Origin of the sequence: Acinetobacter sp. YH12106 (assembly GCF_013418995.1) — a bacterium.
Classification (GTDB): domain Bacteria; phylum Pseudomonadota; class Gammaproteobacteria; order Pseudomonadales; family Moraxellaceae; genus Acinetobacter; species Acinetobacter pseudolwoffii.
In genome coordinates this window covers 1-53,004 of sequence record NZ_VPAV01000012.1, presented here as the reverse complement: position 1 = coordinate 53,004, position 53,004 = coordinate 1, and the positions used below count along the sequence as shown (strand labels likewise).

General features: G+C 45.0%; 62 protein-coding genes, 3 tRNA genes and 2 pseudogenes. 17 read left to right on the top strand and 50 right to left on the bottom strand.

What is annotated here, in order from left to right:
* Positions 1 to 51: 51 nt before the first annotated feature.
* From FTU45_RS10300 to FTU45_RS10290, 3 genes are all read right to left on the bottom strand, one after another.
* Positions 52 to 128: transfer RNA gene (locus FTU45_RS10300), tRNA-Arg, on the bottom strand.
* Between the two features lie 48 nt (positions 129 to 176).
* Positions 177 to 253 (bottom strand) — tRNA-Arg (locus FTU45_RS10295).
* Positions 254 to 269: 16 nt separating this feature from the next.
* A tRNA-Ser gene (locus tag FTU45_RS10290) sits at positions 270 to 359 on the bottom strand.
* A 263-nt stretch (positions 360 to 622) separates the two neighbouring features.
* On the opposite strand from FTU45_RS10290, the gene rnr reads away from it, so the two are divergent.
* From rnr to FTU45_RS10260, 6 genes and pseudogenes are all read left to right on the top strand, one after another.
* The gene (gene rnr / locus FTU45_RS10285) at positions 623 to 3,070 is read left to right on the top strand and encodes a ribonuclease R (protein WP_074383572.1); all 2,448 of its coding nucleotides are present in this window, start codon (positions 623 to 625) and stop codon (positions 3,068 to 3,070) included.
* Positions 3,071 to 3,149: 79 nt separating this feature from the next.
* Positions 3,150 to 3,620, top strand: a complete 471-nt coding sequence (locus FTU45_RS10280; RefSeq protein ID WP_252357268.1) for a hypothetical protein — start codon at positions 3,150 to 3,152, stop codon at positions 3,618 to 3,620.
* Positions 3,621 to 3,759: 139 nt separating this feature from the next.
* Positions 3,760 to 5,814, top strand: a complete 2,055-nt coding sequence (locus tag FTU45_RS10275; protein ID WP_171294114.1) for a M3 family metallopeptidase — start codon at positions 3,760 to 3,762, stop codon at positions 5,812 to 5,814.
* A 40-nt stretch (positions 5,815 to 5,854) separates the two neighbouring features.
* On the top strand, positions 5,855 to 6,064 hold the full coding sequence (locus tag FTU45_RS10270; protein ID WP_171063315.1) for a YheV family putative zinc ribbon protein: 210 nt from the start codon (positions 5,855 to 5,857) through the stop codon (positions 6,062 to 6,064).
* Between the two features lie 18 nt (positions 6,065 to 6,082).
* Positions 6,083 to 6,517: a hypothetical protein gene (locus FTU45_RS10265; RefSeq protein WP_180076361.1), complete on the top strand. Its 435-nt coding sequence runs from the start codon at positions 6,083 to 6,085 to the stop codon at positions 6,515 to 6,517.
* Positions 6,518 to 6,570: 53 nt separating this feature from the next.
* Positions 6,571 to 7,217: pseudogene (locus tag FTU45_RS10260) on the top strand (DMT family transporter).
* Between the two features lie 59 nt (positions 7,218 to 7,276).
* Here FTU45_RS10260 and FTU45_RS10255 read toward each other — a convergent pair.
* From FTU45_RS10255 to FTU45_RS10235, 5 genes are all read right to left on the bottom strand, one after another.
* Positions 7,277 to 9,559, bottom strand: a complete 2,283-nt coding sequence (locus FTU45_RS10255) for a TRAP transporter large permease subunit (RefSeq protein ID WP_180076360.1) — start codon at positions 9,557 to 9,559, stop codon at positions 7,277 to 7,279.
* Between the two features lie 197 nt (positions 9,560 to 9,756).
* Positions 9,757 to 10,329 carry a rhombosortase gene (gene rrtA, locus FTU45_RS10250; protein ID WP_005168711.1) on the bottom strand — a complete coding sequence of 191 codons (573 nt, stop codon included), beginning with the start codon at positions 10,327 to 10,329 and terminating at the stop codon, positions 9,757 to 9,759.
* Between the two features lie 67 nt (positions 10,330 to 10,396).
* The gene (locus tag FTU45_RS10245) at positions 10,397 to 11,437 is read right to left on the bottom strand and encodes a hypothetical protein (protein ID WP_180076359.1); all 1,041 of its coding nucleotides are present in this window, start codon (positions 11,435 to 11,437) and stop codon (positions 10,397 to 10,399) included.
* Between the two features lie 536 nt (positions 11,438 to 11,973).
* Positions 11,974 to 12,360, bottom strand: coding sequence for a hypothetical protein (locus tag FTU45_RS10240; protein WP_180076358.1), 387 nt, complete (start codon positions 12,358 to 12,360; stop codon positions 11,974 to 11,976).
* Complete coding sequence (locus FTU45_RS10235; RefSeq protein WP_005094125.1) at positions 12,353 to 12,610, bottom strand: succinate dehydrogenase assembly factor 2; 258 nt, start codon at positions 12,608 to 12,610, stop codon at positions 12,353 to 12,355. Before FTU45_RS10235 ends, FTU45_RS10240 begins: the two co-directional genes overlap by 8 nt.
* A gap of 183 nt (positions 12,611 to 12,793) precedes the next feature.
* Between FTU45_RS10235 and FTU45_RS10230 the strand changes: the two genes are divergently transcribed.
* Entirely contained in the window at positions 12,794 to 13,966 is a 1,173-nt protein-coding gene (locus tag FTU45_RS10230; RefSeq protein WP_180076357.1) for an acyl-CoA dehydrogenase family protein, read from the top strand.
* Between the two features lie 60 nt (positions 13,967 to 14,026).
* Here FTU45_RS10230 and FTU45_RS10225 read toward each other — a convergent pair whose 3' ends face one another.
* The 30 genes from FTU45_RS10225 to FTU45_RS10080 form a co-directional block, all read right to left on the bottom strand.
* Positions 14,027 to 15,517: an NAD(P)/FAD-dependent oxidoreductase gene (locus FTU45_RS10225; protein WP_074383580.1), complete on the bottom strand. Its 1,491-nt coding sequence runs from the start codon at positions 15,515 to 15,517 to the stop codon at positions 14,027 to 14,029.
* A gap of 215 nt (positions 15,518 to 15,732) precedes the next feature.
* The gene (rplQ, locus tag FTU45_RS10220) at positions 15,733 to 16,098 is read right to left on the bottom strand and encodes a 50S ribosomal protein L17 (RefSeq protein WP_004281488.1); all 366 of its coding nucleotides are present in this window, start codon (positions 16,096 to 16,098) and stop codon (positions 15,733 to 15,735) included.
* 18 nt (positions 16,099 to 16,116) lie between these two features.
* Complete coding sequence (locus tag FTU45_RS10215) at positions 16,117 to 17,124, bottom strand: DNA-directed RNA polymerase subunit alpha (RefSeq protein WP_005094131.1); 1,008 nt, start codon at positions 17,122 to 17,124, stop codon at positions 16,117 to 16,119.
* A 16-nt stretch (positions 17,125 to 17,140) separates the two neighbouring features.
* Entirely contained in the window at positions 17,141 to 17,767 is a 627-nt protein-coding gene (gene rpsD, locus FTU45_RS10210) for a 30S ribosomal protein S4 (protein WP_005094132.1), read from the bottom strand.
* 12 nt (positions 17,768 to 17,779) lie between these two features.
* Positions 17,780 to 18,166, bottom strand: coding sequence for a 30S ribosomal protein S11 (gene rpsK, locus FTU45_RS10205; protein WP_004281491.1), 387 nt, complete (start codon positions 18,164 to 18,166; stop codon positions 17,780 to 17,782).
* 19 nt (positions 18,167 to 18,185) lie between these two features.
* Positions 18,186 to 18,542: a 30S ribosomal protein S13 gene (gene rpsM, locus FTU45_RS10200; RefSeq protein WP_004281492.1), complete on the bottom strand. Its 357-nt coding sequence runs from the start codon at positions 18,540 to 18,542 to the stop codon at positions 18,186 to 18,188.
* A gap of 105 nt (positions 18,543 to 18,647) precedes the next feature.
* Positions 18,648 to 18,764, bottom strand: a complete 117-nt coding sequence (rpmJ, locus tag FTU45_RS10195) for a 50S ribosomal protein L36 (RefSeq protein WP_000867907.1) — start codon at positions 18,762 to 18,764, stop codon at positions 18,648 to 18,650.
* A gap of 20 nt (positions 18,765 to 18,784) precedes the next feature.
* Positions 18,785 to 20,104, bottom strand: coding sequence for a preprotein translocase subunit SecY (secY, locus tag FTU45_RS10190; RefSeq protein WP_171063316.1), 1,320 nt, complete (start codon positions 20,102 to 20,104; stop codon positions 18,785 to 18,787).
* 45 nt (positions 20,105 to 20,149) lie between these two features.
* Entirely contained in the window at positions 20,150 to 20,590 is a 441-nt protein-coding gene (rplO, locus tag FTU45_RS10185) for a 50S ribosomal protein L15 (protein WP_005094137.1), read from the bottom strand.
* A gap of 3 nt (positions 20,591 to 20,593) precedes the next feature.
* Complete coding sequence (gene rpmD / locus FTU45_RS10180) at positions 20,594 to 20,770, bottom strand: 50S ribosomal protein L30 (protein WP_005094139.1); 177 nt, start codon at positions 20,768 to 20,770, stop codon at positions 20,594 to 20,596.
* A gap of 6 nt (positions 20,771 to 20,776) precedes the next feature.
* Positions 20,777 to 21,274 (bottom strand): 30S ribosomal protein S5, encoded by a 498-nt coding sequence (gene rpsE, locus FTU45_RS10175; protein WP_004281496.1) that lies wholly within the window; start codon positions 21,272 to 21,274, stop codon positions 20,777 to 20,779.
* A 2-nt stretch (positions 21,275 to 21,276) separates the two neighbouring features.
* Positions 21,277 to 21,627, bottom strand: a complete 351-nt coding sequence (rplR, locus tag FTU45_RS10170; protein WP_004281497.1) for a 50S ribosomal protein L18 — start codon at positions 21,625 to 21,627, stop codon at positions 21,277 to 21,279.
* 14 nt (positions 21,628 to 21,641) lie between these two features.
* Positions 21,642 to 22,175, bottom strand: a complete 534-nt coding sequence (gene rplF, locus FTU45_RS10165) for a 50S ribosomal protein L6 (protein WP_005094142.1) — start codon at positions 22,173 to 22,175, stop codon at positions 21,642 to 21,644.
* Between the two features lie 13 nt (positions 22,176 to 22,188).
* Positions 22,189 to 22,584, bottom strand: coding sequence for a 30S ribosomal protein S8 (gene rpsH, locus FTU45_RS10160; RefSeq protein ID WP_005094144.1), 396 nt, complete (start codon positions 22,582 to 22,584; stop codon positions 22,189 to 22,191).
* A gap of 12 nt (positions 22,585 to 22,596) precedes the next feature.
* Positions 22,597 to 22,902 carry a 30S ribosomal protein S14 gene (gene rpsN, locus FTU45_RS10155; RefSeq protein WP_004732275.1) on the bottom strand — a complete coding sequence of 102 codons (306 nt, stop codon included), beginning with the start codon at positions 22,900 to 22,902 and terminating at the stop codon, positions 22,597 to 22,599.
* Between the two features lie 9 nt (positions 22,903 to 22,911).
* Complete coding sequence (rplE, locus tag FTU45_RS10150) at positions 22,912 to 23,448, bottom strand: 50S ribosomal protein L5 (RefSeq protein ID WP_005094146.1); 537 nt, start codon at positions 23,446 to 23,448, stop codon at positions 22,912 to 22,914.
* Positions 23,449 to 23,464: 16 nt separating this feature from the next.
* The gene (gene rplX, locus FTU45_RS10145) at positions 23,465 to 23,782 is read right to left on the bottom strand and encodes a 50S ribosomal protein L24 (RefSeq protein WP_004281502.1); all 318 of its coding nucleotides are present in this window, start codon (positions 23,780 to 23,782) and stop codon (positions 23,465 to 23,467) included.
* 9 nt (positions 23,783 to 23,791) lie between these two features.
* Positions 23,792 to 24,160, bottom strand: a complete 369-nt coding sequence (gene rplN, locus FTU45_RS10140) for a 50S ribosomal protein L14 (protein WP_005094147.1) — start codon at positions 24,158 to 24,160, stop codon at positions 23,792 to 23,794.
* 91 nt (positions 24,161 to 24,251) lie between these two features.
* Entirely contained in the window at positions 24,252 to 24,509 is a 258-nt protein-coding gene (rpsQ, locus tag FTU45_RS10135; protein ID WP_004281504.1) for a 30S ribosomal protein S17, read from the bottom strand.
* The gene (gene rpmC / locus FTU45_RS10130) at positions 24,506 to 24,703 is read right to left on the bottom strand and encodes a 50S ribosomal protein L29 (protein WP_004281505.1); all 198 of its coding nucleotides are present in this window, start codon (positions 24,701 to 24,703) and stop codon (positions 24,506 to 24,508) included. Before rpmC ends, rpsQ begins: the two co-directional genes overlap by 4 nt.
* On the bottom strand, positions 24,703 to 25,116 hold the full coding sequence (gene rplP / locus FTU45_RS10125) for a 50S ribosomal protein L16 (RefSeq protein WP_004281506.1): 414 nt from the start codon (positions 25,114 to 25,116) through the stop codon (positions 24,703 to 24,705). The genes rpmC and rplP overlap by 1 nt, the downstream gene beginning before the upstream one ends.
* A 3-nt stretch (positions 25,117 to 25,119) precedes the next feature.
* Positions 25,120 to 25,872: a 30S ribosomal protein S3 gene (gene rpsC / locus FTU45_RS10120; protein ID WP_004281507.1), complete on the bottom strand. Its 753-nt coding sequence runs from the start codon at positions 25,870 to 25,872 to the stop codon at positions 25,120 to 25,122.
* A 1-nt stretch (position 25,873) separates the two neighbouring features.
* Entirely contained in the window at positions 25,874 to 26,203 is a 330-nt protein-coding gene (gene rplV / locus FTU45_RS10115; protein WP_001982638.1) for a 50S ribosomal protein L22, read from the bottom strand.
* 11 nt (positions 26,204 to 26,214) lie between these two features.
* Complete coding sequence (gene rpsS / locus FTU45_RS10110; protein WP_004281508.1) at positions 26,215 to 26,490, bottom strand: 30S ribosomal protein S19; 276 nt, start codon at positions 26,488 to 26,490, stop codon at positions 26,215 to 26,217.
* Between the two features lie 19 nt (positions 26,491 to 26,509).
* Positions 26,510 to 27,334 carry a 50S ribosomal protein L2 gene (gene rplB, locus FTU45_RS10105; RefSeq protein ID WP_005094148.1) on the bottom strand — a complete coding sequence of 275 codons (825 nt, stop codon included), beginning with the start codon at positions 27,332 to 27,334 and terminating at the stop codon, positions 26,510 to 26,512.
* An 11-nt stretch (positions 27,335 to 27,345) separates the two neighbouring features.
* A complete protein-coding gene (gene rplW / locus FTU45_RS10100; RefSeq protein ID WP_005094149.1) occupies positions 27,346 to 27,666 on the bottom strand; it encodes a 50S ribosomal protein L23 in 321 nt (106 codons plus the stop codon).
* Complete coding sequence (gene rplD, locus FTU45_RS10095) at positions 27,663 to 28,265, bottom strand: 50S ribosomal protein L4 (RefSeq protein ID WP_005094150.1); 603 nt, start codon at positions 28,263 to 28,265, stop codon at positions 27,663 to 27,665. Before rplD ends, rplW begins: the two co-directional genes overlap by 4 nt.
* Before the next feature lie 11 nt (positions 28,266 to 28,276).
* Complete coding sequence (rplC, locus tag FTU45_RS10090; RefSeq protein WP_005094152.1) at positions 28,277 to 28,915, bottom strand: 50S ribosomal protein L3; 639 nt, start codon at positions 28,913 to 28,915, stop codon at positions 28,277 to 28,279.
* 60 nt (positions 28,916 to 28,975) lie between these two features.
* On the bottom strand, positions 28,976 to 29,287 hold the full coding sequence (gene rpsJ, locus FTU45_RS10085; protein ID WP_000070912.1) for a 30S ribosomal protein S10: 312 nt from the start codon (positions 29,285 to 29,287) through the stop codon (positions 28,976 to 28,978).
* Positions 29,288 to 29,533: 246 nt separating this feature from the next.
* Positions 29,534 to 30,295, bottom strand: a complete 762-nt coding sequence (locus FTU45_RS10080; RefSeq protein WP_180076356.1) for a type 1 glutamine amidotransferase — start codon at positions 30,293 to 30,295, stop codon at positions 29,534 to 29,536.
* Positions 30,296 to 30,456: 161 nt separating this feature from the next.
* Here FTU45_RS10080 and FTU45_RS10075 point away from each other — a divergent pair, with 161 nt between their 5' ends.
* From FTU45_RS10075 to FTU45_RS10050, 6 genes are all read left to right on the top strand, one after another.
* On the top strand, positions 30,457 to 31,659 hold the full coding sequence (locus tag FTU45_RS10075) for a PLP-dependent transferase (protein ID WP_180076355.1): 1,203 nt from the start codon (positions 30,457 to 30,459) through the stop codon (positions 31,657 to 31,659).
* 59 nt (positions 31,660 to 31,718) lie between these two features.
* Positions 31,719 to 31,934: a hypothetical protein gene (locus tag FTU45_RS15580; protein ID WP_180076351.1), complete on the top strand. Its 216-nt coding sequence runs from the start codon at positions 31,719 to 31,721 to the stop codon at positions 31,932 to 31,934.
* 308 nt (positions 31,935 to 32,242) lie between these two features.
* Positions 32,243 to 33,454 carry an NO-inducible flavohemoprotein gene (gene hmpA, locus FTU45_RS10065; RefSeq protein WP_159138631.1) on the top strand — a complete coding sequence of 404 codons (1,212 nt, stop codon included), beginning with the start codon at positions 32,243 to 32,245 and terminating at the stop codon, positions 33,452 to 33,454.
* 89 nt (positions 33,455 to 33,543) lie between these two features.
* On the top strand, positions 33,544 to 33,996 hold the full coding sequence (locus FTU45_RS10060; protein ID WP_180076354.1) for an Rrf2 family transcriptional regulator: 453 nt from the start codon (positions 33,544 to 33,546) through the stop codon (positions 33,994 to 33,996).
* Between the two features lie 88 nt (positions 33,997 to 34,084).
* Entirely contained in the window at positions 34,085 to 35,029 is a 945-nt protein-coding gene (gene yihA / locus FTU45_RS10055) for a ribosome biogenesis GTP-binding protein YihA/YsxC (protein ID WP_100355134.1), read from the top strand.
* 231 nt (positions 35,030 to 35,260) lie between these two features.
* Positions 35,261 to 35,680, top strand: coding sequence for a VOC family protein (locus tag FTU45_RS10050; protein ID WP_005168733.1), 420 nt, complete (start codon positions 35,261 to 35,263; stop codon positions 35,678 to 35,680).
* Here the strand turns inward: FTU45_RS10050 and FTU45_RS10045 are convergent.
* Together FTU45_RS10045 and FTU45_RS10040 are read right to left on the bottom strand one after the other, a co-directional pair.
* Positions 35,677 to 36,915, bottom strand: coding sequence for a dicarboxylate/amino acid:cation symporter (locus tag FTU45_RS10045; RefSeq protein WP_034608350.1), 1,239 nt, complete (start codon positions 36,913 to 36,915; stop codon positions 35,677 to 35,679). The genes FTU45_RS10050 and FTU45_RS10045 overlap by 4 nt on opposite strands.
* 177 nt (positions 36,916 to 37,092) lie before the next feature.
* On the bottom strand, positions 37,093 to 37,965 hold the full coding sequence (locus tag FTU45_RS10040) for an acyl-CoA thioesterase II (protein WP_180076353.1): 873 nt from the start codon (positions 37,963 to 37,965) through the stop codon (positions 37,093 to 37,095).
* Between the two features lie 285 nt (positions 37,966 to 38,250).
* Between FTU45_RS10040 and plsB the strand changes: the two genes are divergently transcribed.
* Positions 38,251 to 40,818 (top strand): glycerol-3-phosphate 1-O-acyltransferase PlsB, encoded by a 2,568-nt coding sequence (plsB, locus tag FTU45_RS10035; protein WP_180076352.1) that lies wholly within the window; start codon positions 38,251 to 38,253, stop codon positions 40,816 to 40,818.
* 139 nt (positions 40,819 to 40,957) lie between these two features.
* On the opposite strand, the gene FTU45_RS10030 is transcribed toward plsB, so the two are convergent.
* A complete protein-coding gene (locus tag FTU45_RS10030; protein ID WP_005094173.1) occupies positions 40,958 to 41,773 on the bottom strand; it encodes an NAD-dependent epimerase/dehydratase family protein in 816 nt (271 codons plus the stop codon).
* A 33-nt stretch (positions 41,774 to 41,806) separates the two neighbouring features.
* Between FTU45_RS10030 and recG the strand changes: the two genes are divergently transcribed.
* Positions 41,807 to 43,852, top strand: coding sequence for an ATP-dependent DNA helicase RecG (recG, locus tag FTU45_RS10025; RefSeq protein WP_005094175.1), 2,046 nt, complete (start codon positions 41,807 to 41,809; stop codon positions 43,850 to 43,852).
* Positions 43,839 to 44,474, top strand: a complete 636-nt coding sequence (locus FTU45_RS10020; RefSeq protein WP_100329359.1) for a ComF family protein — start codon at positions 43,839 to 43,841, stop codon at positions 44,472 to 44,474. Before recG ends, FTU45_RS10020 begins: the two co-directional genes overlap by 14 nt.
* Positions 44,475 to 44,477: 3 nt before the next feature.
* Here the strand turns inward: FTU45_RS10020 and FTU45_RS10015 are convergent, their stop codons facing one another.
* Together FTU45_RS10015 and FTU45_RS10010 are read right to left on the bottom strand one after the other, a co-directional pair.
* The gene (locus FTU45_RS10015; protein WP_159138636.1) at positions 44,478 to 44,879 is read right to left on the bottom strand and encodes an NUDIX domain-containing protein; all 402 of its coding nucleotides are present in this window, start codon (positions 44,877 to 44,879) and stop codon (positions 44,478 to 44,480) included.
* A 31-nt stretch (positions 44,880 to 44,910) separates the two neighbouring features.
* Entirely contained in the window at positions 44,911 to 45,501 is a 591-nt protein-coding gene (locus tag FTU45_RS10010; protein WP_005094184.1) for a TIGR00730 family Rossman fold protein, read from the bottom strand.
* A gap of 152 nt (positions 45,502 to 45,653) precedes the next feature.
* Between FTU45_RS10010 and FTU45_RS10005 the strand changes: the two genes are divergently transcribed.
* Positions 45,654 to 46,667, top strand: coding sequence for a CorA family divalent cation transporter (locus FTU45_RS10005; RefSeq protein ID WP_005168743.1), 1,014 nt, complete (start codon positions 45,654 to 45,656; stop codon positions 46,665 to 46,667).
* Between the two features lie 324 nt (positions 46,668 to 46,991).
* On the opposite strand, the gene FTU45_RS10000 is transcribed toward FTU45_RS10005, so the two are convergent.
* The 7 genes and pseudogenes from FTU45_RS10000 to FTU45_RS09970 all read right to left on the bottom strand — a co-directional run.
* Positions 46,992 to 47,282, bottom strand: coding sequence for an STAS domain-containing protein (locus FTU45_RS10000; protein WP_100329361.1), 291 nt, complete (start codon positions 47,280 to 47,282; stop codon positions 46,992 to 46,994).
* Positions 47,283 to 47,297: 15 nt separating this feature from the next.
* On the bottom strand, positions 47,298 to 47,930 hold the full coding sequence (locus FTU45_RS09995; protein ID WP_005094187.1) for a phospholipid-binding protein MlaC: 633 nt from the start codon (positions 47,928 to 47,930) through the stop codon (positions 47,298 to 47,300).
* 18 nt (positions 47,931 to 47,948) lie between these two features.
* Positions 47,949 to 48,626 (bottom strand): outer membrane lipid asymmetry maintenance protein MlaD, encoded by a 678-nt coding sequence (locus FTU45_RS09990; RefSeq protein WP_005094188.1) that lies wholly within the window; start codon positions 48,624 to 48,626, stop codon positions 47,949 to 47,951.
* Positions 48,626 to 49,405 (bottom strand): lipid asymmetry maintenance ABC transporter permease subunit MlaE, encoded by a 780-nt coding sequence (gene mlaE / locus FTU45_RS09985; RefSeq protein ID WP_074383590.1) that lies wholly within the window; start codon positions 49,403 to 49,405, stop codon positions 48,626 to 48,628. Before mlaE ends, FTU45_RS09990 begins: the two co-directional genes overlap by 1 nt.
* Entirely contained in the window at positions 49,402 to 50,220 is an 819-nt protein-coding gene (locus tag FTU45_RS09980; protein WP_180050836.1) for an ABC transporter ATP-binding protein, read from the bottom strand. The genes mlaE and FTU45_RS09980 overlap by 4 nt, the downstream gene beginning before the upstream one ends.
* A 404-nt stretch (positions 50,221 to 50,624) precedes the next feature.
* A complete protein-coding gene (locus tag FTU45_RS09975) occupies positions 50,625 to 52,502 on the bottom strand; it encodes a DEAD/DEAH box helicase (RefSeq protein WP_005168750.1) in 1,878 nt (625 codons plus the stop codon).
* 382 nt (positions 52,503 to 52,884) lie between these two features.
* Positions 52,885 to 53,004 (bottom strand): annotated as a pseudogene (locus tag FTU45_RS09970) (IS30 family transposase); the annotation flags it as partial.

Sequence of the window (53,004 nt, the reverse complement as noted above, 5' to 3'; positions counted from 1 at the left end):
CGCGTAACTTGTGTGCCTAGGTTGGCAATACGTTTTTCTGCTTAACTTACTTGGTGCGCTCAGAGAGATTCGAACTCCCGACCCCTTAGTTCGTAGCCAAGTGCTCTATCCAGCTGAGCTATGAGCGCGTAACTTGTGTGCCTAGGTTGGCAATACGTTTTTCTGCTTAACTTACTTGGTGCGCTCAGAGAGATTCGAACTCCCGACCCCTTAGTTCGTAGCCAAGTGCTCTATCCAGCTGAGCTATGAGCGCGCGACATAAGTAAGCGTGGCGGTGAGAGAGGGATTCGAACCCTCGATACAGTTACCCGTATGCGTCCTTAGCAGGGACGTGGTTTCAGCCACTCACCCATCTCACCGTAACGTGCGGCCATAATACAAATTTCGGCATGGCACTGCAAGCGCAGCATCGAAAAAAAGTGCATATTTTTGCTCGTTTAAATACTTTTTAAGCAATTCAGCGATTTTTCGTACATTTTCCTGCTCAAAAAACCGAATAAATTTCCAGTTATCTAAAATGAACAGAAAATTGAAAACTTAAATGGATTATTGCAATCATTTACGTGCAGTCTGCGCACACATGTTTTATGCTAAACCTATCTCCTAAGATAAATTTAAAGACATGATGAAAAACTGGGTCGATCCTGAAGCAAAAGCTGAAGCCGAACGTTATGACAACCCTATCCCAAGCCGTACGCTAATTTTAGAAACCATAGAAAAAAATAATGCCCAGTCTCATGCCGACCTGGTAGAACATTTCGAAATTGCAGATCAAAAAAGTATTGATGCTCTCAGCCATCGTTTAATTGCGATGGTGCGTGACGGGCAATTGATGAAAGATGGTTATAAATTCCAGATTGCCGTCGAGCAGCCTGAATCCGAAGCGACGGTTTATATCAATTCCCGCGGGATGGGAACTGCCAACATTTCTGGCCAGGACGATCTCTTACTGGCTGAGCGTGAACTACGGCTGGTCTTTAATGGCGACCGTGTCAAAGTACGTCAAACTTCAGTAGACCGTAAAGGTAAAGCCTGGGGTTATGTGACTGAAGTTGTGCAGCACCGCGTTAAGCAGATCATTGGTAAAGTTTCCCTATATGAAGGTGAATACTTTGTTCAACCTGCCAGCCCAAATGCGCATCAGCCGATTACTCTTGAAAAAGAACTGATTGAACATGCGCAAGTCAATCTGGGTGATTCGATTCGCGTGGCGATTGATACTTATCCGACCCGTGAAGAATTTGCGACCGGTCATATTGTCCAGTCCATGGCAGATAAAGCCGATACCGAAATCATCATTCCACAAACCATTTTAGAATATGGTTTGCCCTATGAATTCCCGGAAGAAGTGATTCAGGATGCAGAAAGCTTTAAAGAACCAACAGAGAAAGACCGTGAAGGTCGTGTGGATCTGCGTGATTTAGCTTTGGTCACTATTGATGGTGAAGATGCACGTGACTTTGATGATGCAGTATATGCTGAAAAACGTCCGGGCGGTGGCTATCGCGTGGTCGTAGCGATTGCCGATGTCAGTCATTATGTACGTACAGGCAAACCGCTGGACGATGAAGCTCAGGAACGCGGAACTTCTGTCTACTTCCCGCACTTTGTTTTACCAATGCTGCCTGAAGCCTTGTCGAATGGCTTGTGTTCTTTAAATCCGGCTGTTGATCGTCTCTGTATGGTCTGTGATTTAAAACTGTCACGTGCCGGTCGTGTTACCGGTTTTGAGTTCTATCCATCCGTGATGCACTCTAAAGCACGTTTGACTTATGATCAGGTTGCCCAATATCTGGAAGGCGACAGTCAGGCCATTACCGAAGATCGCGAAGTTCGCAAGTCGATCAACACCCTGTTCCAACTCTATCAGGTTCTGAAAGGCTTACGTGCAGAACGTCATGCCATGGAATTTGAAACCGTTGAAACGTATATGACTTTTGATGAGCTGGGCGGAATTAAAGAGATTTTACCGCGTAGCCGTAATGATGCGCATAAGCTGATTGAAGAATGTATGTTGCTGGCCAACGTGGCAGCCGCAGAATATGCATTGAAAAATGAAATTCCGATGTTGTACCGCGTACATGAGCCACCTGAGTTCTCGCGTATTCAAAAAGTCCGTGATTTCGTCAAGCTGCTTGGTTTGAAATTCCCGGAGCAACCGACCCAAGCAGATTATCAGGCGGTGATTGAAGCGACCAAAGACCGCATAGATGCACCAAGCATTCATGCGGTGTTATTACGCTCCATGATGCAGGCTTATTACGGCCCTAACAATGCGGGGCACTACGGTCTGGCTTATGAGGCGTACACACATTTCACTTCGCCAATTCGACGTTATCCAGATCTGTTATTGCATCGTGCCATTAAAGCGCATTTAAATAAAAAGCCATCTCCGCTTTCAGGTGGAGCTTTAGATGAAGCAGGAACACATTTCTCTGCCACTGAACGCCGTGCCGATGAAGCCTCTCGCTCGGTGACGACCTGGTTGAAATGTCATTATATGCAGCAGCATCTGGGCGAAGAATTTGTTGGCATCATTAGTGCGACAGCAGAGTTTGGCCTGTTTGTGACGCTAAAAGACCTGTATGTGGATGGTATGGTGCATGTCAGCCAGTTGGGCGATGACTTCTTTGTCTTTGATCAAGTCAGCCAGAATCTGGTCGGCCAGAATCGTGGTCAGGTCTTTGGTCTGGGCGATGAAGTCAAGATCAAGGTGGCTGGCGTCAATCTGGAAGAGCGCAAGATCGACTTTGAACTGGTACAGCAACTCAGTCATGCCGGCCGTGCGATCCGTGCCCGTGCGCCGCGCGTGAGCGAGAAAAAACCGGCAGTACGTCCAGCAGCAACAGAAGAGGTTTTTAGCAAGAATGAGCGCGAGTCTAAATCCAGCCTGAATGCCGATGGAGAACAGCCCATACGACGCAAAAAAGCCAAAGGAAAACCCAGCTCTTACAACAGCAAGTCTGTTAAAAAATCTGCAGCAAAGCCTGAAGCAAAGGCTAAAGATAAAGTAAAGAAAAAGACCAAGATCAAAAAGAAAAAGTCGAATGCAAAAGCCAAGACTGAATAATTTTTGACAGTATAAAAAGAGCGCTACGGCGCTCTTTTTTATTTATAATCAAAATATTAAAATAGGAAAAATTATAAGAATGAATACCATAACTATTTTTACTTTGATCATTTCTTTAATGGCTTTGCTTGTGACTTATGCCGTATTTAAATCTGATCAGCAACCACAAATTATAGTTTTTGCTCTTCCGCATTACGGTAAGCAATCTTTCATTCAACTACAGATAAAGAATATAGGAAAATCCATTGCCTATAATGTACAAATATCGAGTGATCAACCCATTCCTAAACGGGCCTTCGGAATTAAAAAATTAAATGCTTCAAAAGATTATTTTGATAGCGGTATTTTCAAACATGGAGTCAAAGTATTTCCACCCAATCAGAGCTATATATACGATTGGGGACAATACGGCGGCCTCAGAGAGGCTTTAGATAATAATCCTATCACCATGAAAGTCACGTATTGGTATCAGCACCCTTTAAACTTATGGAAAACTCAAATCACTGATATTTCCATCATCGATATAAATGAACTAGAAGCCTTACCCTGATCTGATGGTGGATTTATTGAACAGCTTCAAAATATTAATAAAGAATTGAAAATATTAAATACAAAGCTAGAGAAAAAACTTTAACTACCTTGATTTCCCCCACCAAAGGCCCTACATCTAGACTGAATATAGAAAATTAATTTGGCAGACCGACATGACTTTAGAAAAGGCAACTTTGCCTGTTCCACAATTTGATCAGATTACCCTGGCCGATCTCAAAGAAAAAATTGAAACAACCATTCAAGCCGGACAAAAGTTTTTAAATGAACTGACTGACACGCCAGACTCGGTTCAGGCCCAACTTGAGATTCTGGAACAGGTCGATACCCTCGAAAATAATATGAGTGAATCCTGGGGCGTGTTATCGCATCTGAATGCCGTGATGAACAATGCCGAAACCCGTGACGTCTATCAAGCCTTATTACCGGGTCTGAGCGAATACTATACACAACTAGGTCAACATACGGCGCTGTATCAAACTTATCAGCATGTTCATGATGCATCAATTTTTAATGAATTACCTGCAGCCCAGCAAAGTGCCATCAAACTGGCCTTACGTGACTTCAAACTGTCTGGTGTGGCCTTAGAAGGCGAAGCGAAGAAACGTTATGCGGAAATTTCTGCACGTCTCTCACAACTGTCTTCGGACTTCTCCAACCATGTGCTGGATGCAACTCAGGCTTATTTCAGACCATTAGCTGAAGATGAGTTAGCGGGTCTCTCTGAAAGTAATATTGAGCTGTTAAAACAATATGGCCAGCAACGCGAGCTGGATCAGCCGGTGGCTACGCTAGATTTCCCGTCTTATCTGGCAATCATGACCCATGCGGAACATCGTGAACTGCGTGAAGAGCTGTATAAAGCCTATACCACGCGCGCTTCAGATCAGTCCGAGCAGACTGAATTTGACAATACCGCCTTAATTGAAGAAATCCTCAGCTTACGTCAGGAAATGGCCAAGCTGCTCGGCTTCAACAATTATGCAGAATTATCCCTGGCCAGCAAAATGGCGCCAAGTGTAGAAGCAGTAGACGAATTCTTGCGTGATCTGGCAGAGCATGCCCGTGCGCCGGCAACCAAGGAAATTGCAGAACTAAAAGCCATTGCCGCTGAAGATGGTATTGATGAACTGAAACCTTGGGACAGCAGCTATTATTCAGAAAAGCTGAAAATGCAGCAGTTCAACCTGTCACAGGAAGCGCTGAAACCTTATTTCCCTGCACCAAAAATCCTACAGGGCCTGTTCAGTATTGTCAATCGCCTGTATGACATTCAGGTGATTGAACGTGAAGCGCCGGTTTGGCATCCAGAGGCGCGTTATTTCGAACTGGAAGATCAAGGTCAGGTGATTGGCGGTTTCTATTTTGACCTGTATGCACGCCAAGGCAAACGTGGTGGTGCCTGGATGAGCGGTTTCCGTTCGCGCATGCAGACCCGTGATGGCCTGCAAAAACCGATCTGCTATATGGTGGGTAACTTTACTCCACCTGTTGGCAACCGACCTGCACTGCTCACGCATGATGAAGTAATTACCCTGTTCCATGAATTTGGTCACGGCCTGCATCACATGCTGACTGAAGTGGACAATATCGCGGTGGCAGGTACGCATGGCGTGGCTTGGGATGCCGTGGAGCTGCCAAGCCAGTTTATGGAATTCTGGGCCTGGGATCAGGACAGTCTGAATCTGCTCAGTGAACATATTGAAACCAAGGAATCTTTGCCGGCCGACCTGCTCAAAGCCCTGCTCGATGCACGTTTCTTCCAATCCGGCATGCAAACCCTACGTCAGCTTGAATTTGCCTTGTTTGACTTGAGTATTCACCGTGCCAATCCGGCTTCAAATGCGGAACAGGTTCAGGCCACACTGAATGAAATTCGTGAAAAATATGCAGTTCTGCCCACCACCGACTATAACCGTTTTCAGCACAGCTTTAGTCATATCTTTGCCGGTGGTTATGCAGCGGGATATTATTCCTATAAATGGGCCGAAGTTTTGGCCAGTGATGCCTTCGACCGTTTCGAAAATGAAGGGATTTTTAATACCACCACTGGAAAACAGTTTCGGGAAAATATCCTCGCAGTTGGCGGAAAAGATCAAGCACTTGACGCATTTATCAATTTCCGCGGACGCGAGCCCAAAATAGATGCATTGCTACGTCATCAAGGTTGGACGAACCGCTCTAAAAACGCTTAAACTAGCTTTTTAAGTTGATCACAAGGTGAGTATGATGACCATTAAACGTCGTTTCATTGCAGGCGCAAAATGTCCAAAATGTCAGGCGTTAGATCGCGTCGTCATGCTGACCTCTGGTGAAGATGAGTGGATTGAATGTATCGAGTGTGGTTATGAAGAAAATCGTCCCACACATGTTGACCAACCAGAAACACCAGCTGTTCCAGATGAAATTGGCGTGATTCAGTTTAAACCTCGTTCAGCAAAATAAAAAATCAAGGTTCAAGCTATGTCAGTAGAACAAAGAAATAACCCCAAACTTTTAATGGGGATTATGGGGGCTTTAGTTACTGTCGTTGTATTGGTGCTGCTCTATCAATGGTTGAATGCACCTTCGAAGGAGACACAACGCATGCAACAGGAGGAAATCGCAGCTGTTCCGGCAACCACATCTACAGCGACAACTGAAGAAGATACAGATGCAAGCAATGCGGCTGAGGCACTCGAGACCAAAGCATTAATCAGCGGCAGCCTGTTAAAAGCGCCAGTGCCGGAAAATGCTACTTTGGCCAACGAAGAGATGGCCAAATTAGCCGATATTCAAGTTCAGCTCAATGAGCAAAAAGCCACGCTAGATGCGCAGCACAGCGATGCTGACCAGCTCATTCAATTGAAAGAGGAACAGATCAAGCTACTCGAAGCACAAGTGGCTCAAGGCCAATAATCTTGATGCATTTCGGCTAGAAGATCTGTAGATCTTCTAGCCGAATTGTCTCCATGTCTACCACAGCTACCTCACTACTATTCAAAGCCATTCTGTTACTGACCTGCTCTGCTTTTTTATTTTCAGTGATGGGCGTATGTATCTGTTATGCCTCACAAACGGTTGATCATGCTACTGTGGTTTTCTTCCGTAATGTAGTCGGGCTGTTTATTTTCCTGCCTTTCATTTTCAACCAAGGTCGCGGATTTTTTAAAACTGAAAAACTGTGGATGCACACCTGGCGTGCGGTGGTCGGTCTGATTACCATATATGGCTTTTGTTGCAGTTCGAGCGCTGACCAAAACAGAATCTCCAGAAAAAATCGTATTTTATTTCTGTTTGATTGGCAGCCTGATTTCAGTGATTCCGATGTTTTGGGTGTGGCGGCCCTATACTCTGACAGAACTTCAGCTATCTGATTACTGCCGGCATTCTAACCAATTTCAGTCAGTTATTGATGTCAAATGCTTACAAACTGGCGTCGGCAGGACAAATTGGCCCGGTGAATTATGTGGCGATTTTCTTTGCCGGCATATGGGGTTTTCTGTTCTGGCAGGAGGTTCCTGATCTATATAGCCTGATCGGATTAGGGTTGATTTTCTGCGCGATTCTGCTGTGTAGCCCAATCCTGCAAAAGCGCCTGAATTCATCTAAAATCTGAGCCAAGAATTCAGATTAAATTAAAAAAGCACCCGTAGGTGCTTTTTTAGTGTATATCTTTTATGGATACCAACCGAACAGCTTAAAGACATAAGGCACATAGGCGATGATCAGCATTGCAGGCAGCAGCACAATCACCGGCAAAATCCAGCGTTCATAACGGTAGTAAAAAGACAGATGGCGTACTTCTGCATCCGCTTCAGCCACTTCGGCATTGCCAATGGATTGTCTGGCCAACAGATGGTTCAGTGCCACCGGTGGCGTCACATAGCCCAGTTCAAAGCCAATCAGGGTGATCATCCAGAAATGCACCGGATGAATGCCGTATTGATAAGCCACTGGAGCAACAGTCGCCGAGATCAGAATCACCGCACCAAACGGATCCATAATCATTCCGACAAAAATCATCAAGCCGACAATCAGGGAAATGACCAGAATAGTACTGCTGATATCGGTTGGAAACGCTTCCATAATTTCCATACGTTCCAGCAAGCCACCGACACTCACAGAAAGTGCCATCAGGATCACCAGCGCACCAATATGCCCCACGGTTTCACTGGTGGAGATATGCATTGACTTCCAGAAACCCACCTTGCGCAGGATTTCTGTAGCATTTGAACGCTTTACACCATGATCAACAGCCAATTCTTTATCTCGCTGCCCCGCATGCTCTGCTTCACGATATTCTACATTGGCCACGCTAGCAGCTGTCGCCAGTTCAGGGGTATTTCTCGAATGTAAGGTCGCATTCAAAGTCTCATCCCAATGACCGACCGGTGGCAACGGTGCCGGTTCATGACGTAATTTATCATATAAGACAATCATCAGCAGAATGACCGGCATCATCACAGGGGCGGTAAATTCATTCAGGTCTGTCGACAAAGCATATTTGTAGAATAGCCAGATCAGAATAAAAATCACGATATAAGGAATAATCGCAAGGAAGGCACGACCTGATTGAGGAGCTGCGATGGTTGGTGCGGCAATCCGGAATTTATTTTCTGCAAAGAATAAAGAAATTACCAGGAATAAAGTCGAGCTGAGCAGGAAGACATAAATTCCATAGTGATAGAGCAAATCAGTAGTTACTTCTTTATTCAGTGATGCTACCACGACGATCAGCAAGCATGGACGTAAGACCACACCCAGCGAACCGGACATTGCAGTGGCGGCCAGTGCAAACTGACGGCGTCCACCTGCATTCCAGACTTCCTTATAAATGATCGCACCTGCGGCAATCACGAAAATTCCTGATGCACCGGTATAGGCAGTCGGTAAGGCAGCGGCCAGCAGAATTAACCAGGTCAAGGTTTCAGGGGCCAGATTCCATGGACGCAGAATATTCAGGAACATATCTACCACACGGGTCTGTTTCAGCAACATACCGGCCCAGATAAACAAGGCCAGATTCAGGAAAATACTGGAAAACTCGACCAGTTGCCCCAGATAAATCCCCTGTCCCATTGGATAATCCATAAAGAAGGTGAAGTTTATTCCGGTAATAATGGCCATATAGGCATACAGTGGCACACTCAAAAAGGCCAGACCAAAACTGCCGCCCTCACGCGTTGGTTTTGGTTGTTTAACCACCTGATATAAACTGATCAAGGTTAAGCTGCTAAACAGAATCATCCACAGCCAGTAGATGTATTTCATCTCGCCCATCGGTACGCCCGAGTTCAGCACAGACTGGTATTGACTGTAGGATGAGAATGCCAGAAAAGCATTACCCAGCAGCATGGCGACCGAATAGACTTTAAAATCGATACCTGTACTTGGACTACGCAGACCAATATGATGGGTTTTTAGGGTGGCACTGATCGCAGCGAATACCACCATGATGACCAAGAGCAAGGCCCGGTTCTCAGTGCCAAACTTGAATATTCCAAAGAAAGACGTTTCAAAAGCCCGATAAGCCCGAATACTCGGTTGTGCTTCGACATGTTGAATGGCTTTATCGTAGAACAGATAAGATTCTTCACAAACCTGCTGTGCCTGTAATACCGCAGCCCGGACATCCGCTTGCGAGCGCACGCCGAAGAAATCAGCATATTCATCGGCTGCATTGGCTTTCATCTGCTGCTGAACACGCTGATCGACATTGATCTTGCGTTCACATTGTGGACGTGTCGGTTCAGCACGTAAAAATGAATATTGCATCCCGGTTGCCGGATCGCCATAGAGACGCTCCCCCATGCGCAGCAACTGGCCGTGAATCATTTCTCCAGTACCAATTATCAGTGTGAGCAAAAGCAAGACCAGCACGACGAAGGTCGAGATCCACTCTGTCCATATATAACGCAACAGACCTAATCCTGATCTGTTTTGATCATCATTTTGCATGTGTATTCCTATTTTTATTTTAGCGGCCTAATGCTTGGTCTAGGACGCCGATCTTCCCTTCTGCCCCGAAAATTCCTTTTCAAAGGTCAGGATCTTTATTCTATGTTTTGACTTTGCATGAAAATTGGCACAATAAAAATGACAATTTATATTTTCTTTTTGTATTTTCTGCCAAGTAAATGATTTATCTCTGCACTTTAATTATCCCGAAAATAATTGCTCACGATATAGATCAGCGCCAGAATCACGCCCCAAATCACACCAAGTAAATGTGCCTCAACCAAAACCGGACTGCCGATCAGCTGCGCCGTTCCGACATTGCCAATGGTGTTTTCCCAGACCAGTTTGGCAAAAATCAAAAACAACACCAGCGCCGCAAAACCGCGTTCCCGTTTATACAGCAAATGCACACACGCCACTGCCACGTAGGCGCCATGCAGTACGCCCGACAAGCCGGCATAGGCTTCAATATTGGGTAAGAAAAAATAAAAACTTAAACTGATCAGCGGCGGCAAGATCAGTAAAATGGCACAGAAATGCCAGACGGTGGCGCGTGGAAAAATGAAAGGCAAACAGAGAAAAGCGAGAATATTCAGAAAATAATGAATCCAGCCCACATGCACCCAATGCGCTGTCCAGAGTCGCCAAAATTCACCTAACAGGCTCTCTTGCCAGTAGATGAAATGATCCTGAAAAATTTGCAGACATGCACAGAGAGAGACAAAAGCCGCTAGAAAAATAATTTTTCGTCGAACATGTTGATCTAGCATCAGCTTATGCTTCTCCCTAACCATCTAGTTTAATTTCATCCTTAAAATTCTATGCAGGCTATCTGGGTTACAGGTCTGCACTGAACAGGTCATCGAGTTCCGAAGAGCTGTCTGATTCATCCCAGAAACGTTGCATGCCATCATCGGCGCTGCGCACACCAGTATTTTCTGTCCAGTAACGATCTGAAATTCCACCGACCATAATCGCTGCCATACTGTCGATCAGTTTGAATTGTGGATTTACCGGCTTTTCCTCGGTACGGGCCTGCGCAAAGGTTTTTAAAGCATCGCGGATTTTGGCATCGTCACCACTGGCCTGTGCTGCTACAGCATATAAAGCATGCGATAAACGTACACCTTTTTGCTCACCAATTTGTGTAGATTGTTTTAATGTTTGGTAAGGATCAGGTTTACCATCGCTTGCACCTGGTAATAAAGTCCAGATCACAGCACGCGTAGCATTCGGTGCTCCCCAGAATTTGGCATTATCCAGACAGGTCATACCACGTTCCACCACGGCAGCGATATCTTTGGGCACATGCACTGCGCCGCCGGAATTAATATCATTGGTCATGGCTTGTAAACCACTCAACATGCCCAGCAGATAAACCGTTTGCTCTATATCGCTGTTCATGCGCGGGCATTCTTCACCCAAGGGTTTTTGGTATTTTTTTTCATAACGGCTCTGGAACAGTTGATAACCGGTATATTGACGCTGTGCCGCTAGAGCCGCCCAGCGTTTCTGCTCGATTCGCGCATCCTGGGCTTCTGCCACCTGATTGGTTTTTGAAGCACGCAAATAGCGTAACTCGGCTTCCAGTGCTTTTTGCTCAGCACAAATACCAGCAGCTGAATACATCAACACGGCCACCCGCGTTGGATCTGCCCCCATTTCTTTGGTCGCCATAATGGCCGGCGTTAAAGAATTCCCTGAATTACATACCATTTCAGCATCATCCATGGCTAAAATTGGCGGGACAATATGGTTTTCGGTAAAACCCAGTGCGACATTGGCACCGGTTTTAATGACATGGGAACACCCCGTTAATACTGTTGTTGTTATTGCAATGGTCGCCATACCTTGGCATATTTTACGGACGCCTGACATTTTCCTGTCCTCTATAATTGTGATTATGTCCATCTTTCTGTTAAAGATATCAGAAGCATTTTGTGAATAAAAGAGTATTTACTCTAATCCGGACCAGACACTGTGCCATCAAACTGGCCGACTGCAATTGACTTGATCTGTTGAATTCCCAAATTTTGGGCAAAAAAAAGTAGCATTGCGACGGTTCAGCACATGCTACTTATTAACTGTACAAACAGAGAGCCGATAATAACTCTGCTTGATTAAGATGAAAATTTATCCTTCAGCACCATCGCGAATTGTCCAACCACCAAAGCTGAAACAATCACTACGATCAAAAACATTCACACTGGAGATTCTATTGAATTCTCCCGTATTTGCTGTTGGTGCGTTCAATGTACAGGCTAAAAATAAAACATAGGCGGGAAATTGTCATACAATTTATCTTACTGATAAGTCATTATTATTTTCTGTCTGACAATGAAAGCGTATTAATGATCTAAGTATCTGTTTTATTGAAACTTCAATCAAGTGATTAAAATAGCGTTGTCTGACAACTAGATAAGTTTGGTCAGAACTTTCAGGGATTTCCATTGTTTTAGCGGCAATTGGTCACACCAGATCAATAAAGGCTGAGCCTTGGCGTGCTGAAAATACACCACAATATAAGCTTGATGATCAATCACATGACTAACACATACCCGACAGGTGGGCCGAGATTTGGCCGTCAATGACCATTCACGTCCATCCAGATATTCAAACTGTTCAATCCGGGGCGTCTTGCGATAAAACAGCTGATAAATCACCAGTCCAATCGCAGCACACAGCAGCCAAATCGCAATCGGCAATAGCTGGTATAGGAGGTACATCAACAGTGCAAAAATAAAAAGCTGAAACGCCAGTGCACAATAACTGCGTTTCAGCTTGAAACAGCGATTATCCATGGACGTAAAATTTAAGCTTCTTGATCAAATCTTTTAATTCAGGACGCGGCGGCTCAGAGACTTCCATAAACCAGTCCAGCAGATCTGGATCTTCCTGATCGACCAACTCAGCAAACATCTGCTTTTCAAATGGATCAGCAGTTAAGTAGTAGTTTTTTACGTAGGGATCAAAATACACATCCAGCTCTTTTAGGCCACGACGCGCGCGATAAATCACTTTGCGCTCTTCTAAGGTGATGTCATCAGTCATCGAATTTCCCCAATTCGTTATAAACCGGAATAGTTTACCTGAAGCCATCGCTGAATTTCGAGGGATTTCATACAAATGACCAAAAGCATCAGCATATTTAAGTTATTTGAACATTCCGCTCATTGTTGCTGATCTATGCTTGACCTACTTTAAAGCAAACAGACCAGAATAAGGAATAACAAGATGCAATCTGCAGCCATTCGCCCGCTTGCCCCGATGCTACCCCGCCAGCTTTTTACTACCGAACATGAAGCATTTCGTGAAACCGTACGCAAGTTTTATGAAAAGGAAGTTATTCCGCATAGCGAGCGCTATGAAAAGCAACAGCATGTGGATCGAGAGCTCTGGACTAAAGCGGGTGAACTGGGACTACTCTGCGCCACCATGCCGGAGCAATATGGCGGCTCTGGGGTAGACCGGCTGTATAGCATGATTCTGATTGAAGAACAGGCCTATGCCGGTGATTCAGCCACAGGTTTTTCCCTACATTCAGATATTGTCGCCAATTACCTGCTGAACTTTGGCAATGATGCTCAAAAACAGCAGTGGTTACCCAAAATGGCGTCTGGAGAAGTCGTCACCGCGATTGCCATGACCGAACCGGGAACCGGCTCTGACCTGCAAGCAGTACGTACCTCTGCTGTATTGGATGGCGATGACTATGTGATTAATGGTTCCAAGATATTTATTACCAATGGCTATCTCTGTGATATGGCGATTGTGGTTTGTAAAACCGGCAATAATGATAAAGGTTCAGCCAATCTGTCACTGATTATGGTAGAAGCCGATCGAGCCGGATTTAGCAAAGCTAAACCGCTGAATAAAATCGGCATGAAAGGCCAGGATACTTGCGAGCTGTTTTTTGACAATGTTCGGGTACCCAAAGAAAACCTGCTCGGTCTGGAAGGCATGGGCTTTATGATGCTAATGAAAGAACTAGCCTGGGAGCGCCTGATTGTGGCGATTATCTGTCAGGCAGGCGCTGAAGCCGCTTTCGCGCATACGGTGAAATATACCAAGGAACGTCAGGCCTTTGGCAAGAGTATTAGCCATTTTCAGAATACCCGCTTTAAACTGGCAGAAATGCGTACCGAAATCGAGTTTTGTCGCGCTTATCTGGATCGCTGCATGGAGCTGCAACTCAAGCAAGAACTAGGCATCGATGCCGCTGCTGCGGCCAAATACAAGATTTCAGAAATGTGTAGCAAGGTGGTAGATGAATGCCTGCAATTGCATGGTGGTTATGGCTATATGCTGGAATATCCAATTGCCCGGGCCTATATCGACAACCGCGCCAACCGGATTTATGCTGGTACCAACGAAATCATGAAAGAACTGATTGCACGTTCACTGTAAACTGGACGCATAAAAAAGGAGTCACTCAGGACTCCTTTTTCTTTAGTTCGATATCCGACTTTAAGAGACCAGACGCGGTTTATGTTTGAGAGCCTTGCTGTTTTTTTTAAATTTCAGCACCCTATCTTCAAACGAAGCTTGTTTGAGTTCCTTACGATCTGCCAGATAATTGTTGCTGACTTTCCACGGTGCATGTTTACCTTGTTTTGGCATCACATCTGCGGCACGGGCAATATAGCCCGAACTGAGACTACCCATCACAGTATCCTCTAGCAATTCAGTCTGATCACCCTGAGCGATGACTTCAGCATAGCCCTGCTGATCCATATAGTTCAGCAAACGGCAAATGTACTCAGCGGCAATATCCACTTTTAAAGTCCAAGAGGCATTGATATAACCAATAATTAGCGCCATATTCGGCACATCACTAACCATGATGCCTCTATACAGCATATGTTGTGAGGTATCGACAGGTTGACCATCAATCGTCGCCTGAATTCCACCAAGAATCTGGATATTTAAGCCTGTGGCTGAAACGATAATATCTGCCTCCAGATGTTGACCCGATTTCAGCTGAATGCCGGTTTCAGTCAAGCTTTCGATCTGATCGGTTACAACTGATGCCTGCCCTTCACGTAAAATTTTAAACAGATCACCATCCGGCACCACGCATAGGCGCTGATCCCACGGCTCATAATTCGGGGTAAAGTGTTTCATATCCACTTTACCTTTGAGCTGAAACTGCACGGATTTAAGTAACAGCGTTTTTAACAGTTTTGGCTGTTTTTGTGCCAAGGCATAAATTCCGCGCTGCATCCCAATATTCCGGGCACGGGTAATTTTATAGGCCACATCTTCTGGTAGATACTGCCGCATCTTTGCATAAATCATATCAATAGAGGGCACTGAAGCGATATAGGTCGGAGAACGCTGTAACATGGTCACATGCCCGGCGCCGCCTTTGACCATCGCTGGAACTAAAGTAATCGCGGTGGCACCACTACCAATGATCACCACTTTTTTGCCCTGATAATCTAAATTTTCCGGCCAATGCTGCGGATGAATGAATTGACCTTTAAAAGCCTCCTGATTTGGAAACTCGGGCTGAAAACCTTGGTCATAGTTGTAATAACCGGTACAACTCAGTACGAAATTCGCAATCCAGATCTGCTTCTTGCCGTGTTCATCCTCAATCTCTACTGACCATTTGCAGGCCATAGAATCATAGTTGGCGGTTAACACACGGTGTTGATAATGAATTTTCGATTCCAGATTAAATTCATCTACTACTTCGGCCAGATAACCCTTAATCGAAGCGCCATCGGCAAGTACACTGGCTTTTTTCCAAGGTTTAAAATTAAAACCAAAGGTCGACATATCCGAATCAGAACGAATTCCCGGATATTTAAATAAATCCCAGGTTCCGCCAATGCTGGCACGTCGCTCAATAATTTCAAATGAGCGCTGCGGACAATGTTTAGAAAGATGCGCTGCCAGACCAATTCCCGAGATCCCCGCACCCACAATTAAAATATCGATTTGCTTTTCCATATTGTTCTTTTACCTAAGCGATACTATCTGTTTTTATTAAATCACAAAATTGACAATACACAATGTCAAGTTTGATAAAAAGCCATTATTTTTTTATCTTTTCAGGCCAGATTAGTTCTGCATGATGCAAATACCTGAAAATAAATTTCAGACATTAAAAAAGGCCGGTTTATTCAACCGACCTTTTCGAACAACTTGCGTTATTCTTCACGAAATTAGTTAACTTCGCGATCTACTAGCTCAACGTAAGCCATCGGTGCAGCATCACCTGCACGGAAGCCCGCTTTAAGAACACGTAGATAACCGCCGTTACGCTCTTTGTAACGAGGGCCAAGAACGGTAAATAATTTACCAACAGTTGCTGCTGAACGAGTACGAGCAAACGCCAAACGACGGTTTGCTACTGTATCGTTTTTAGCTAAAGTGATTAAAGGCTCAGCTACACGACGTAACTCTTTCGCTTTAGGCACAGTTGTTTTGATCAACTCGTGCTCGAACAAAGAGTTAGCCATGTTTTGGAACATCGCTTTACGATGGCTGCTTGTACGGCCTAATTTCACACCACTATTACGATGACGCATGGTGATAGTCCTACTTAATTAACGGCTACGATAGGCGAAACGATCGTCCATACGGAGACTAGCCGGTGGCCAGTTCTCTAAACGCATGCCGAGTTGTAAGCCTTTAGAAGCCAGAACATCTTTGATCTCAGTAAGCGATTTTTTACCCAAGTTAGGAGTTTTAAGCAACTCAACTTCAGTACGCTGTACAAGATCACCAATGTAGTAAATGTTTTCTGCTTTCAAACAGTTAGCAGAACGAACAGTTAGCTCTAGATCATCTACTGGGCGAAGCAAGATTGGGTCAACTTCTTCACGCGGCTCTTGAGCCACAGGTGCTTGATCTTTCTGAAGGTCAACAAAGATTGCAATTTGTTGTTGCAAGATTGTTGCCGCTTTGCGGATTGCTTCTTCAGGATCTACAGTACCATTGGTTTCAAGATCAATGACCAATTTGTCAAGGTCAGTACGTTGTTCTACACGAGCGTTTTCCACTGTATAAGACACACGTTTGATTGGGCTATAAGAAGCATCTAACTGCAAGCGACCCACTGGGCGAGTTTCGCCTTCTGGGAAGCGTGAATCAGAAGTCTCGTAGCCACGACCTTGAGCAACTTTCAGACGCATTTTCAATGAGCCTGAGGCACTTAACGTGCCGATCAAATGTTCAGGGTTAACCACTTCAACATTATGAGGTAAACGAAGGTCAGCCGCAGTTACGTCGCCTGCACCTTGTTTCTCTAATGTTAAGTATGCTTCATTTTGATCGAACAGCTTAATCGACAATCCTTTTAGGTTCAGCAAGAGCTCGACGATGTCCTGCTGCAAGCCTTCCAAAGTACTGTACTCGTGCTCGACCCCTTCAATCTCAACTTCTACCACAGCTGCGCCAGGTAGAGAAGAAAGAAGGATGCGACGTAAAGCATTACCCAGAGTATGACCAAAGCCACGCTCTAAAGGTTCTAGAATAACTTTTGCCGAGGTCCCGCTTGCCGCTTCGACCTTGATCGCTTGCGGAGTTAGAAACTCATTTGCAGTACGCGTCATATTGCTTCCTCAAGGATTATTTAGAATACAATTCTACAATCAAGCTTTCGTTGATTTCAGCAGGTAAATCAGAACGATCCGGTGCAGCTTTGAACGTACCTTCTAATTTAGAATGGTCGATTTCCATCCAAGAAGGCATGCCACGTTGAGTTGCTAATTCAATTGCGTTTTTGATACGTAATTGTTGTTTAGCGCCTTCGTGAACTGCGATCACATCACCCGCTTTAACTTGGATAGACGCAATGTTAACACGACGGCCATTCAAAGTGATGCTGCGGTGAGATACTAACTGACGAGCTTCTGCGCGAGTAGAACCGAAACCCATACGATAAACAACGTTATCAAGACGGCTTTCAAGTAGCTTCAACAAGTTTTCACCAGTTGCGCCTTTAACACGAGCAGCTTCTTTGTAGTAGTTACTAAATTGACGCTCTAAAACACCGTACATACGACGTACTTTTTGTTTTTCACGTAATTGTAGTGAGTACTCAGACTGTTTACCGCCACGAGCTCCACCATGTTGGCCAGGAGCTTTAGCGTGTTTTTTAGTTTTTACATCAAACGGTTTAACGCCTGATTTAAGTTGCAGGTCTGTCCCTTCGCGGCGAGAGAGTTTGCATTTTGGACCAATATAACGAGCCATGAATGTTTCTCCTTACACGCGACGTTTTTTAGGTGGACGGCAACCGTTGTGCGGGATTGGCGTCACATCGGTAATGCTGTTAATTTTATAACCCACTGCACCTAAAGCACGAACCGCAGATTCACGACCAGGACCAGGACCTTTTACAAGGACGTCCAAGTTTTTCAAACCGTAGTCTAAAGCAGCTTTACCAGCAACTTCAGCAGCTACCTGAGCAGCGAACGGAGTTGATTTACGTGATCCACGGAAGCCTTGTCCACCTGAAGTGGCCCAAGCCAGTGCATTACCTTGACGATCGGTAATAGTCACAATGGTGTTATTAAAAGAAGCGTGAATGTGTGCGACACCTTCAGAGACGGTACGAGTGACCTTCTTGCGTGCGCGAGTATCTTTAGCCATCTTTTAGCTTCCAGAAATCTTATTTCTTAATAGGTTTGCGCGGACCTTTACGGGTACGAGCGTTAGTTTTGGTGCGTTGACCGCGGACAGGCAAGCTGCGACGATGACGAAGACCGCGATAGCAGCCTAAATCCATTAAACGTTTAATGTTCATGGAAATTTCGCGACGTAAATCACCTTCGGTCGGAACCTTAGCAACTTCTGCACGAATCGCATCAAGCTGAGCGTCATCTAATTCACGGATCTTAGTCGTTGGAGCAATACCCGCAGCAGCTAAAATAGCTTTTGAAGTATGGCGACCAATACCAAAGATATACGTTAGAGAGATAACAGCGTGCTTGTTATCCGGAATGTTTACACCGGCAATACGAGCCATTCAATTTTCTCCAAAAAGGCAGTAGATAATCAACCGCCCCACAAAAATCTTGAGGGGCGGATAATAACCCAATTCGCCTACAGAAATCAACAGGTCTTAATCAGATTAACCTTGACGCTGCTTATGACGAGGTTCTGCGCTACAAATTACGCGGATAACCCCATTACGACGGATAACTTTACAGCTACCACAAATTTTCTTAACAGAAGCTTGTACTTTCATGATGAAACCTCTAAGTGCGCTTATCCCTTAGGATGAGCTGTCGTTTTTCTCATTAACGTTTGATTATCATACTGGTGCGAGGTGAGGTGTGACTGCAGCTGAGCCATAAAGTCCATCACTACTACCACAACAATCAGCAAAGAAGTACCACCCAAATAGAATGGAATACCAAATGAACTTTGCAACACCATCGGCATCAAACAAATGACGGTGATGTAAATCGCGCCAATAAATGTCAAACGACTGAGAATATGATCTAAGTAACGAGCAGTTTGCTCACCTGGACGTATACCAGGCACATAAGCTCCGCTGCGTTTCAAGTTCTCTGACACTTCTTTAGGACTAAATACCAGTGCTGTATAGAAGTAACAGAAAAAGATAATTAACGCACCAAAGAGCACCAAATACAACGGCTGACCAGGCGACAATACCAATGCTACATCTTGCAGGCTACGCTGAATAAATCCGGCATTCGGATCTGCACTACCCACCCACTGGCCTAAGCTCGCAGGGAACAACAGCAATGAGCTGGCAAAAATTGCCGGAATCACACCCGCCATATTAATTTTCAATGGCAAATGTGTCTGCTGTGCAGTAAATACACGACGACCTTGTTGTTTTTGAGCATAGTTGACCGGAATACGACGCTGCGCTTTCTCGATAAACACGATGGCTGCCAAAACACCCAGAGACAACAGACCAAAAATTACCAAGCCAATCAGGCTGGTCTGGCCATTATCTACAGATGACAAAGATTGCATAATTAAATTAGGCAATCCGGCAACAATACCAGCGAAGATGATCATGGAAATACCATTCCCCACCCCACGTTCGGTAATCTGCTCACCCAACCACATCAAGAACATGGTTCCCGCAACCAATGAGGTTACTGCAGGAATATAAAAAGCCAAACCAGTATTCAGGGTAATCCCCTGACTGATCAAGCCTGCACACATCCCGATCGCTTGTACAAGCGCCAGAAATAATGTGCCTTGTCGTGTGTATTGATTTATTTTACGTTTGCCTTGCTCGCCTTCTTTTTTCAAAGCTTCCAGCGAAGGAACCACTGTCGACATCAGCTGCACGATAATCGATGCAGAAATGTAGGGCATGATCCCAAGAGCAAGAATAGACATTCGTTCTAATGCACCACCGGAAAACATGTTAAACAAACCAAGGATAGTACCTTGGTTTGCATTAAACAGGTTTTCTAGGGCCGCATTATTGATGCCCGGTACTGGAATATGCGCTCCTAGCCGAAACACCAACAACGCACCAATGAGAAACATCATTCGACGAATAATTTCACGGTATTTCACATGAAATGGTTGGCCTTTCATCATGTTGACATGACCTGAAGAACTAGGAGTCATAGACACTGGGGATTACTCCTCGACTTTGCCGCCAGCAGCTTCAACAGCAGCTTTAGCGCCTTTAGTCAATGCAACACCTTGAACAGTGAATGCACGAGTAATTTCACCAGAAAGTACGATACGAGCACGGATCATGTCTTTACGTACAACGTTCGCCGCTTTTAAAGTTTCTAGAGACACGATGTCGCCTTCAACTTTAGCAAGCTCAGATAAACGTACTTCAGCAGTTTTCAAAGCCAATTGGCTAGTGAAGCCGAATTTAGGCAAACGACGATAAAGTGCTGTTTGACCGCCTTCGAAACCTGGACGAGTACCACCGCTCTTACGTGAGTTTTGACCCTTGACACCACGGCCACCGGTCTTACCAACGCCAGAACCGATACCACGGCCTACACGAAGGTTGTCACGTTTAGCACCTTCTGCAGGTGCAATTGTATTTAAACGCAGAGTCATGGCTTATTCCTCTACACTAACCATATAGTAGACTTGGTTGATCATACCACGGTTAGAAGGCGTATCTTGCACTTCTACAGTATGACCAATACGACGCAGACCTAAACCTTGCAGGCTCAGCTTATGATTTTTCAAGCGGTGCGATGCAGATTTAGTCTGGGTAACTTTAATCGTTTTCATGATTGATTACCCTTGAATTTGTTCTACTGAAAGACCACGTTTCGCAGCAACCTTCTCAGGAGTAGTCATATCACGCAAACCGTTGAAAGTTGCGTTAACTACGTTAGCAGCGTTAGTAGAACCACGGCATTTAGTCAAAACGTTACGTACACCTACAGCTTCTAAAACTGCACGCATAGCGCCACCAGCAATTACGCCTGTACCTTCAGAGGCAGGCTGCATGAATACGCGACTAGCGCCATGACGTGCATGAATTGGGTGCTGTAACGTACCATCAACAAGGTCAACAGTAATCATGTTGCGACGAGCAGCTTCAAGTGCTTTAGAGATAGCAGCTGGAACTTCACGTGCTTTACCACGACCAAAACCTACGCGACCATTACCATCACCCACAACAGTTAATGCTGTGAAAGAGAAGATACGACCACCCTTAACAACTTTGGCTACACGATCAACGGCAACCAGCTTTTCAACAAGACCTTCGTTTTGTTCAACTTTAGCCATGATTAGAACTCCAAGCCGTTTTCACGAGCAGCATCAGCCAAGGCTTTGATACGACCATGATATTTAAAACCAGAACGGTCAAATGCAACTTTAGTAACACCAGCTGCTTTAGCGCGTTCTGCGATTAAAGCACCTACTTTTTGAGCTGCTTCAACGTTACCAGTTGTACCTGCACGTAGAGTAGCGTCTAAAGTAGAAGCTTGCGCTAATACTTTGCCACCATCTGCAGAGATAACTTGAGCATAGATGTGACGCGGAGTGCGGTTTACACACAAACGAGTCGCACCCAATGCACGGATGTGCAAGCGTGTGCTTTTCGCACGACGCAAACGGGATTGTTTCTTTTCGTTCATAAGAACCTCGCGCCTTATTTCTTCTTAGCTTCTTTACGAAGTACAACTTCGTCAGAATAACGAACACCTTTGCCTTTATACGGCTCTGGTGGACGGTAACCACGGATATCTGCAGCAACCTGACCTAAAGCTGCTTTGTCAGCAGATTTAAGTACGATTTCAGTTGCAGTTGGAGTTTCAGCAGTTACACCTGCAGGAAGTGCATAATCGATCGGGTGAGAGAAACCAAGGTTAAGATGAACAACATCACCTTTAACCGCAGCTTTATAACCAACACCGATAAGCTGTAACTTACGTTCGAAACCTTCGCTAACACCTTTTACAAGGTTGTTAAGCACAGCGCGAGCAGTACCAGCTTGCATCCAAGCGTCTTTCGACTCTTGTACTGGAGCAATAGCCAGAGTACCGTCTTCCTGTTTAAGCTCGACCAGCGCATGCAGGTTGAAAGACAATGTACCTTTAGTGCCTTTCACTTCGACCTGCCGGCCGTTCTGAGTAACTGTTACACCATTCGGTACAGTTACTGGGGCTTTAGCCACACGAGACATGAGGAATCACCTATTAAGAAACAAAAGCAATAACTTCACCACCAACGCCTGCAGCACGTGCAGCGCGATCAGTCATGATGCCTTTGCTTGTAGAAACAATTGCAATACCTAAACCTTGCTTAACGCTTGGAAGTGCATCTTTACCGCGATACTGACGTAGACCTGGACGGCTTACGCGTTTCACAGTGTCAATCACTGGCTTGCCTTCAAAATATTTTAACGTAATTGTTAAAGTTGGTTTGCCTTCAGCTTCCGCAACTTCTACGTTAGAAATGTAACCTTCTTGTTGAAGTAAGTTAGCAATTGCAACTTTCAACTTAGAATTAGGCATAGAAACAGTTTGTTTCTTCGCCATTTGTGCGTTACGAACACGTGTTAGCATGTCGGCAACGGTATCTTGCATACTCATTTATAGTGCTCCTTACCAGCTTGCCTTAACAACGCCAGGTACATCACCTTGCATTACTGTTTCACGTAATTTGTTACGGCTTAAGCCGAACTTACGGAAATAGCCATGCGGACGACCAGTTAAACCACAACGGTTACGTAGACGTACTGGAGATGCATTACGTGGTAATGCTTGCAATTTCATCATCGCTTCGAAACGTTCTTCGTCTGATGCATTTACGTTTGCAATAACAGCTTTTAATTCAGCACGTTTTGCAGCGTATTTAGCAACAGTAGCTTCGCGTTTCAATTCGCGATTAATCATACCTTTCTTAGCCATATCGACCTCTTATTTGAACGGGAAGCCGAATGCACGCATAAGCGCACGGCCTTCGTCATCGGTGCGAGCAGTCGTAGTAATGGTAATGTCCATACCACGAATACGATCAATCTTGTCAAAATCGATTTCAGGGAACATGATCTGTTCCTTAAGACCCATTGAGTAGTTACCACGACCGTCGAATGATTTCGCAGAGAAACCACGGAAGTCACGGATACGAGGGATCGCAATCGAGATCAAACGGTCTAAGAATTCGTACATACGTTCGCCGCGTAAAGTAACTTTACAACCGATCGGCCAACCATCACGGATTTTAAAACCAGCGATTGATTTACGAGCTAACGTAAGTACTGGTTTTTGACCAGCGATAGCTTGCATATCTGAAAGAGCACCATCAAGGAGTTTTTTGTCAGCAGCAGCTGCGCCAACACCCATGTTGATCGTGATTTTAGTGATGCGAGGAATTTCCATCACATTTTTAACGCCTAAAGTCTCTAATAACTGAGCTTTAAGTTCGTCATTGTAACGTGTTTTAAGTCTGGCCATGGCCTATATCAACCTATTACTTCGCTACCGCCACTGATTCACCATTTGATTTGAATACGCGAGTTTTCACGCCATCAATCACTTGGTAACCAACACGGTCAGCCTTTTGGGTTGTAGCATTAAAAACTGCCACGTTTGAAATATGAAGCGAAGCTTCCTGAGTTACAACGCTACCTTCAGCGCCTGTAGCACGGTTCGGCTTTTGGTGCTTCTTCACCAAGTTAAGGCCTTCAACCTTAACACGGTCATTAGAAACAGACAGAACAGTACCCTGTTTGCCTTTTTCTTTACCTGCGATCACAATTACTTGATCGCCTTTTTTAATCTTAGCCATGATCGCCTCTTATAGAACTTCAGGAGCCAATGAAATAATTTTCATGAACTGTTCAGTACGAAGTTCACGAGTCACTGGTCCGAAAATACGAGTTGCAATCGGCGCTTTGTTGGTGTTCAAAATAACAGCAGCGTTATCGTCGAAACGAATCACTGAACCGTCTGCACGACGGATACCGAATTTTGTACGAACCACAACTGCATTCATCACGTCACCTTTTTTAACACGTGCGCGTGGAATTGCTTCTTTTACAGTAACTTTAATAATGTCGCCAACAGAAGCATAACGACGATGCGAGCCACCAAGTACTTTAATACATTGTACGCGGCGTGCACCACTGTTGTCTGCTACGTCGAGCATAGTTTCGGTCTGAATCATTGCCCTACTCCAAAACCGAGCAACACCGGTCGAAATTTCGAAAGGCTCAAAGAGTACTCGAAATTGACCGATGATGCAACAAGAACGTTAATTACTCAGCAGCTGCTTCAACAACTTCAACTAGAGTCCAAGACTTAGTTTTAGAAATTGGGCGGCTTTCTTTAATGGTTACAACATCACCAGCTTTCGCTGTGTTGTTCTCATCATGAGCATGTAATTTTGTTGAACGGCGGATTAATTTGCCATACAACGGGTGTTGAACTTGGCGTTCAATAAGAACAACGATAGATTTATCCATCTTGTCGCTTACAACTTTGCCAGTTAACGTGCGGACTGTTTTATCACTCATTGTCCGTTCCCCTGTTTTTCGGTAAGGAGGGTCTTAATACGAGCAATCGTCTGACGAGTAAGTGCAACTTCATGCGATTTACCCAATTGACCAGTTGCTTTCGCCATACGAAGACGGAATTGGTTAAGCTGTTGCTCATCAAGCAAAGCTGTCAACTCTTCTACCGACTTTTCACGTAGATCTTTAGTTTTCATTACATTACCGTCCGAGTCACGATAGCGGTTTTAAACGGAAGCTTAGCTGCTGCAAGCGTAAACGCTTCGCGAGCCAATTCTTCGTTAACACCATCAATTTCGTACAAGACTTTACCTGGTTTGATTTGGCAAACCCAATATTCCACAGAACCTTTACCTTTACCCATACGCACTTCAAGCGGCTTAGAAGTAATCGGTTTGTCCGGGAATACACGGATAAAGATCTTACCACCACGCTTAATACGACGGCTAATTGTACGACGCGCTGCTTCAATTTGACGCGCAGTCATTTGACCACGTTCAACTGATTTAAGTGCAATAGTACCGAAAGATACTGTGCTACCGCGGTGTGCTAGACCAGTGTTACGGCCTTTCTGCACTTTACGGAATTTAGTACGCTTAGGTTGCAACATGGATTATTCTCCTTTTTCAGCAGAACGATCATTGCGACGACCACGACGCTCTTGACCTTCACCACGACCACGACCGCGTTTAGCTGGACGTTCTTCTGCTGGAGCTGGGTTCATGACTTGTTTCATGCCGCCCAAGATCTCACCACGGAAGATCCAAACTTTAACACCAATCGTACCGTAAGTAGTCTCAGCACGCATAGTCGCATAGTCGATATCTGCACGAAGCGTATGTAGAGGTACACGACCTTCACGATACCACTCAGTACGAGCAATCTCAGCACCACCTAAACGGCCTGAAACTTCTACTTTGATACCTTTAGCACCAGCACGCATTGTGTTTTGTACCGCACGCTTCATAGCACGACGGAACATTACACGTTTTTCCAATTGAGAAGCGATTGCTTCAGCAACTAGACGCGCGTCTAAGTCTGGACGATCAATTTCATTGATACTTACTTGCGCAGGAACACCCATGATAGATGTTAATTCGCGTTGTAGTTTCTCAATATCTTCGCCTTTTTTACCGATTACGATACCAGGACGCGCAGTGCTAATAGTTACTTTAGCAGCGCCTGTAGGACGTTCGATAAGAATGTTGCTGATCATCGCGTTTTTAAGTTTTTTGATTAAAAACTCACGAACTTGAAGATCTTTAAGCAAGTATTCAGCGTATTGTTTCGGATTCGCATACCAGTTAGCGTTATGACGTTTCACAACACCTAGGCGGATACCGATTGGATGAACCTTCTGACCCATATCAAACCCCTACCTTAACGGTGATGTGACAAGTACGCTTAGTAATACGATCTGCACGGCCTTTAGCACGTGGCATAATACGTTTCAGGCTCATGCCTTCATCAACGTAGATCGTAGAAACTTTAAGGTCGTCTACATCTAAACTGTTATTGTGTTCAGCGTTTGCAATTGCAGATTCCAACGCTTTCTTAACTAGAACTGCAGCTTTTTTGTTGCTGAAGTTAAGGATGTTAAGCGCGTGCGCAACAGATTTGCCGCGGATAAGATCTGCAACCAAACGAGCTTTTTGTGCCGAGATAGCGGCACCGCGTAATTTAGCAGTTACTTCCATCATAGCACCCATTAACGTTTAGATTTCTTGTCAACACCGTGACCGCGATAGGTACGAGTTGGTGCAAATTCACCAAGCTTGTGACCAACCATGTGTTCAGAAACGATCACAGGAACGTGGTTACGGCCATTGTGTACAGAAATTGTTAAACCAACAAAATCCGGTAGGATCATCGAACGACGCGACCAAGTTTTGATCGGCTTACGGTTATTAGCCGCGATAGCCGCTTCAACCTTAGCGAACAAGTGCGCATCGACGAATGGGCCTTTTTTCAGAGAACGAGGCATTGTCAGATTCCTTTACTTGTTACTTAACGCGACGGTCGCGAATGATCATCTTAGTCGTACGCTTATTGGTACGTGTCTTGTACCCTTTAGCTTTTTGACCCCATGGGCTTACAGGTTGAATACCTTTGTTACGCCCTTCACCACCACCGTGCGGATGGTCAACCGGGTTCATTGCCATACCACGAACGGTAGGACGAACACCACGCCAGCGCGATGCACCAGCTTTACCAAGCGAACGAAGGTTGCTTTCCGAGTTAGATACTTCACCTAACACAGCGCGACATTCAACGTGAATTTTACGCATCTCGCCTGAACGTAGACGAACGATAGCGTAAGAACCGTCACGACCCAACAGCTGAACTGAAGTACCAGCTGAACGAGCAATCTGCGCGCCTTTACCGATTTTAAGTTCGATGTTGTGAAGAGTAGAACCGATTGGCATGTTGCGAAGCGGCAAGCAGTTACCTGGACGAATTGGAGCATCGTTACCAGACTGTACTTTATCGCCAGCGCGAAGGCCTTTAGGAGCGATGATATAACGACGTTCACCATCAGCATACAATACAAGTGCAATGTGTGCAGTACGGTTAGGATCGTATTCGATACGCTCTACAGTTGCAGGAATACCATCTTTGTTACGTTTAAAGTCAACTAGACGGTAGTGCTGCTTATGACCGCCACCAACGTGACGAGTCGTGATGTGACCGTTGTTGTTACGGCCGCCAGTACGTTTTTTAGCTTCAACCAACGGAGAGTACGGTGCGCCTTTGTGAAGGTGATCATGAACCACTTTCTCTACAAAGCGACGTCCTGGAGACGTTGGCTTACATTTTTGAATAGGCATAATTCTCGTCCTTATTCCGCTGTGCTTTCAGCGGTATCGCCCAAGTCAGCCATTTCAACATCTTGGCCAGCTTTCAGGGTGACGTATGCTTTTTTAACATCAGAACGACGTCCTAATGTTTTACCAAAGCGTTTAGACTTACCTTTAGTGATAGTCGTGTTAACTTTAACAACTTCTACACCAAAGAGTTGTTCCACTGCTTTTTTGATTTCAAGCTTGTTTGCATTGATAGCAACTTTAAACACTTGAACACCAGCAGTTTCACCTAAAACTTGTGCTTTTTCTGAGAATACAGGTCCTTGCAGGACTTGATAGATACGTTCGTTGTTCATCCGAGTTCTACCTCAATTTTCTTAGCAGCAGCTACAGACATAACAACTTTGTCGAACGCAATCAAGCTAACCGGATCGATTGCAGCAGCATCAACCACATCTACGTGTGGAATATTGCGTGCAGCAAGATACAAGTTCTCATCAACAGCATCGGTAACGATCAATGCACGAGTTGCATTCAAGTCGTTAAGCTTTGCAAGCAATTCTTTAGTTTTTGGAGCTGCAACAGCAAACTCATCAACTAAAATTAGGCGATCTTGACGAACAAGTTCAGCCATGATGCATTGCATAGCACCGCGGTACATTTTACGGTTTACTTTTTGAGACCAGTCTTGTGGACGAGCAGCAAAAGTTTTACCACCGCCAACCCAGATTGGGCTACGAATAGAACCAGCACGAGCACGGCCAGTACCTTTTTGACGGAATGGCTTGCGGCCACCGCCAGAAACGTCTGCACGTGATTTCTGAGCTTTTGAACCTTGACGGCCACCAGCTAAATAAGCTGTAACCACTTGGTGAACAAGAGCTTCATTAAATTCACGACCGAACGCAACTTCTGATAATTCAACAGCAGAGCCGGAAACAGTATTTAAATTCACGTTATTTCCCCTCAGGCCTTGATCGTAGGACGAACGATTACGTCGCCACCAGTAGCACCAGGAACCGCGCCTTTAACAACAAGAACTGAACGTTCTGTGTCGATAGCAACGATCTCAAGACCCTGTGTAGTTACGCGTTCAGCACCTAAATGGCCAGCCATTTTTTTGCCTTTGAATACGCGACCAGGAGTCTGGTTTTGACCAGTAGAACCTAAAACACGGTGAGAAAGCGAGTTACCGTGAGTTGCATCTTGCGTACGGAAGTTCCAACGCTTAACACCACCTTGGAAACCTTTACCTTTAGATTGACCAGTTACGTCAACAACTTGACCAACCTGGAACAATTCAACGGTAAGCGTACCACCAACTTCACGACCTTCAAGATCAGCTTCTGTAGCGCGAAATTCTTGAACTAGACGACCAGCTGCAACACCTGCTTTCGCGAAGTGGCCTTTCTGAGCGTTAGTTACGCGAGATTCGCGACGTTCACCAGTAGTGATTTGAATCGCTTGATAACCATCAGTTTCAAGCGTTTTGATTTGAGTGATGCGGTTAGGATCAACCTCAATCACTGTAACAGGCACAGAAACACCAGCATCTGTAAAGATACGTGTCATACCGCACTTGCGACCGACTAAACCAATAGCCATGTGCATAAACCTCTAAAAAAGCGGCCTAATTAACTTAGAGTGTTAATTAACCCGAAAGCCTTAACCCAATGCGATCTGAACATCAACACCAGCTGCAAGATCTAACTTCATCAATGCATCTACAGTTTTGTCTGTAGGTTGAACGATGTCGATCAAACGCTTGTAAGTACGAATTTCGTACTGGTCACGCGCGTCTTTGTTTACGTGTGGTGATGTTAAAACGTTAAAACGTTCAATGCGTGTTGGCATTGGAATTGGACCACACACCTGTGCGCCAGTACGTTTTGCGGTTTCTACGATTTCTTGAGCAGATTGATCAATCAGGCGATGATCAAAAGACTTAAGACGGATACGAATTCTCTGGTTAGACATACCAGTAAACTCCAAGCCAAATATATAAAGAATCACTCCTGACGCATCTCACCCCACTTTAATACGGGTAAGTGTCAAGAGCAGTGAAATATCACTAAGGTCGTGATCGATGCCACGACTGTAACGATAGTTAACTACTTTATTCGCAGTTAACCCCCTTCCTATCGAAGGGTCGCTTATTATAGCCATTGTTTAATGCATAAGCAAATCCCTTTTATGGTTTTATCCAAGTTTTCAATTTACCCCCTAAAACAAGAGTTTATTTTCTGAATGCGGGGCAGTTTTCGCCAAGACATATTCTATAGCTCGATTTAATATCTGATTTCCTTCAACAAACTTATTTTTATGGGTCTTTTTTAATTCAGAGAGATCCTGAACATATTTTCCTGAAAATTGTGCAAGCTGCTCCTCATCTTCCAAAAATAAAGACAGGATTTCTGGAGTACTCTCTGGATGAAACTGAAAACCGAGCACATTTTTACCCAACTGGTACATCTGATTACGACAGGCTTGGTTTTCTGCCAGATGCACTGCCCCTTTGGGTATTTCAAAGCTTTCACTATGCCATTGCAGAATATTGAACTGTTCGGGTAAGCTAAAACATTCTTGCGGTAGATTGGCTACCTTGTGTACCGTGGCCCAGCCCAATTCCTGCTCAGGATTACGACTGACGCCCGCCCCCAATGCATTGGCAATCAATTGTCCACCCAGGCATAAACCGATTGCCGGTTTGCCATGTGACAGATAACGACGCAACCAGCGTTTCTCTATCTTTAACCAGGGGAAATTCGCCTCATCATTGACACTCATGGTTCCGCCAATGATGATCAGTAAATCGACGTCCTCAACCCTTGGCAAAGCCTCAATCTCTAAAGGACGATCCAACGGTAAAGCAAAAAACTCAGTCGCACTAATGTACGCCTGATACTGCTTTAAAAACTCATGACAACTACCATAGCCTTCACCAGCAATATGCTGAAAATAATGCACTTTTAAATGCGACTTCATGCTCCTCAACCTATTTTTTAGCTAGATAGTTTTAGGTTTTGCAAAAATGAAGCCAACTTTTTTCAAGGACCAATTTTTTTAACAATTCACAACCGAACTGGCAGTGAGTCACAGATTCTCTTAAGCTAAGGTAATATTTGATTACATTTAAGGGCATTCACGTGAAAAAAAACGCTCAAACCACCCTGATTCATGCACCACGAAAAGCCCCTCAATCCATTTCTACGGTTCAACCTCCCCTGTTTCGTGCATCGACCATTATTTTTGAGAATACTGATGCGCTATTTAATCGCCACTGGACCGATGCTTATGACTATAGCTACGGCACCCACGGCACACCCACGACATTCACCTTAGGCGATAACATCGCGCAAATTGAAGGGGGTGAATACTGCCTACTTGCGCCGAGCGGTTTATCCGCCATTAACCTGGTGAATTCTTGTTTCTTGAGCCAAGGTGATGAAGTCTGGGTTGCCGATAACATCTATGGCCCAAACATGGAACATCTGCGCAATCTGGAAACGCGTTATGGCATTGCGGTCAAAGTGTATAACCCGCTTGAGGTCGAAACCTTTACACCAAGTGAAAAAGCAAAACTGCTTTGGCTGGAAGCGGCCGGTTCAGTCACACTGGAGTTTCCAGATCTGGTCGGTTTAATCAAAAAAGCCCAGGCACATCATATTTTGACGGCGCTGGATAATACCTGGGGCGCAGGTCTGGCTTTTAATGCTTTTGATTTTGGCGAAGAGCATTTAAGTGTCGATATCACGGTTCATGCCCTGACCAAATATCCAAGCGGTGGTGGCGACATCTTGATGGGCTCAGTTGTTACACGAGATAAAACCCTGCATCACAAACTGTTCCGTACCCATGCCATTCAGGGCATTAGTGTTTCTGGTGATGATGTGGCGCAGGTACAACGCAGTCTGGCTTCGATGCAACTGCGTTATCAGCATCAGTCCGAAAGCGCACTGACTTTAATGAAGTGGCTCAAACAGCAAACTGAGCTTGTTCAAGTTTTACATCCAGCCGATCCAGATTGCGCTGGACATCAATACTGGAAAGATATTTGCTCCGAGGGTCATAGTGCAGGACTTGTGAGTGTTATTTTTGATGCCAAGTTTAGTTTCGAAGATATTCGTCATTTCTGCGATGCTTTAACCTTATTTAAACTTGGATTTAGCTGGGGTGGCCCTGTCAGCCTGGTCATGCTCTATAACTTAAAAGACATGCGTGTACTGAAACATTCACATTTAAAAGATGGCTTTCTGGTTCGTTTCTGTATCGGCCTGGAACATCCGCAAGATTTGATTCAAGATATCCAGTACGCCCTAGAACACATGAAAAAGCCTAAAAATAAATGATAAACAATAGGAAAAGTTATGTGAGCACCACTTGGTATTGCTAAAAAACCACAAATACCATGCAAGACATTGTCTTACGTTCACAGCTTGCCAGTCGGCATGGTCTGCTTGTCGGTTTAACTGAAACTAAAAAAACAGTCACTCTTATTTATGAACAGAGTGTCGATCGGAATAGTGCTTTTGAAATGCTGCAAAAACCCAAGTGGCTGAACCTCAAAAAAATGCCAAACAAGCAGAATTTGCAAAACAGCAAGCCAAGGAACAGTGACCTCTAACCGGTGAGTAACAAAAGGAATTAGAACACGCGACTTAGGCAACCTAAAAAGTTCATAAAAGATACTGATCGATTTATCAAACTGCGCACGCAGGCTCGGAGATGATACCGGGGAGAATTGTCCGCGAGTTTCATGACTGCTTTTTCAGTGAAAATAGCACGATTTATTCCTATCAAGATTTTTAAAATTATGGGATATTCAGATATCCCATAATTTTTTATGGCTTTATTAAAAGATCTATTTACAAGGCATACTTTAAGATGTATTTTAAATACATCTTATAAATAAACAGCCATGAGAGATCAAACATGACTCCGCAGCAAATTGACCTTGTAAAAGCAACAGTGCCTGTACTCCGCGAAAATGGTGTGGCACTCACGGGCTATTTTTATAACCGCATGTTAGGCAACAACCCTGCCCTTAAAGAAACGTTTAATATGGGTCACCAACGCAGTGGTGCACAGGCGCAAGCTCTTGCCGGCGCTGTATTGGCCTATGCCGAAAATATTGAAGACCCATCTGTACTTTTACCTGTGGTTGAGCTGATCGCGCATAAACACGTGAGCTTAAACATTCAAGCGCCAGACTATAATATTGTGGGTGAAAACCTGCTGCATTCTATTAGTGAAGTATTAAGCATCCCGATGGAAGATCCATTAATTGATGCTTGGGCTACAGCTTATGGTCAATTGGCTGACTTGTTCATCAGCACTGAAAAAACGATCTATGAGCAGCATCAGCAAACCAAAGGTAGCTGGTTAGGCTGGCGCAATTTCAAAATTGCCCGAAAAGTAGTAGAAAGTGACGAGATTACTTCAATCTATCTACAACCGGTAGATGGTGGCGATTTACCGAAATATGAAGCGGGGCAATATATTTCAGTTCGTGTATTCGTAGAAGAACTCGGCTTAAAACAGCCGCGTCAATATACGCTTTCAACCAGCCCTCAAGCAGACTATTTGCGTATTTCAGTTAAACGTGAACCGGGCAATGGCGCAGATCAAGTTGCAGGTTGGGTGTCTAACACTCTACATGGTTTGCCGGAAGGTTCAGAAATTGAAGTATCTGCACCAACAGGTAACTTCTACCTGATCGATCCAGCTAAACGTAATGTGTTTATCAGTGGTGGTGTTGGCCTGACACCAATGATCGCGATGCTGAACCAGCTGGTGACTCTGGATATGCCACAACCTGTGACCTTTATCCATGCTTGCCGTAGCAAACAGGTTCATGCGATGCACCAGCATATTCATAACCTGAAAGCAAAATATCCGCGCTTAAGCACCCTTACTGCTTATGAATTTCCACATCAAGCTGACAAACTGGGTGAGGATTATGATGTAGCAGGTCGTCTGGATCTGAGTACAGTTGATGCAGCGCTGTTACCAGTCAATGCCGATTACTACCTTTGCGGCCCAATGCCATTTATGGCAGAACAGCAAAAAGCACTCGTTGCCCGCGGTATTCCTGCTGAAAATATTCATAGTGAAGCATTTGGTACAGGTGGGGTTCACCACTAAGCCCTCGCTTCAAGCTGAATAGGTGGGGCTAGTCTGGTTATGCTAGACTAGCCCTTATCTATTTAATTCTTAAAGATATTAGTGCGATCATGCAATTAAACAAATTTACCGACTATGCTTTGCGTATTTTAATGTACATCTCCCAGCCGCGAGATACGCCGTATACGATTGCGGAAATTGCGCAAGATTTGTATGTGTCACAAAATCATTTAATGAAGATTGTGCATTTCATGTCGAAACAAGACTGGATTATTGCCACACGCGGTAAAGGCGGCGGCATCCGCTTAAATCCTACTACACTAAATCTAAAACTCGGTGAGATCGTGCGTAGCTTGCAGGGTGAAAATCATGTGATTGTCGAATGTAATACCCCACCCTGCGTACTGCGTAGCAATTGTGGCTTAAAAGGTATTCTCGACCATGCGCTGGAACAGTTTTACCAAAGCCTGAACCAATATACGCTAGCCAATGTGCTCACCCCATCTAACCAATCTCATTTTAGTACTGTTTCTCCAATCGGTTTAATTAACCTGATGGATTAAGTTGCAATAGCATTGCAAAGCAAAGTTCGCTTGCCTGTGCGACTTCCTTTATAATGTTTCTTTGTAGATCATTTATTGAAGTTGAGTTATGCACCACAGCAGAGGAAAATCCAAAAACAGTAAGACAGCCCATGCACCCAAGCAAAAGATCAGCTACGAGAAAAAAGTTGATTCTGCTATTACTGAATATTCTGTGCGCTCACTCAACTGGCTACGCAAAGCCGAATTTTTAATGAGTGCACCAAAACTCAGTCTTTGTGTAGAAGATACAGGCTATGAAATTGCTTTTGCCGGTCGCTCCAATGCCGGTAAATCCAGTGCGATTAATGCCCTGACCAACCAGAAACAGTTGGCACGTGCATCAAAAAGACCCGGCCGCACCCAGATGATTAACTTTTTTAGCTTGGGTAATCCAGATCAGCGTCTGGTCGATTTACCAGGCTATGGCTATGCTGCCGTACCAGAGGCGATGAAAATTGTTTGGCAAAAAGAACTGGAAAATTATCTGATTCATCGCAAAAGCTTACAGGGCTTGGTGCTGTTGATGGATATTCGTCATCCGCTACAACACTTTGATGTGATGATGCTGGAATGGGCTTATTCACGTCATTTGTTTGTGCATGTTCTTTTAACCAAATCAGATAAGCTGAATCGTGGCCCTGCCTCTAAAGCGCTTCAGGAAGTCAAAGCTGCATTGAAAAAAATGAAACTGGACTTCTCGATTCAATTGTTCTCCTCCATGAACAAAGAGGGACTTGAAGAACTGGCCAGCGTCATGGGCGGCCGTCTGAATTTCACTTTAGATCAATCAACTCAATTTGATTTGGACAGTATTCCGGAAGTATCGGCTCATGATCTAAATCAATTCGATGAACCAGTTGAACTCGACTCTGGGGCTGATGCAACTGCTATTGGTGAGGTTTCACCGCATGACTTAAATGAAGCTGAAGAACCGCTTGAATTACTTGAGCAGGATCAGTCAGAACTTAAAGCAGCAGATGAGCTAAACCAGAATAAACGCTCAGCTGAATAATCAAATGACAAAATATTTGATTGATTGATTTAAATTAAAAACCTCCGTTATGCCGCATAACGGAGGTTTTTTTCTAAGGTGATTTTCACTATATCAAGCTGGTCAAGTGATAGCAGCGCCGGATTGATCAGATTTACCTGTTTTTACATGAAGACTGCATTGTTTACTTAGTGATTAAATCCTGATTCATATTAGAATAAATCTTGATCAGCCTTAGATCAGGAACCCATTATGAAACCATCTATCTCTGTGATTACGCTGGCTGTTCAGGACATAGAGCAATCATTGCAATTTTATTGTGAGGGTTTAGGCTTTAAAAGCGACGGAATTATGGGGCAGGAATTTGAATATGGTGCGGTGGCGTTTATTCAACTGCAATCCGGTCTTAAGCTTGCCTTATGGCCGCAGCGCAGCCTTCAGCAAGATACCGGTCTTGAATTGAGCCCGATCTGCCCAACCCAAATGGCGCTGGGACATAATGTCTATAGTCCATTAGAGGTTGACCAGATCATGGTACTGGCTGAACGTGCGGGCGCTAAAATTATCAAAGCTGCACACACCACCTTTTATGGCGGATATGCTGGTTATTTTCAGGATCCCAATGGTCATCTCTGGGAAATTGTCTGGAATCCGGACTTAGATAAAGATTAAACCGGCGCTTCAGGTTCACGGGTATGCCGGTCTACCACCACACTGATCATCATATCGCCCTGCACATTCACCACGGTACGTACCGTATCCAGTAAACGGTCGATCGGCAATAAAATCGCAATCGCCTCGGCAGGCAATCCCACAGATTGCAACACCATAATCATGGTGACCATGCCAGCGCTTGGAATCCCAGGTGCGCCTAAGGATGCAATCATTGCCGTGGCACAGACCACCAGCTGTTGCCCCAGACTCAGATCCAGCCCCATTAAATTGGCAATAAACAAGGCGGCGGCTGCTTCATAGAGTGCTGTGCCATCCATATTCAGCTGTGTTCCCAGTGGAATCACAAAACCTGCCGTATGCGGACGTACGCCCAGATTTTCCTGCGCACATTTCATTGACAGTGGCATGGTGGCCGAACTGGAACTGGTGGCAAATGCGGTAATTAAAGCAGCGCGTGTGCCTTTAAAGAACGTGATCGGATCCATCTTGCCAAAAATCCACAGCAATAAAGGCAATACCACGATGCCATGGAAAATGGTGGTTCCGGTGACCACGGCCGCAAATTCAGCCAGACGACTGAGTACCGAAATATCCTCAGTCGCGATCAGCTTGGCCAATAAAGCAAAAATACCGAAAGGTGCCAGTTTCATCACCCAGCCAATCATCAACATCATGATTTCAAAAAACTGGTGACTCAACTTGCGCACGGTACGGAATTTATCTCCACCTGCGACCAGTGCCACACCGACAAACAAGGCAAAGACCACCACTGCCAGGACATTGCCATCTGAAAATGCCTTAAACGGATTGATCAGGGTATTTTGGATAAAATTGGTAAAGAAAGAAGATGGCGTTAAGGTGTCCGGAGTCTGATGCTGCGCCATGGCATCCTGGAACATCAGTACATCGACACCCTTGCCGACATCAAACAGATGTGCACAGGCCAGACCTAAAATGAGTGCCAAAGTCGTTGTGGTCACACAGCACATCAGGGTGATTTTCCAGGTGCGATTCAGTTGTCCGCCTGCCTGTAGATTAGATACCCCGACCACAATCGACGTAAAAATTAGCGGAACCAACAGCATTTTTAATAAGCCGATAAAAACACTGCTGACGATGCCGATGCCGTATAAACTGACATCAAAAAATGAGGTCTGCGGAAATATTGTGAGTAAAAATCCAAACAGCACCCCCAATACGGCGGCAATTAAAATTTGCGTATTTAAGCTCATCTTTTCATGCATTTTAATATAGATCTTAAGCGGCACTATGCCATGCCGATTCTACAGAATCGAGTAATATTTTATAAACGCGTGCCTAGAACAAGATCTCAAATAATGATTGTTCTGCGGATTAAAAACAAAAAAACCGAATCTGGGATTCGGCTTTTTGAGCAAAAAATATAAAAATTATTGGGTTTCGATTTCACGTAAGCGGATCAGCCCTTCCTGCGTGGTACTACAGACCAGTTCGCCATTCTGCCACATCCGTCCAAAATTCAGACCGCGTGAGCTGGCGCTCTGGGTGGCATCCATGTCATATAGCATCCATTCATCGGCACGAAATGGCTTATGGAAGTACATGGCATGGTCAATACTGGCACATTGCAGGCTTGGCGAAATATAACTCAGACCATGTGGACGCAGTGCCGTGGTCATCAAGGTAAAGTCTGAATAGAAAGCGGCAATCGCCTGATGCAAAGAAATCTGATCCACTTCTACAGCAATTCGGTCATGCGTGCGGATATAGTGCGCATAAGACGGCGCTTCCGGCTGAGGCTGAAAGGGGTTTTGCGGATTGATCGGGCGGATCTCGACATGACGATCACGGGTGAAGGACGCACGGACATTTTCCGGAATAAACTCAATCATTTGTTTGATCAGTTCTGCTTCATTTTTCAGGCTTTCTGCTGGCGGATATTCCGGCTCTGAAATCTGGTAATTGAGACCTTCTTCCTGATGTGCAAAAGACACCATACACATAAAAATAGTGCGACCATGCTGAATCGCACGTACTTGACGGCTGACAAAGCTCTTGCCGTCACGGATACGATCCACTTCATAAATAATCGGTGCATTGACATCTCCACCAAACAGAAAATAGGCATGTAACGAGTGTGCCGGACGGTCTGTGGTATAAGACGCAGCGCGGAGTGCCTGCCCTAAAACCTGCCCACCAAACACGCGCTTGCCCACCAGATTACGGCTGATTCCCCGAAAAATGTTTTCTTCTAACTTTTCCAAGCTGAGCAGCTCGACCAGTTCCTGTGTTAAGGCATTCATAAGCAACCTACGTAATATTGGAGATATCCCAAAAATGGAAAAACAGATCTAAATAATTAATCTGGAATATTCTGCCACAAAATCAGACCGAAACTCTAAAGATTGCATGACTGTTCTGTCATACTGATGTCATAAGTGACTAGGAAAAGCATCTGCTTTCACGCTAAAATTAGAGCACTTCTGTTGAAGTTGTTAAAAAAAGATATATGGTTTCGCTTTGGAAACCCGCAAAAATAAATCCCCTCAGAAGTCCTGTGGTTTTGGTCAGTAAAATTAGGAGCAGCTATGTCCAAGAATGGCTTTGGTCAAATGTATCGCAAGCTTTCAAGTAAGCTACTTGATCTTGTGGTTACCCCTCATGTTCTTGGGGAAGTACCAAGTGAAGTGACAGCACCTGAACCTGATCAGACCGCGGCAGAATCGCGAAAGCTGGTCTGTTACGTTTTACAGAACCATTCGCGTAGTAATGCGTTGGTCGTCGATGCAGAAACCCGCCGTTTAAAGTTGCCAGCTGCGCTCGATCCAATGCAACTGGGCAATAGTAAGGAAAAAGCTTCGCTGCTGTTTTTACAGCATCATGATGAAAATAACCTGCTCAGCTCACCGCCGCATGCGTTTCCGCCGCGCCTGTTACGCCTGATTGAAATCCTGGAACAACATCCTGAGCTGGATATCGAACTGGTACCAGTCACGGTGCTTTGGGGACGTGAACCTGAAAAAGAAGATTCCTGGTTCAAACTGCTATTTACCGATACCTGGTCTACGCCAAGCCGGGTCAAGCAACTGGTCAATATCGGCCTGCATGGTCGTCAGTCTTATTTAGAGTTTCATGAGCCACAGTCGTTACGTGCCATGATTGACTATGCCAAAGAAACGCATCCAAATTCAGCGCCGGCGACTTATATTGTCAGCACTTTAAATGACTATCTGGATGGTCAGCGCGAAGTGATTCTCGGGCCGGATCTGTCTGACCGTCGCAATGTCATGCATGGCCTGATCAAATCCCCAGATGTACAGGCAGCTATTCGCAATGACAGCATTCGTAGTAAAATTTCGATGCTGGAATCCGAACGTCGTGCCATTGGCTATCTGAACGAAATCGTTTCCGATTATTCTCACTCGACTGTACGTTTTGCCGACAAAGCCCTGACCCGCTTATGGACGCAACTGTATGACGGCGTAGAAGTGCATAACTTCAGTACCGTGCGGGAACTGGCCAAGGATTACGAGATTGTCTATACCCCATGTCACCGTAGCCACATCGACTATTTATTATTGTCTTATGTGATCTATCGTCGTGGCTTGATGGTGCCGTATATCGCTGCGGGCGATAACCTGAACATGCCTTTTGTGGGTCAGATTTTACGTGGTGGCGGTGCCTTCTTTATCCGCCGTACTTTCCGTGGCAATGCGCTCTATACCACAGTCTTTAAAGAATATTTATATAGCGTTCTATCACGCAATACCCCACTGGAATACTTTATCGAAGGTGGTCGTTCACGTACTGGTCGTTTGCTACCACCTAAAACTGGGATGCTGGCGATGACCGTGCATGGTCATTTACGCGGCAAAGCCAAACCAATTGTCTTTGTACCGACCTATATCGGTTATGAACGCCTGATGGAAGGCGGCACTTATGTCGGTGAGATGAGCGGCAAGCCGAAAGAAGCCGAATCTATTTTTGGTATTGTCAAAACCCTGCGCAAAATTGAACGCATTTTCGGTAAAGTGCATCTGAATTTTGGTGAGCCGGTATTTCTGGATGACATCCTGAAACAGCATGGCGCAGAAAATATTAAAATTGAAAAGAACGATGATCCAATTCCACAAGCAGTTTCTGATGCAGTAAACAGCTCTGCGCAAGCGATTCTGGAAAATATCAACCGTGCAGTGGTGATCAATCCGGTATCGCTATTATCGTTGATCCTGTTGGCGACACCGAAACATACGCTGGATGAAGAAATCTGTATCAAGCAGCTTGATACTTATCGTACCCTGCTGGCGGCATTACCTTATGATGAGCGGATGGAAGTTACCCCGCTTTCAGGCAAAGAAATTATTGCCTATGCAATGAAGCTGAAACTGATCAAGCGGGTAAAACATGTGCTGGGCGATATCATTGCCATTGAAGATAATCAGGCAGTTTTGCTGACTTATTTCCGTAACAATATCGTGCATTCCTTTGTGCTTCCGTCATTGATTGCAGCACTGGCTGAACACAATGGAACGATTCGCCGTGATGATGTCGTCAACATCAGCAGCACCCTGTACCCATTCCTAAAAGCAGAGCTGTTTTTAAAATGGCGTGAAGATGAGATTCAGGATCAAGTCAATGCGCATATTGATAACTTGATTTCTGCCAAACTGATCACGCAAGATGGTGAAAATCTGCTTGCTCCGGCACCCAATACTGAAGTCCATCATCAGCTCGAAGTTCTGGCTGCACCAGTGACTCAAAGTCTGGAACGTTATTACATGACTTTGGCACTGATTACCCAACGTGGTTCAGGCAATATTTCGACCCGTCAGGTTGAAGAATTGAGCTATCTGGTTGGTCAGCGTTTATCAGTTCTATACGAATTCAATTCGCCTGAATTCTTCGACAAAGCCCTGTTTCAGAGCTTTATTAAAGTCTTAACCCAAAAAGGTTATCTGTGTACCAATGACGACAATGCCATTGTTTTTGATGAGCAGCTGACCAACGTAGCGCAATATGCAGATCTGGTACTGGATGAAGTGAAATTACAGATGCTGCATCACATCACCGCCTTTACCGATGAAGAACTCAAAGAAGCACTTGATGCAGTTGCGGCTGAACAAGCCAAGAAACGTGCCAAGCGCAAAAAGAAGTAAAGCTTTTATTCTCTCTCCTTTCAGGAGATGGGAAGCACTGCTTCATAAGGGGGATGAGAGGGAATTTAAAATCCTTCCCCTTCTCCCCAGCTCTCTCCTACAAGGAACGGGAATTTAATCCTCCCTTTTTAAAGGGAGGTTAGGAGGGATTACTTTTCCTCATTAGTTCCAAATAATCCTCAAAACAATCTGTACGCTTTAATTCAAATCCTGTTTTTTGCATCCGAGTGGCATAGAGCTTTTTACCGGTGACCTGCTCGCTCTCGAGCTTAAGTACAGGCAGCCCCATCTGCTGCTGAAACCATTGCAAGACTTCATGTAAAAGCTGTGGCTGGTTATTGCTCACAATATAAGAAGACTCAGGATGTTCCACGTGAATCATCTGTGACAAGAAATGTGATAAATCTTCGATATGAATCCGGTTTGACCAGTGCAGATTTGGATAGCTGGTCATAGATACTGCCATTTTTTGTAAGCGCTCTACCGATGTTCCATAAATTCCACTTGGGCGAATGATTGTACATTGCTCAGGATAAGCCGCTAAATAGGCCTGCTCCATCCGATACAGGATTTTTCCTTGCACATCGTTGGGCTGTAGAGGCGTTTCATCATTGATATTTTCTCCAGCATTTTGCCCATAGACCCGTGTCGATGACACCACCACAATCCGCTGCACTGGATGCTGTTTCAAGGCAGTCACAATCGGCTGAACTGAATCCAGATAGGTGTACTGATAGCCTTCAACCGTACTTTGTTTTGGACTAAGCAATACATAGACCCAATCAATCGGTGTGACTGTCGTTAAATTCAGTTTATGCACATCTTGAATCAGATGAGTTGCAAAGGAATCTGTTTTGGGACTTGAGCTAATTGTGCTAATTTGATGACCTTGCTCAAATAGTTGTTTAGCAACACGCCGGGATGTTTTACCATAACCGATAAATAGAATATGCATTGAGCACCGAATCACGAATCTGGTTGAGGGGACATGGCTGCAGTCCATCAGTTACAAGGCGTTGGCAATGCCGCCGCTGCATTACTTGAAAAATTAAATATCTTCAATACTGATGATTTGCTTTTTCATCTACCACGTGACTATGAAGACCGTAGCACGATCATTCCCATGAATCAATTGAGCGTGGGGCGTAGCTATTTGCTCGAAGGTATCGTCAAAGGTGTGGATTTCCCGCCGGGTAAACGCAAGTCCATGGCTGTATTACTGGATGATGATTACGGTAAAGTCACTTTGCGTTTTTATCATATTTATAAAGGCATCACCGATCGCTGCAAGCTCGGTCACCGTTTAAGAATTTTTGGTGAAGTCCGGGTCGGTGCGCGCGGTCTGGAAATGTATCATCCCGAGCTGCAAGTCATTACTGAAGATACCCCGCTACCGCAAACCCAACTTACCGCGATTTACCCGGCCACTGAAGGTCTGACCCAGCCAAAAATACGCGATTATATTCAGCAGGCTTTGGCTCAGTATAGCGATCATCTGCCTGAACTGCTGCCAGCAAAATTTAGCAATGGTTATGCGTTAAAACAGGCACTGGAATATATCCATCATCCGCCAGTCAATGCCAATATGTTACAACTGGCACAAGGCTCGCATCCCGCACAGCAACGCCTGATCTTTGAAGAACTGGTGGCGCATCAGATCAGTTTATTGACCCGGCGTGCCTTTATTCAGCAGGTTGAAGCCCCTTCATTTGCACCGAGTAAAACCTATGCCAAACAGCTTCTGGCCAGTCTGGCTTTTGAAATGACCGGTGCGCAAAAACGTGTATCCAAAGAAATCGCACAAGATTTAAAAGCCAATAAACCAATGTTACGTCTGGTGCAAGGCGATGTCGGTGCCGGCAAAACATTGGTGGCCGGTGTCGCAGCCTGTCATGCCCTGGAAGAAAGCTGGCAAGTGGCGTTGATGGCACCTACCGAAATTCTGGCCGAGCAGCATTATCTCAACTTTAAACGCTGGTTTGAGCCACTAGGTCTTAATATCGCTTGGCTGTCCGGCAAGCAAAAAGGCAAAGCCCGCGCCGCAGCGGAACAGGTCATTCGGGACGGGAGCGCCCATCTGGTGATTGGCACCCACGCCCTGTTTCAGGAGAATGTCGAGTTTGCCAAACTCGGTCTGGTGATTATTGATGAGCAACACCGCTTTGGAGTCGATCAACGTCTTGCACTCAGAAATAAAGGCCTGGATGGCATGTCCCCGCATCAGCTGGTGATGACCGCAACCCCGATTCCCCGCACCTTGGCCATGTCGGCTTATGGTGATCTGGATACCTCGGTGATTGACGAGCTGCCACCGGGTCGTACCCCGATTCAAACGGTGACCATTCCACTGGATCGGCGTGAACAAGTTCTGCAACGTATTGCGACGAATTGCGCTGAAGGCAAACAGGCCTATTGGGTCTGTACCTTGGTGGAGCAATCCGAAACTTTAGATGCCCAAGCCGCGGAGGCCACTTTTGCCGAAATTCGGGAACGCTTTCCTGCGCTGAATATCGGTCTGGTACATGGCAAAATGAAAGCCGATGAAAAACAGGCGGTGATGCAGCAATTTAAGAATAATGAATTACAGCTACTCATTGCCACCACCGTAATTGAGGTCGGGGTCGATGTACCCAACGCTTCCATTATGGTGATTGAAAATGCCGAACGTTTAGGCCTGTCACAGCTACATCAGCTACGTGGTCGGGTTGGCCGTGGTGCCAAAGCCAGTTTCTGCGCCCTGCTATACAAGCATCCACTATCGCAAAACGGTCAGGAACGCTTAAGAATCATGCGTGAAACCAATGATGGTTTTATGATTGCCGAGAAAGATCTGGAATTGCGTGGGCCGGGTGAATTACTGGGGACTAAACAAACCGGCGATATGAATTTCCGCGTGGCCAAACTTGAACGCGATGATCACCTGCTCAATCAGGCACATTATGTGGCGCAGCAAATTTTAAAAGATTATCCAGATCAGGCTGAGGCGTTATTACAACGCTGGCTACCGGAAGCACCGCGTTATGCCTATGTTTAAATTACTGGCACAGGGAATCTCCAAGCTGAATACGCTTCAGCCCTGCCAGTTGTGTCAGACTGATTATCAGAGCATTTATTCAGTCTGTCAGGATTGCTGGCAGCAGTTGCCGTGGATACATCAAACCATTCAGCGTCAGGAAATGCAGTTTCAGATTGCCTGCGATTATGCCTACCCGATGGATCGGTTGATTCAGCTGTTTAAATATGAACAGAAGCTGCATCTGCAAAACTTACTGGCCGGTACGCTGTTGAGTTTAGAATTACCCAAAGTCAGTGCAATAGTCCCGATGCCGATCTCGACTGAACGCCTGGCCGAACGCGGTTATAATCAATCTCTGGTGCTGGCCAAGCATGTGGCGAAAAAATTGAATGTTCCCATCTGGCAACCTATTAGCCGGCTGAAACAGCATTCACAAAAAGGCTTAAGCCGTCTGGAAAGAATCGAAGATATCCAGTCGCAATTTCAGATCAGTACACCGTCTAATATTCGTTACCGACGCGTGCTAATCATTGATGATGTAGTGACGACTGGCAGTTCGATTCTAGCGCTCACTCGAAAACTTGAAGAGCTAGGCTGTCAGAAAATTTATGCAGCCTGTCTGGCAGGTGCACAAATCTAAAATTTAAGCTTGGGCGAGTAAATGTGACTTCACCCAAGGAATCACAATTTCAGTGGTCAAGGGTGCCAGTAGCACCTCGTTTTCATCCAGATCAACCCATTTCATTTCAGCGATTTCTGCTTCAATTTTAGGTGCTTGATCGAGACTTACCCAATAGACATAACTCACCAGTTGATGATCAGGTTCATTGGCAGTCTGGGTTTCAAAACGGCCAATGAATTGCTGAATCTGGGCTTGCGTGCCAATTTCTTCCTGAATTTCACGCAACATGGTGGCTTCTGGGGTTTCATTTGGCTCCAGCTTGCCACCGACCTGCATAAAGCAGGATGTTCCTTGCTTGCGAACCACCAGCAGTTGCTGCGCTTCATTTAAAATAATGGCTGCAGCCACCGTAATCACTTTCATTTATTTTCTACAATTGCGTATTCTAGATAACTTATTTTACAAGGTCGGTCTGATCAACCATACCCCATTTGGCTTCAGGCGGCTGATAACTTTCGAATTGGCGCAAAATATCGTCCAAATCATCACTGATAATCAAAGCCTCAGTGAAACGTGATTTAGTAAAACCCTTCTCCGTGGTCATACGGATGAATTTAATCAGGTCATCATAAAAACCATCGGTATTGAGAAAAGCACAAGGCTTCTGATGAATTCCCAATTGTGCCCAGGTCCATTGTTCAGAAATCTCTTCCAGTGTTCCTGCACCACCGGGAATGGCAATAAATCCCTGGGCCAGTTCCGACATCCGGGTTTTACGCTCATGCATATTATCCACCACATACAGCTCGGTAATATGTGGATGTGCCAGCTCACGATTGACCAGCTGCCTTGGAATCACGCCAATCACCTTACCGCCCGCCGCCAATGCACTATCAGCCACAATACCCATTAAGCCAGAACGACCTCCTCCATAAACCAGCGTTTGCTGTCGTGCCGCCAGAGTCTGACCGACTTTTTCGGCAACCTGCGTATAAAGAGGATCCGAGCCAAGCGCTGAACCACAAAAAATTGCGATAGAATTCATCATTTCATCCTCTAATTGACGCCATATTGTACGAAATCGCGGCAAGCGCGCTTTTTACCAAAATAACTGCTTAATATCAGTGTTTTTATTCAATTCCTTGTCTAAAATACACCCATTCCAATTCACATACTGCGCCCGGGAGAAAAGACAGCATGCTTGAAGCCTTTTACGCCACAGAGCGCGGTAGCTTAGAAGATATCACGATTAATGGTGATTTCGACCTGCATCCAGATTTAGTCTGGCTTGATCTGATTGCGCCTTCACAGGAAGAGCAGCAATGGATTCTAGATGCCTACGAGCAAAATTTACCGACCTTAAAATCGCTGGAAGATATTTCCTCGAGTGCCCGATTTTACCGTGATGATGACGGTATTTTGCATATCAGCACCTATTTTTTAACCAAGAATAAAAACTATCAGGTCGAAAACGAACACGAAGATGAATCCAGTATGTTGGCAACAGTACAAACCGTTGCATTCATTCTGCACAAGGATCGTCTGTTTACTTTGCGTGGTGAAAAACTGGTGGCTTTTCGCGCCTTTCGTGCCCGCGCGCGCCGCAATGATTATGAAATCGATTATAAAGATCCGACCTGGATTTTATTGGGCTTACTCGAAGCCAAGCTGGATGAGCTGGCCGACATTCTGGAAGATGTGCATAAAGATTTAGAGAAATATTCAACTGAAGTGTTGAATAACCGCCATCGTGAACAGATTCTGGATCTGGATGACATGATTACCCGCTTGGCGCAACTTGAAGATATGTTGGGTAAAGCGCAACTGTGTTTAATCGATTTACGCCGCGTCCTGACCTTCCTGTCGCGTCCACGCGCCTTGGGCAGTCATATTTATGATGCGGATATTCGAGAACTGAGTGAAGATGTGCGCTCGCTGGTCGAGCATGATGCTTTCTTGTTCCAGAAAGTGCGTTTCCTGCTCGACACCACATCCGGATTCATTAACACTGAGCAGAACGATACCATTCGTCGATTCTCGATTCTGCCGAGTATGCTTGCGCCACCAATGCTGATTGCCAGTATTTACGGTATGAACACCGAAGTGCTGCCCTTTGCACAAGGCACCATGAGTTTCATCATGGTCAGTATTATTTTAATTGGCTTCCTGATTGGCCCATTAATTTACTTTAGATGGAAGAAGTGGATCTAGAATCCCTCCTAACCTCCCTTTTGAAAAGGGAGAGATGTTTCCTGTCAGGGAGAGGTTTTTTATTAGATATCCCTTTCTAAGTCTCACTTGCTCTTTAATTAAAGTGAAGCGCAAGAAATGCCTGTATTTAATTCATATTTATTTAATCCCTCTTCAACTTCTCTTTAAAAAGTGAAGAAAATGGTTAGGGAGGATTTTTACACCCCTCTCTCTAACTCTCTCCCTGAGGCAGAGAGGACGTGCAATCCATATTTAGATCTATTTGATTTGAATGATTTCTTAAAATTTGATCACAATAAAAAAGCACCTTTCGGTGCTTTTCTTTTACTGAACGATGTTTAAATCATCCTGCAAATGGCTGGCCTGAATGATATTCATCATTTTAGCAGGAACAGCTTTAAACTGTAGCCCTTGAGCCTGAGGAGTCTGGCGCAGCCAGCGCACCAACACTGCCAAAGCCAAAGTACTGCCACTTTCAAGCTCAGCCAGATTAACCACAAGTGGAAACTTGCTTTGTGACTGGATCACACGCAGACCATTTAAGTAATAGTCCTGTGCATTGTCATAGTCAATCTTGCCTGAAACCTGTAGTTCCTGATCCTTGAATGTAATCACGGCTCACCTGTTTGATTATTTCTTGTCGATTGCAGCTTCTGCATCCGGTTTAAAGTTGGCAATTGCTTTATCAATATTACCGCCATTACGTTTTACCGTCGCAGCAAACTGGTTACGGAACTGCAAACCCAGGTCAATACCCGATACGTTGATGTTGCGGATTTTCCATTGTGAACCCTTGTCCACCAGCTGGAATGCTACTGGAATTTTCTCGCCTTTGTTATTAAAGTCGATGGTCACAACAGGGTTTTTGCTGTTGCTGGCCTTGTAAGGACGCACGCTATAAGTCTGATTACTGAACTTGGCAAAGGCAGAACCATAGTTTTCAATTAAGGTTTCACGGAAATTCTTTTCAAACTGCGCACGCTGTGCCGCCGTACTATATTGGTTCGTGGCATACGTGCCCATCACAATACGTGTGAAAGACTGAGAATCAATATACGGATCCAGATTCTGGCGCACAATGCTTTTGACCAAAGCTGGATTTGATTGCAGTTTTGCATTGTCAGCTTTGAGGCGCTCAATTAAACCATCTGCTACTTTTTTAATAAAAGCAGGTGGTGCTTCAGACGGTGCAGCAAACACTGTACCAGCAACCATTGTTGAAAGAATGCTTACTGCAAGCGTTTGTTTTACTAAAGTCTTCACTGAATTCTCCTCAATCTATTATTCAACAAATGCAGGTTCTGCATCTGTTGTTTCTGAAACTGTCGTCTGTTCCGATGTAGTTTCTTGACTATCTGACGATTTGCCGGCACCACCAGTAATAAACTTCGTCACCAAATCTTCAATTTCCATGGTGCCTTGGGTATTGGCAATCTGATCGCCGCGTTGCAAATAGCTCAGACCACCACCTGGAATAATTTTCAGGTACTTTTCACCCAATAAGCCATTGGTCGCTACCATAATATAAGCATCTTCATCAATATTGGTGATGGATTTCATGTTAGCTAACAGTTGTTTTTCCATGTCTTTTTGTTGCGCAGGTGTCGCTGCTTCATAGTCCGAGCTGTAGCGTAACTCGTCCAGAGCTTCCTCTTGAACTTGCTTTAATTGTTCAGCATTAAATGAGGTCAATGAGCCATCTAAAGTCATATGTACGGTTGCCAGACGCGTTACAGGATCCAGGGTAATCTCATCGACCTGTCCCACTTTCACCCCGCTTAAAGCGACTTTGGCACGTGGCTTGATGCCATTCACATTTTCAAAAGTTGCCGTCATTTTATAGCTGTCGGAAATATTGCTGCCGACCAGACCACTGACACGCATCGCTAAAAAGAATAAGGCAATACCAAATAAAATAACAAAAACACCAACGGCCAGCTCACTAGTACGTGATTTCATTAAACACCTCCGAACATGACCGCAGTCAACACAAAATCAAAGCCTAAAACGCACAGTGAAGAATAGACGACTGTACGCGTTGTAGAAGTTGCAATACCTTCCGATGTTGGTACACAGGCATAGCCTTGATATACCGCAATCCAGGTACACATTAATGCGAATACAAAACTTTTAATAATAGTGCCATTCAAGACATCTTTATAGAATTGCACGCTGCTTTCCATGCCGCTCCAATAAGCGCCTTCATCAGCCCCCAAAAAGTCTACACCGACCATTTTGCCGCCCATAATTCCGACTGCGGCAAAGATCACCGAAAGCATAGGCAAGCTGAAAATCCCCGCCCAGAGACGTGGCGAAATCACCCGCTTTAAGGGATCCACCCCGATCATTTCCATACTGGACAATTGTTCAGTGGCTTTCATCAGACCAATTTCTGCGGTCAAAGCCGAACCGGCACGTCCTGCAAACAGCAAAGCCGCGACTACAGGTGCTAATTCACGCAGCAAGGTCAACGCCACCGCTGTACCAAGCATGGATTCACTGCCAAAGGTCGACAGAATACTGAACATCTGCAAGCCAAGCACGGCACCAATAAACAGACCAGAAACCACAATAATCAGCAGGGACAATACCCCGACCCGATACATCTGATAAACAAATAGTCTTAGCCCAAGCCAGGTCGGCATGGAAAATAAGATCTGCAACAGCATCAGGGTTGCGACCCCAATCCCCTGTACACGTTCAATAACGCGTCTACCTAATGCGGCAATTGCATTCATGAACGTACCTCATCACTTAAGTAAGCCCGATGACTAAACTGATAATCGACTGGACCTTCCACCGAACCCGTCAGGAATTGCTGCACAAAAGTTGAAGGATGCACTTTTAGCTCTGCCGGTGTCCCCTCGCCCTGGATCTTGCCTTCTGCCACGATATAAATGTAATCAGCAATGGATAAGGTTTCTGTCACATCATGCGAGACAATAATCGTGGTCAGATCCAGTGCTTCACGCAGAGAGCGGATTAAACGAGTCAACACCCCCATCACAATCGGATCTTGTCCGGCAAAGGGTTCATCGTACATGATCAGTTCAGGGTCCAGCGCAATCGCCCGGGCTAAAGCCACACGTCGGTTCATACCACCAGACAGTTCCGATGGCATCATTTGCTCTGCACCGCGCAAGCCGACGGATTCCAGTTTCAATGCCACGATTTCCTTAATTAGATGTTCTGGCAGTTTGGTATGGGCCCGAATTGGAAACGCGACATTTTCATACACGCTCATATCGGTAAACAAAGCACCGCTCTGAAATAGCATACCCATCCGTGCACGTGCTGAAAAAAGTTCGGAACGTGACATCGAGGCAATATCTTTGCCATCCAATAAGACCTGACCATGCTCAGGCGTCAGCTGCCCACCGATCAATCTTAATAAGGTGGTTTTACCGGTTCCGGATGGCCCCATAATGGCGGTAATCTGCCCACGACGAATATTTAAACTCACGTCGTCATAAATCACGCGCTCGCCTCGTTTGAAGCTCAAATTCCTGACTTCAATCAAAGACTGAGTATCTCGCGCTGTTTGATTTTTCATAGCTGAGTTTATTCCTACATTTTTTCAGCATGCATACTATAAAGGAACGAAGTTCAAAATGTTAGCAGTTGAAAAAGGTGGGTGAATATCATAAAAAGATGACAACAATTGATTATTTCTTGTTTTTTATAATAAAAATATGTACTTAGGCTTAAAATGACTAGATTGATTAATTAAAAACACTGTATAAATAATAGATAATATTACATAAAATCAAAGTCAATGCGATATATGGCATATGCACCTTTATCAATTGAGATCGAGCGGCTAAACTTTTCATATTAATAATTATCATAACCCTGACAAAATATGAATTAGTAGACATTTTACGTTAAAAAGCAAAAAACTCAATGCATAAAAAACCGGTATTTCTACCGGTTTTTTATCTTCATCTAGCGACTCTATTAGTCGTTAAATTTACGACGTGGACGATCTTCACCACCGAACGAACGTTCACCACGTGGTTTGTCATCAAAGTTGCGACGTACTGGACGATCACCGAAATCACGTTTTGGACGGTCATCACCGAATGAACGCGCTGGACGATCACCGAAACCACCTTCACGACGTGGAGCAGGACGATCACCAAAATCACGTTTTGGACGATCACCATAACCGCCTTCACGAGCTGGCTTGTAATCTACACGGTTGCCACGGTTGTCATCATTAGAGCGAGGACGGTCACCAAAACCACCTTCACGACGCGGAGCTGGACGATCACCGAAGTCACGCTTTGGACGGTCATCAAACGAACGTTGTGGACGGTCGCCAAAACCACCTTCACGACGTGGCGCTGGACGGTCACCAAAGTCACGCTTTGGACGGTCATCAAACGAACGTTGTGGACGATCACCGAAACCGCCTTCACGACGTGGCGCTGGACGATCACCGAAGTCACGACGTGGACGATCTTCGCCAAATGCCGGACGTTCGCCACGTGGTTTGTCATCGAAGCTACGACGTGGACGATCATCACCGCCTTCACGACGTTTGAAGTTGCTTTCGCCTTCAAAACGACGACCACCGCCAAAACCACCACGACCGCCATCACGACGACCGCCGCCATCACGACCACGACCACGACCAGCGCCATCACGGCTACCACGTGCAGGAGGTGGAGATGGCTCAAGACCTTCGATTTCAGATACGTTTAAACGCGCATCAAGGAAGTCTTCCAAAGCACGGATTTTGCCACGCTCACGGTAAGTTGCAAGTGTAATGGCTTTACCAGTACGACCGGCACGACCTGTACGACCAATACGGTGTACATAGTCTTCGTTCTTCATTGGAAGACCGAAGTTAATTACGTGTGAAATGGTTGGTACGTCAAGACCACGAGCAGCAACGTCAGTTGCAACCAAGATCTTCGCACGACCTTCACGGATGCTGCGTAAACGACGGTTACGAACAGTTTGTGGCATAGCACCATGCAGCGCTACAACTGATAGGCCTGCTTCAGCAAGTTCTTCAGCCAACATATCTGTGTCTTCTTGAGTTGACGCAAATACAACTGCTTGATCAACGTCTTCTTCGTTCAACCAGTGAGTAAGCAGTTTTTTCTTGTGCTCGAAACCGTCAGTCCAATGCAAAGTCTGAGTAATGTCAGTATTTGTAGAGTGACCAGTTTCAATCGAAATACGCAGTGGATCATTCATCATGCGTTCTGCAAGTGTAATGATACGTGGTGCAAACGTCGCAGAGAACATTAGAGTTTGTTTACGGTTTGCAGCCAACTCACCAATTGCTTCTAAGTCTTCAGAGAAACCGAGGTCAAGCATACGGTCAGCTTCATCGACGATTAACGCATCAACTTTATCAAGTTTGATTTGACGGCGATTCACCAAGTCAAGTAGACGACCTGGAGTTGCAACAACAACTTGCGCGCCTTTTAACTGTTGAATTTGCTTACCGAAAGGCATACCGCCCATGATTGCAGCAATACGAACACCTTTCATGTGACGTACAAATGCAATTGCGTCTTGACATACCTGTTGTGCCAATTCACGAGTCGGTGAAATCACCAGAATATTCGGTTGAGTAACCGCTTTCATACGGTCTTTAAATGGTACTAATGTATCTTGGCTTGCCAACGCATTTAAGGTAGGAAGCAAGAAAGCAGCAGTTTTACCAGAACCTGTTTGGCTTGACACAAGAAGGTCTTTACCTTCAAGTGCAGCTGGAATCGCTTGTTCTTGTACAGGAGTTGGAGTAGTAAAGCCTAAAGCATCGAGAGCCTGGGTTAGAGATTCGTCGAGGGAAAAATCAGCAAAAGTTTTGCTCATAGAGAGTGTTCACCCTGAAGTGGGTGCTCCATTAAATAAATTACAATATGGACATCGGCAAAAAGCGGCACAGCAAATAGAGCTGAAAAAGTTAGGATTCAGCAGCGATCCGAATAACGACGATGTGGATATAACGCACGTATATGATTACGGCCGCAAACCTGAAGGAATCGCTTAAGCGATTGGGGCGCGAAGGATATGTCCTCTCTATGGACAGAACGCGCATACAATGATTAGAAGATAGTGTTCAGGTAAAGAACGGAAAATTAAGTGCGTGGCAAGATTATAGCAGAATAATCAACAATGTCATTAAGTTTTCAAATAAATTTGCTTTATTTGTGATTTATATATGAATTTCATAGACTTAAATATGAAGGCGGATTCAAGCGGCAAGTGCAACAGTATAAAAACCAGCCATAACTTCACTAGGCGTATACCAACCTAGTGTTTTTCTAGGACGATGGTTGAGTGCAAATTCTATCTGCTCTATTTGTTCGTTTGA

Bases quoted from the DNA above. Each gene is read 5' to 3' on its own strand.
- rnr (WP_074383572.1), top strand. From the start codon at position 623: ATGATGAAAAACTGGGTCGATCCTGAAGCAAAAGCTGAAGCCGAACGT.
- FTU45_RS10280 (WP_252357268.1), top strand. From the start codon at position 3,150: ATGAATACCATAACTATTTTTACTTTGATCATTTCTTTAATGGCTTTG.
- FTU45_RS10265 (WP_180076361.1), top strand. From the start codon at position 6,083: ATGTCAGTAGAACAAAGAAATAACCCCAAACTTTTAATGGGGATTATG.
- FTU45_RS10255 (WP_180076360.1), bottom strand. From the start codon at position 9,559: ATGCAAAATGATGATCAAAACAGATCAGGATTAGGTCTGTTGCGTTAT.
- rrtA (WP_005168711.1), bottom strand. From the start codon at position 10,329: ATGCTAGATCAACATGTTCGACGAAAAATTATTTTTCTAGCGGCTTTT.
- FTU45_RS10245 (WP_180076359.1), bottom strand. From the start codon at position 11,437: ATGTCAGGCGTCCGTAAAATATGCCAAGGTATGGCGACCATTGCAATA.
- FTU45_RS10240 (WP_180076358.1), bottom strand. From the start codon at position 12,360: ATGGATAATCGCTGTTTCAAGCTGAAACGCAGTTATTGTGCACTGGCG.
- FTU45_RS10235 (WP_005094125.1), bottom strand. From the start codon at position 12,610: ATGACTGATGACATCACCTTAGAAGAGCGCAAAGTGATTTATCGCGCG.
- FTU45_RS10230 (WP_180076357.1), top strand. From the start codon at position 12,794: ATGCAATCTGCAGCCATTCGCCCGCTTGCCCCGATGCTACCCCGCCAG.
- FTU45_RS10225 (WP_074383580.1), bottom strand. From the start codon at position 15,517: ATGGAAAAGCAAATCGATATTTTAATTGTGGGTGCGGGGATCTCGGGA.
- rplQ (WP_004281488.1), bottom strand. From the start codon at position 16,098: ATGCGTCATCGTAATAGTGGTGTGAAATTAGGCCGTACAAGCAGCCAT.
- FTU45_RS10215 (WP_005094131.1), bottom strand. From the start codon at position 17,124: ATGACGCGTACTGCAAATGAGTTTCTAACTCCGCAAGCGATCAAGGTC.
- rpsD (WP_005094132.1), bottom strand. From the start codon at position 17,767: ATGGCTCGTTATATTGGTCCAAAATGCAAACTCTCTCGCCGCGAAGGG.
- rpsK (WP_004281491.1), bottom strand. From the start codon at position 18,166: ATGGCTAAAGATACTCGCGCACGCAAGAAGGTCACTCGTACCGTCTCT.
- rpsM (WP_004281492.1), bottom strand. From the start codon at position 18,542: ATGGCTCGTATTGCCGGTGTAAACATTCCGGATAACAAGCACGCTGTT.
- rpmJ (WP_000867907.1), bottom strand. From the start codon at position 18,764: ATGAAAGTACAAGCTTCTGTTAAGAAAATTTGTGGTAGCTGTAAAGTT.
- secY (WP_171063316.1), bottom strand. From the start codon at position 20,104: ATGAAAGGCCAACCATTTCATGTGAAATACCGTGAAATTATTCGTCGA.
- rplO (WP_005094137.1), bottom strand. From the start codon at position 20,590: ATGACTCTGCGTTTAAATACAATTGCACCTGCAGAAGGTGCTAAACGT.
- rpmD (WP_005094139.1), bottom strand. From the start codon at position 20,770: ATGAAAACGATTAAAGTTACCCAGACTAAATCTGCATCGCACCGCTTG.
- rpsE (WP_004281496.1), bottom strand. From the start codon at position 21,274: ATGGCTAAAGTTGAACAAAACGAAGGTCTTGTTGAAAAGCTGGTTGCC.
- rplR (WP_004281497.1), bottom strand. From the start codon at position 21,627: ATGAACGAAAAGAAACAATCCCGTTTGCGTCGTGCGAAAAGCACACGC.
- rplF (WP_005094142.1), bottom strand. From the start codon at position 22,175: ATGTCTCGTGTGGCTAAAGCCCCAGTAACTGTACCGAATGGTGTAACA.
- rpsH (WP_005094144.1), bottom strand. From the start codon at position 22,584: ATGAGTATGCAAGATACCGTTGCCGACATGCTAACACGTGTTCGTAAC.
- rpsN (WP_004732275.1), bottom strand. From the start codon at position 22,902: ATGGCTAAGAAAGGTATGATTAATCGCGAATTGAAACGCGAAGCTACT.
- rplE (WP_005094146.1), bottom strand. From the start codon at position 23,448: ATGGCCAGACTTAAAACACGTTACAATGACGAACTTAAAGCTCAGTTA.
- rplX (WP_004281502.1), bottom strand. From the start codon at position 23,782: ATGGCTAAGATTAAAAAAGGCGATCAAGTAATTGTGATCGCAGGTAAA.
- rplN (WP_005094147.1), bottom strand. From the start codon at position 24,160: ATGATTCAGACCGAAACTATGCTCGACGTAGCAGACAACAGTGGTGCA.
- rpsQ (WP_004281504.1), bottom strand. From the start codon at position 24,509: ATGAGTGATAAAACAGTCCGCACGTTAACTGGCAAAGTTGTAAGCGAC.
- rpmC (WP_004281505.1), bottom strand. From the start codon at position 24,703: ATGAAAACTAAAGATCTACGTGAAAAGTCGGTAGAAGAGTTGACAGCT.
- rplP (WP_004281506.1), bottom strand. From the start codon at position 25,116: ATGTTGCAACCTAAGCGTACTAAATTCCGTAAAGTGCAGAAAGGCCGT.
- rpsC (WP_004281507.1), bottom strand. From the start codon at position 25,872: ATGGGTCAGAAGGTTCATCCAATCGGTATCCGCCTAGGTGTTGTGAAA.
- rplV (WP_001982638.1), bottom strand. From the start codon at position 26,203: ATGGAAGTAACTGCTAAATTACGCGGTGCCGCTATCTCGGCACAAAAA.
- rpsS (WP_004281508.1), bottom strand. From the start codon at position 26,490: ATGCCTCGTTCTCTGAAAAAAGGCCCATTCGTCGATGCGCACTTGTTC.
- rplB (WP_005094148.1), bottom strand. From the start codon at position 27,334: ATGCCTATTCAAAAATGTAAGCCAACGTCTCCAGGACGTCGCTTTGTA.
- rplW (WP_005094149.1), bottom strand. From the start codon at position 27,666: ATGAACAACGAACGTATCTATCAAGTCCTGCAAGGACCTGTATTCTCA.
- rplC (WP_005094152.1), bottom strand. From the start codon at position 28,915: ATGGCTATTGGTTTAGTCGGTCGCAAGTGCGGTATGACACGTATCTTT.
- rpsJ (WP_000070912.1), bottom strand. From the start codon at position 29,287: ATGTCTAACCAGAGAATTCGTATCCGTCTTAAGTCTTTTGATCATCGC.
- FTU45_RS10080 (WP_180076356.1), bottom strand. From the start codon at position 30,295: ATGAAGTCGCATTTAAAAGTGCATTATTTTCAGCATATTGCTGGTGAA.
- FTU45_RS15580 (WP_180076351.1), top strand. From the start codon at position 31,719: ATGCAAGACATTGTCTTACGTTCACAGCTTGCCAGTCGGCATGGTCTG.
- hmpA (WP_159138631.1), top strand. From the start codon at position 32,243: ATGACTCCGCAGCAAATTGACCTTGTAAAAGCAACAGTGCCTGTACTC.
- FTU45_RS10060 (WP_180076354.1), top strand. From the start codon at position 33,544: ATGCAATTAAACAAATTTACCGACTATGCTTTGCGTATTTTAATGTAC.
- yihA (WP_100355134.1), top strand. From the start codon at position 34,085: ATGCACCACAGCAGAGGAAAATCCAAAAACAGTAAGACAGCCCATGCA.
- FTU45_RS10050 (WP_005168733.1), top strand. From the start codon at position 35,261: ATGAAACCATCTATCTCTGTGATTACGCTGGCTGTTCAGGACATAGAG.
- FTU45_RS10045 (WP_034608350.1), bottom strand. From the start codon at position 36,915: ATGAGCTTAAATACGCAAATTTTAATTGCCGCCGTATTGGGGGTGCTG.
- FTU45_RS10040 (WP_180076353.1), bottom strand. From the start codon at position 37,965: ATGAATGCCTTAACACAGGAACTGGTCGAGCTGCTCAGCTTGGAAAAG.
- plsB (WP_180076352.1), top strand. From the start codon at position 38,251: ATGTCCAAGAATGGCTTTGGTCAAATGTATCGCAAGCTTTCAAGTAAG.
- FTU45_RS10030 (WP_005094173.1), bottom strand. From the start codon at position 41,773: ATGCATATTCTATTTATCGGTTATGGTAAAACATCCCGGCGTGTTGCT.
- recG (WP_005094175.1), top strand. From the start codon at position 41,807: ATGGCTGCAGTCCATCAGTTACAAGGCGTTGGCAATGCCGCCGCTGCA.
- FTU45_RS10020 (WP_100329359.1), top strand. From the start codon at position 43,839: ATGCCTATGTTTAAATTACTGGCACAGGGAATCTCCAAGCTGAATACG.
- FTU45_RS10015 (WP_159138636.1), bottom strand. From the start codon at position 44,879: ATGAAAGTGATTACGGTGGCTGCAGCCATTATTTTAAATGAAGCGCAG.
- FTU45_RS10010 (WP_005094184.1), bottom strand. From the start codon at position 45,501: ATGAATTCTATCGCAATTTTTTGTGGTTCAGCGCTTGGCTCGGATCCT.
- FTU45_RS10005 (WP_005168743.1), top strand. From the start codon at position 45,654: ATGCTTGAAGCCTTTTACGCCACAGAGCGCGGTAGCTTAGAAGATATC.
- FTU45_RS09990 (WP_005094188.1), bottom strand. From the start codon at position 48,626: ATGAAATCACGTACTAGTGAGCTGGCCGTTGGTGTTTTTGTTATTTTA.
- mlaE (WP_074383590.1), bottom strand. From the start codon at position 49,405: ATGAATGCAATTGCCGCATTAGGTAGACGCGTTATTGAACGTGTACAG.
- FTU45_RS09980 (WP_180050836.1), bottom strand. From the start codon at position 50,220: ATGAAAAATCAAACAGCGCGAGATACTCAGTCTTTGATTGAAGTCAGG.
- FTU45_RS09975 (WP_005168750.1), bottom strand. From the start codon at position 52,502: ATGAGCAAAACTTTTGCTGATTTTTCCCTCGACGAATCTCTAACCCAG.